50 protein-coding genes (1 of these 50 running past the window's edge) are annotated in these 57,671 nt (G+C 59.8%); 29 read left to right on the plus strand and 21 right to left on the minus strand.

From position 1 onward, the window contains the following. Positions 1 to 327 precede the first annotated feature (327 nt). A complete protein-coding gene (locus HB376_RS32825) occupies positions 328 to 1,137 on the minus strand; it encodes a hypothetical protein (RefSeq protein ID WP_213767821.1) in 810 nt (269 codons plus the stop codon). A gap of 76 nt (positions 1,138 to 1,213) precedes the next feature. On the opposite strand from HB376_RS32825, the gene HB376_RS32830 reads away from it, so the two are divergent. Then, positions 1,214 to 2,752: a hypothetical protein gene (locus tag HB376_RS32830; protein WP_213767822.1), complete on the plus strand. Its 1,539-nt coding sequence runs from the start codon at positions 1,214 to 1,216 to the stop codon at positions 2,750 to 2,752. A 657-nt stretch (positions 2,753 to 3,409) separates the two neighbouring features. Here the strand turns inward: HB376_RS32830 and HB376_RS32835 are convergent. After that, entirely contained in the window at positions 3,410 to 4,306 is an 897-nt protein-coding gene (locus HB376_RS32835; RefSeq protein WP_213767823.1) for an SDR family oxidoreductase, read from the minus strand. A 98-nt stretch (positions 4,307 to 4,404) separates the two neighbouring features. On the opposite strand from HB376_RS32835, the gene HB376_RS32840 reads away from it, so the two are divergent. The 3 genes from HB376_RS32840 (at position 4,405) to HB376_RS32850 (ending at position 7,085) form a co-directional block, all read left to right on the plus strand. After that, complete coding sequence (locus HB376_RS32840; protein WP_213767824.1) at positions 4,405 to 5,271, plus strand: helix-turn-helix transcriptional regulator; 867 nt, start codon at positions 4,405 to 4,407, stop codon at positions 5,269 to 5,271. A gap of 121 nt (positions 5,272 to 5,392) precedes the next feature. Beyond that, positions 5,393 to 5,779: an ester cyclase gene (locus HB376_RS32845; RefSeq protein WP_213767825.1), complete on the plus strand. Its 387-nt coding sequence runs from the start codon at positions 5,393 to 5,395 to the stop codon at positions 5,777 to 5,779. 559 nt (positions 5,780 to 6,338) lie between these two features. Next, positions 6,339 to 7,085: a glucose 1-dehydrogenase gene (locus HB376_RS32850; protein ID WP_213767826.1), complete on the plus strand. Its 747-nt coding sequence runs from the start codon at positions 6,339 to 6,341 to the stop codon at positions 7,083 to 7,085. 141 nt (positions 7,086 to 7,226) lie between these two features. On the opposite strand, the gene HB376_RS32855 is transcribed toward HB376_RS32850, so the two are convergent. Beyond that, entirely contained in the window at positions 7,227 to 7,418 is a 192-nt protein-coding gene (locus HB376_RS32855; RefSeq protein ID WP_213767827.1) for a hypothetical protein, read from the minus strand. A gap of 201 nt (positions 7,419 to 7,619) precedes the next feature. On the opposite strand from HB376_RS32855, the gene HB376_RS32860 reads away from it, so the two are divergent. From HB376_RS32860 to HB376_RS32880, 5 genes are all read left to right on the plus strand, one after another. After that, positions 7,620 to 9,449, plus strand: coding sequence for an ABC transporter transmembrane domain-containing protein (locus HB376_RS32860; protein WP_213767828.1), 1,830 nt, complete (start codon positions 7,620 to 7,622; stop codon positions 9,447 to 9,449). 486 nt (positions 9,450 to 9,935) lie between these two features. Then, positions 9,936 to 10,421 carry an ASCH domain-containing protein gene (locus tag HB376_RS32865; RefSeq protein ID WP_213767829.1) on the plus strand — a complete coding sequence of 162 codons (486 nt, stop codon included), beginning with the start codon at positions 9,936 to 9,938 and terminating at the stop codon, positions 10,419 to 10,421. Between the two features lie 422 nt (positions 10,422 to 10,843). Then, positions 10,844 to 12,265 carry a hopanoid biosynthesis associated radical SAM protein HpnJ gene (gene hpnJ / locus HB376_RS32870; protein WP_213767830.1) on the plus strand — a complete coding sequence of 474 codons (1,422 nt, stop codon included), beginning with the start codon at positions 10,844 to 10,846 and terminating at the stop codon, positions 12,263 to 12,265. Then, the gene (gene hpnI / locus HB376_RS32875) at positions 12,262 to 13,422 is read left to right on the plus strand and encodes a bacteriohopanetetrol glucosamine biosynthesis glycosyltransferase HpnI (protein WP_213767831.1); all 1,161 of its coding nucleotides are present in this window, start codon (positions 12,262 to 12,264) and stop codon (positions 13,420 to 13,422) included. The genes hpnJ and hpnI (HB376_RS32875) overlap by 4 nt, the downstream gene beginning before the upstream one ends. A gap of 103 nt (positions 13,423 to 13,525) precedes the next feature. After that, entirely contained in the window at positions 13,526 to 14,524 is a 999-nt protein-coding gene (locus HB376_RS32880; RefSeq protein WP_213767883.1) for a flippase-like domain-containing protein, read from the plus strand. A 21-nt stretch (positions 14,525 to 14,545) separates the two neighbouring features. On the opposite strand, the gene HB376_RS32885 is transcribed toward HB376_RS32880, so the two are convergent. The 3 genes from HB376_RS32885 to HB376_RS32895 form a co-directional block, all read right to left on the minus strand. Continuing rightward, positions 14,546 to 15,946, minus strand: coding sequence for an ATP-binding protein (locus HB376_RS32885; RefSeq protein WP_213767832.1), 1,401 nt, complete (start codon positions 15,944 to 15,946; stop codon positions 14,546 to 14,548). Next, positions 15,946 to 16,605 (minus strand): response regulator, encoded by a 660-nt coding sequence (locus HB376_RS32890; protein WP_213767833.1) that lies wholly within the window; start codon positions 16,603 to 16,605, stop codon positions 15,946 to 15,948. Before HB376_RS32890 ends, HB376_RS32885 begins: the two co-directional genes overlap by 1 nt. A gap of 177 nt (positions 16,606 to 16,782) precedes the next feature. Beyond that, positions 16,783 to 16,926 carry a hypothetical protein gene (locus HB376_RS32895; RefSeq protein ID WP_213767834.1) on the minus strand — a complete coding sequence of 48 codons (144 nt, stop codon included), beginning with the start codon at positions 16,924 to 16,926 and terminating at the stop codon, positions 16,783 to 16,785. Positions 16,927 to 16,937: 11 nt separating this feature from the next. Between HB376_RS32895 and HB376_RS32900 the strand changes: the two genes are divergently transcribed. From HB376_RS32900 to adeC, 6 genes are all read left to right on the plus strand, one after another. After that, the gene (locus HB376_RS32900) at positions 16,938 to 17,288 is read left to right on the plus strand and encodes a hypothetical protein (protein WP_213767835.1); all 351 of its coding nucleotides are present in this window, start codon (positions 16,938 to 16,940) and stop codon (positions 17,286 to 17,288) included. Between the two features lie 12 nt (positions 17,289 to 17,300). Then, positions 17,301 to 18,572, plus strand: coding sequence for a bacteriohopanetetrol glucosamine biosynthesis glycosyltransferase HpnI (gene hpnI / locus HB376_RS32905; RefSeq protein ID WP_213767836.1), 1,272 nt, complete (start codon positions 17,301 to 17,303; stop codon positions 18,570 to 18,572). Continuing rightward, on the plus strand, positions 18,562 to 19,392 hold the full coding sequence (gene hpnK, locus HB376_RS32910) for a hopanoid biosynthesis-associated protein HpnK (protein WP_213767837.1): 831 nt from the start codon (positions 18,562 to 18,564) through the stop codon (positions 19,390 to 19,392). Before hpnI (HB376_RS32905) ends, hpnK begins: the two co-directional genes overlap by 11 nt. 485 nt (positions 19,393 to 19,877) lie before the next feature. After that, positions 19,878 to 21,035, plus strand: coding sequence for an efflux RND transporter periplasmic adaptor subunit (locus HB376_RS32915; protein WP_213767838.1), 1,158 nt, complete (start codon positions 19,878 to 19,880; stop codon positions 21,033 to 21,035). A 39-nt stretch (positions 21,036 to 21,074) separates the two neighbouring features. Then, entirely contained in the window at positions 21,075 to 24,221 is a 3,147-nt protein-coding gene (locus tag HB376_RS32920) for an efflux RND transporter permease subunit (protein ID WP_213767839.1), read from the plus strand. Continuing rightward, positions 24,218 to 25,666, plus strand: coding sequence for an AdeC/AdeK/OprM family multidrug efflux complex outer membrane factor (gene adeC, locus HB376_RS32925; protein WP_213767840.1), 1,449 nt, complete (start codon positions 24,218 to 24,220; stop codon positions 25,664 to 25,666). The genes HB376_RS32920 and adeC overlap by 4 nt, the downstream gene beginning before the upstream one ends. Positions 25,667 to 25,753: 87 nt before the next feature. Here the strand turns inward: adeC and HB376_RS32930 are convergent, their stop codons facing one another. Continuing rightward, positions 25,754 to 26,788: an NAD(P)-dependent alcohol dehydrogenase gene (locus tag HB376_RS32930; protein WP_213767841.1), complete on the minus strand. Its 1,035-nt coding sequence runs from the start codon at positions 26,786 to 26,788 to the stop codon at positions 25,754 to 25,756. Between the two features lie 327 nt (positions 26,789 to 27,115). Between HB376_RS32930 and HB376_RS32935 the strand changes: the two genes are divergently transcribed. The 4 genes from HB376_RS32935 to HB376_RS32950 all read left to right on the plus strand — a co-directional run bounded on the left by HB376_RS32935 (position 27,116) and on the right by HB376_RS32950 (position 31,018). Beyond that, positions 27,116 to 28,045 (plus strand): LysR family transcriptional regulator, encoded by a 930-nt coding sequence (locus HB376_RS32935; protein ID WP_213767842.1) that lies wholly within the window; start codon positions 27,116 to 27,118, stop codon positions 28,043 to 28,045. Between the two features lie 189 nt (positions 28,046 to 28,234). After that, the gene (locus HB376_RS32940; protein WP_213767843.1) at positions 28,235 to 29,806 is read left to right on the plus strand and encodes an MFS transporter; all 1,572 of its coding nucleotides are present in this window, start codon (positions 28,235 to 28,237) and stop codon (positions 29,804 to 29,806) included. Between the two features lie 556 nt (positions 29,807 to 30,362). Further along, on the plus strand, positions 30,363 to 30,545 hold the full coding sequence (locus tag HB376_RS32945; RefSeq protein ID WP_213767844.1) for a hypothetical protein: 183 nt from the start codon (positions 30,363 to 30,365) through the stop codon (positions 30,543 to 30,545). A 230-nt stretch (positions 30,546 to 30,775) separates the two neighbouring features. Further along, positions 30,776 to 31,018 carry a hypothetical protein gene (locus HB376_RS32950; protein WP_213767845.1) on the plus strand — a complete coding sequence of 81 codons (243 nt, stop codon included), beginning with the start codon at positions 30,776 to 30,778 and terminating at the stop codon, positions 31,016 to 31,018. 213 nt (positions 31,019 to 31,231) lie between these two features. On the opposite strand, the gene HB376_RS32955 is transcribed toward HB376_RS32950, so the two are convergent. From HB376_RS32955 to HB376_RS33005, 11 genes are all read right to left on the minus strand, one after another. Beyond that, positions 31,232 to 32,266 (minus strand): LysR family transcriptional regulator, encoded by a 1,035-nt coding sequence (locus tag HB376_RS32955; RefSeq protein WP_213767846.1) that lies wholly within the window; start codon positions 32,264 to 32,266, stop codon positions 31,232 to 31,234. Between the two features lie 29 nt (positions 32,267 to 32,295). Then, entirely contained in the window at positions 32,296 to 32,994 is a 699-nt protein-coding gene (locus HB376_RS32960) for a gamma-glutamylcyclotransferase (RefSeq protein ID WP_213767847.1), read from the minus strand. 553 nt (positions 32,995 to 33,547) lie between these two features. After that, on the minus strand, positions 33,548 to 34,108 hold the full coding sequence (locus tag HB376_RS32965; RefSeq protein WP_213767848.1) for a DUF3331 domain-containing protein: 561 nt from the start codon (positions 34,106 to 34,108) through the stop codon (positions 33,548 to 33,550). Between the two features lie 572 nt (positions 34,109 to 34,680). After that, complete coding sequence (locus tag HB376_RS32970) at positions 34,681 to 35,979, minus strand: sodium:proton antiporter (protein WP_213767849.1); 1,299 nt, start codon at positions 35,977 to 35,979, stop codon at positions 34,681 to 34,683. 350 nt (positions 35,980 to 36,329) lie between these two features. Continuing rightward, the gene (locus HB376_RS32975; protein ID WP_213767850.1) at positions 36,330 to 37,160 is read right to left on the minus strand and encodes an alpha/beta hydrolase; all 831 of its coding nucleotides are present in this window, start codon (positions 37,158 to 37,160) and stop codon (positions 36,330 to 36,332) included. Next, positions 37,157 to 38,455: an amidohydrolase family protein gene (locus HB376_RS32980; RefSeq protein WP_213767851.1), complete on the minus strand. Its 1,299-nt coding sequence runs from the start codon at positions 38,453 to 38,455 to the stop codon at positions 37,157 to 37,159. The genes HB376_RS32975 and HB376_RS32980 overlap by 4 nt, the downstream gene beginning before the upstream one ends. Positions 38,456 to 38,570: 115 nt before the next feature. Further along, positions 38,571 to 39,740: a Gfo/Idh/MocA family oxidoreductase gene (locus tag HB376_RS32985; protein ID WP_213767852.1), complete on the minus strand. Its 1,170-nt coding sequence runs from the start codon at positions 39,738 to 39,740 to the stop codon at positions 38,571 to 38,573. Then, on the minus strand, positions 39,733 to 40,515 hold the full coding sequence (locus tag HB376_RS32990; protein WP_213767853.1) for a sugar phosphate isomerase/epimerase: 783 nt from the start codon (positions 40,513 to 40,515) through the stop codon (positions 39,733 to 39,735). The genes HB376_RS32985 and HB376_RS32990 overlap by 8 nt, the downstream gene beginning before the upstream one ends. Positions 40,516 to 40,572: 57 nt before the next feature. Further along, on the minus strand, positions 40,573 to 41,442 hold the full coding sequence (locus HB376_RS32995; RefSeq protein ID WP_213767854.1) for a carbohydrate ABC transporter permease: 870 nt from the start codon (positions 41,440 to 41,442) through the stop codon (positions 40,573 to 40,575). Then, positions 41,439 to 42,383 carry a sugar ABC transporter permease gene (locus tag HB376_RS33000; RefSeq protein WP_213767855.1) on the minus strand — a complete coding sequence of 315 codons (945 nt, stop codon included), beginning with the start codon at positions 42,381 to 42,383 and terminating at the stop codon, positions 41,439 to 41,441. The genes HB376_RS32995 and HB376_RS33000 overlap by 4 nt, the downstream gene beginning before the upstream one ends. A gap of 135 nt (positions 42,384 to 42,518) precedes the next feature. Continuing rightward, positions 42,519 to 43,814, minus strand: coding sequence for an extracellular solute-binding protein (locus HB376_RS33005; RefSeq protein WP_213767856.1), 1,296 nt, complete (start codon positions 43,812 to 43,814; stop codon positions 42,519 to 42,521). 252 nt (positions 43,815 to 44,066) lie between these two features. Here HB376_RS33005 and HB376_RS33010 point away from each other — a divergent pair, with 252 nt between their 5' ends. The 4 genes from HB376_RS33010 to HB376_RS33025 all read left to right on the plus strand — a co-directional run bounded on the left by HB376_RS33010 (position 44,067) and on the right by HB376_RS33025 (position 48,728). Beyond that, positions 44,067 to 46,040, plus strand: coding sequence for a PAS domain S-box protein (locus HB376_RS33010; protein WP_213767857.1), 1,974 nt, complete (start codon positions 44,067 to 44,069; stop codon positions 46,038 to 46,040). Further along, positions 46,041 to 46,652: a response regulator gene (locus HB376_RS33015; RefSeq protein ID WP_213767858.1), complete on the plus strand. Its 612-nt coding sequence runs from the start codon at positions 46,041 to 46,043 to the stop codon at positions 46,650 to 46,652. Positions 46,653 to 46,718: 66 nt separating this feature from the next. Beyond that, complete coding sequence (locus tag HB376_RS33020; RefSeq protein ID WP_213767859.1) at positions 46,719 to 47,105, plus strand: response regulator; 387 nt, start codon at positions 46,719 to 46,721, stop codon at positions 47,103 to 47,105. Between the two features lie 285 nt (positions 47,106 to 47,390). Beyond that, positions 47,391 to 48,728 (plus strand): site-specific integrase, encoded by a 1,338-nt coding sequence (locus HB376_RS33025; protein ID WP_213767860.1) that lies wholly within the window; start codon positions 47,391 to 47,393, stop codon positions 48,726 to 48,728. A gap of 499 nt (positions 48,729 to 49,227) precedes the next feature. Here HB376_RS33025 and HB376_RS33030 read toward each other — a convergent pair whose 3' ends face one another. Beyond that, positions 49,228 to 50,292 (minus strand): NAD(P)-dependent alcohol dehydrogenase, encoded by a 1,065-nt coding sequence (locus HB376_RS33030; RefSeq protein WP_213767884.1) that lies wholly within the window; start codon positions 50,290 to 50,292, stop codon positions 49,228 to 49,230. 104 nt (positions 50,293 to 50,396) lie between these two features. On the opposite strand from HB376_RS33030, the gene HB376_RS33035 reads away from it, so the two are divergent. From HB376_RS33035 to HB376_RS33050, 4 genes are all read left to right on the plus strand, one after another. Next, entirely contained in the window at positions 50,397 to 51,302 is a 906-nt protein-coding gene (locus HB376_RS33035) for a LysR family transcriptional regulator (RefSeq protein ID WP_213767861.1), read from the plus strand. Between the two features lie 452 nt (positions 51,303 to 51,754). Beyond that, the gene (locus tag HB376_RS33040; RefSeq protein WP_213767862.1) at positions 51,755 to 52,816 is read left to right on the plus strand and encodes an aldo/keto reductase; all 1,062 of its coding nucleotides are present in this window, start codon (positions 51,755 to 51,757) and stop codon (positions 52,814 to 52,816) included. Between the two features lie 62 nt (positions 52,817 to 52,878). Then, a complete protein-coding gene (locus tag HB376_RS33045; protein WP_213767863.1) occupies positions 52,879 to 53,202 on the plus strand; it encodes a YciI-like protein in 324 nt (107 codons plus the stop codon). 127 nt (positions 53,203 to 53,329) lie between these two features. Next, positions 53,330 to 54,007, plus strand: a complete 678-nt coding sequence (locus HB376_RS33050) for a dienelactone hydrolase family protein (protein WP_213767864.1) — start codon at positions 53,330 to 53,332, stop codon at positions 54,005 to 54,007. Here HB376_RS33050 and HB376_RS33055 read toward each other — a convergent pair whose 3' ends face one another. Continuing rightward, on the minus strand, positions 54,008 to 54,904 hold the full coding sequence (locus tag HB376_RS33055; protein WP_213767865.1) for a LysR substrate-binding domain-containing protein: 897 nt from the start codon (positions 54,902 to 54,904) through the stop codon (positions 54,008 to 54,010). Positions 54,905 to 55,810: 906 nt separating this feature from the next. Next, complete coding sequence (locus tag HB376_RS33060; RefSeq protein ID WP_213767866.1) at positions 55,811 to 56,404, minus strand: TetR family transcriptional regulator; 594 nt, start codon at positions 56,402 to 56,404, stop codon at positions 55,811 to 55,813. Between the two features lie 130 nt (positions 56,405 to 56,534). On the opposite strand from HB376_RS33060, the gene HB376_RS33065 reads away from it, so the two are divergent. Further along, positions 56,535 to 57,530 carry an MDR family oxidoreductase gene (locus HB376_RS33065; RefSeq protein WP_213767867.1) on the plus strand — a complete coding sequence of 332 codons (996 nt, stop codon included), beginning with the start codon at positions 56,535 to 56,537 and terminating at the stop codon, positions 57,528 to 57,530. 37 nt (positions 57,531 to 57,567) lie between these two features. Then, positions 57,568 to 57,671 carry the start of an isochorismatase family cysteine hydrolase gene (locus tag HB376_RS33070; RefSeq protein ID WP_213767868.1) on the plus strand. It continues 523 nt past the right edge of the window, so the window shows 104 of its 627 coding nt (coding positions 1–104); the start codon lies at positions 57,568 to 57,570; the stop codon falls past the right edge of the window.

Raw genomic sequence — 57,671 nt, forward strand, 5'->3', positions numbered from 1 at the left:
ACCCGGTCCGACGTCGAGCGCTCGGAGTGGGCCTCCATTGATCGGTCCGCGTCAGGCAGAAGTCGACCCGTTTAAGTCACTCAGTCAGCATCGGCGCCGGTCCGCTGTCACGCCAATATGAGACATTCGTACGCAGTGTTGCAGTCACCAGCATGTGTATGCCCCATGCGGCAGGATAGAGCGATCTGGTAGTTGGTTGGACTCATAACCCGAAGTCACAGGTTCAAATCCTGTCCCCGCAACTATCGATAGTTGGCGCCGCTTAAACTCGGACACGGCTTCAGAGGCTCTATATATCAAAGCTATTGGCATTTCCGCTGCCGCCCGTTATCTACGCTCGATCCCAAACCTGGCCAGTTCAGTTTCCAGCCACGCTTCGTCGCAATCGGGTCCGAGATCAAAGGAGATGATGCCCCCTGCTGCGAGTGCGGCTGGAAAGTCAAACGCCATATGAAGACTATGCGGCAGGTCCTGCATGACTTGACCACCTATGGCCAGCTTGCCCATACCGATCGCGCTTAACGTGATGCGTAGTTCGCGCTCTGCGCGAAAACGCTTCGCCTTGATGTAGCTGTAAAGGATCGGATTAGGCAGGTATTCGGCATTGAGGCGATGCTCATCCCAATCCACGTAGTCAACGATCCCGTAATTAATCGAGAAAATCTGCCGGCACACCACACCCTGCCAGTCGAGCTTCGCACCTGGTGCCAACTGGGCATTGAGATGCTGGCGCAACCATGCAAAATCGAAGACCACGGCAACGCGACCGTGCCTGCCACCCGAGCCATAGGTTTGCCAGAGATGTTCGCCGTTCTCCAGCGCGAAACAGCAGGCATAAGTCCGGGCACGACACTGGTCATAGTAGTGCGCCGCCGTATAATCCGGCATCCTCTCGAACCCGACGGCTGCGTTGACCTCCCGGTCAGCGGGCAGTTGCGCACCATCAAGCGAGTCGGCCGTGTCGAAATCACGGTAACGATCGACGCGATTGAAGTGCAGGTAAGACTCGGCAATCGAACGGACCAGGTGCTCGGTCTGCATTACCTTGTAAAGCCGCTGACCGTCCGCCGGTTGTCGAAGAAGCGCTGCATGCGGCTCGATAAGGCCTTCCGGTGCTGGCATTGCATCTGCTTTCATCGACGCTCCTGATTGTCTCTCTAGCATGGCTTGTATGATAGGAGGCTATCACCAATTTCGGGGTCGTTCGCGCACGATGAAGATCTACGATCTGTACAAGCCATTCAGGAATCAACTCCAAAAAATGGCGTTACGGCCAGCGTTGGAGCGCATATGGCAATGCCAGTTGCACGTGGATGTATCGGGGATGCTAAAACTTCGGACGAGAGCGGGCGGCCCAGTCTTCGAGATCCATGTGTGGGAGCTTCATCTTCTGTCCCGTGAAATATTGCTGCATGCGGCAGGCGACGAAAATACACTCGCTACGCCTCAGGGTCTCTTTCAGATGATCAACCACATTCGGCGGATCAGTGAAGGGATCTCGGAGCGCACGATCAGCTCTGGTGACGACGCAATGCGCGCGTTGCATACATTGATCCACCAGCAGGCTCGCTGGCAATATCCGCAAGACGAGGCCCGTATGTTCCGAGCCTTTCATATCTACAACGACCCCGAGTTGGCGCCTATCTTTGAGCGGGTAACGGATCTCTCGGTGAGAGAGATGTTTTTTCTAGCGATGGGCATCGCTGGCGCGGGGAAGAAAAAGGTGGTTACCAGCACGGCACAGGATTACTCGGCGTTCGGCGTAGCCCACGAGGCGCGTGACAAATTTTTCAAGATGGCTGGTACAACGCTGACTGAGATTCGTCGAAATATCGAAGCATTGCAGCGCGACGATGAGGGCTGGGCATTCACATGGAACCCGATGGAAGCCACTCCCCTGATCAACCTGGACGATCATCAGACACCTATCTACTGGCATCCCTTCCCTGAATTTCTGCTTCGGCGCGTTACCGAAGGACTCTTCTATGATCTCGGCAAGGGGAAAAGCCAACTCGGGATCGAGTTTGGCAATGAATACGGACGAGCTTTCGAGCGTTACGTACTGCGTGTCCTGTTTGAGATCTTCGATTTGGAGCGGTTTTCCGTCACGGGCGAACAACCTTACGAAGTTTCCGGAAATATGCGACATGGCGTGGATGCGATCGTAAGCGACACCACCGGAAACATATTTGTCGAGTCCAAGACGCGCCGGATGAAGCAAGGGGCCAAGGAAACGGCGGAGGGATCAACGCTTGAGAAATCGCTCGATGAGCTTGCTGAAGCCGTCGTCCAGTTATACAAAAACATCGATGATGCGATCAATGGGCTCTCGAAATGGATCCCCAACGGGCGACCTATTTATCCCTTCGTCGTAACCTACGAGGACTGGTATTTGTTCGCTCCACAGGTATTCGATCTCCTCAACGAGTGCGTGAGGCGGCGACTCGAAGAAGCTCAACTTCCCTCGAACCTAACTGAGACGATGCCGTATTTCGTCACCTCTATTGGCGAGTTCGAAATAGCCGGACAGGATATTGCCCGTCTGGGTGTCGAGCGTTTCTGCGCCGCCGGTACGCTGAGTGAGCATCGACATTTTAAACTCAGTATGCTGGCACAGACGGCCTTCCCGGACGAAAACATCATCCACCGACGTTTACTCGAAAACAGTTGGAATGAGATTTTCCCCGAGATGCAAGCCTGGGCTGGGATGGCCGGGCAGACAGAGGGTTGGTGGACTACACCCGCAGGATAGATTAGATAACAGGTGTGTTGAGTCTCGCGCCCACGCGCTTTGTTTCAGGCAGTCGCAAGTTCGAAAGTGAGATCGCGAACGATATGGTGAGCGTCCGTTTACTGAACGAAGCCGCCATCTGAACGGCCGACCATTGGTCGGGACGAATGACGCTTCATGGCCGGCAAGCACCTGATGGCGATCCGCGTCCCCTGAAGCACCACGGGCGAACCGAGCGGACTACGTAGTCGCGGCCGTGACGATCGGTTGGTAGTAACCACCGATAGCAGGCGAAAGAACCCGTACGTCATCGAAGGCGAGAGACGCCACTTCGTCAGGCGTGATAGCCCGATAGTGGCCGACGAAATGGCTCGATTGCCAGCCGTGGTCACTTGTCTGGCAAGTGATGTACAAGTGAACTGATTAACGCCGGTCGTCGTGCCAGTCCCAGACCTGATGCACGATGCGGCAAAGGCCGTTGTCCACGAACATGGCTCGCCCTATCATGCTTGGGCGTTGAATCAGCAACTCGCCATAGTCCCTTAAGCTAATAAACGTCTTTCCGCCCGTTCGTAGACTCCTTCCCCGACCGTCCTTTCCGATCGAGGGCTTGACTCGTTCAGCAAGCTCAACATCAGACAGCTTCTTGCGACCGGCAATGCGTTCCTGCGTCGAACGTCAGGGATGCGCGTAATAGCCCGGCTGATCGATGTCGGTGAGAAGGTCCGGACCGGTCGGCGCCCAGTCCAGCACGGCGCGAGTCCGATCGCTTGATGTCGGCAGGTCCGCGCTCGCGAACATCGCGAACCATCCGAAATGCGCCGCTGCTTCGTCGTGGGACTTGGCGACCACCGGCAGGCCGAGCCGGCGGCCGATCACCTCGGCGATAGCCTTGAACGGCACGCCTTCCTCCGCGATCGCATGATACGGGCCGTCGATAGCGCCGTGCTCGAGCGCGAGCCGGAAGACGCGGGCAGCATCGAAGCGATGCACTGCGGGCCAGCGGTTCAGGCCATCCCCCACATAAGCCGACACGCCTTTCTCGCGGGCGATTCGGATGAGGATGGGGACAAACCCGTGGTCTCCCACACCGTGGACGGACGGCGGTAGCCGCACGGCGGTCGCACGTATGCCGCGGTTCGCGAGGGTCTGCGCCGCCGCCTCCGACGCGCGGGGAAAGTCGCCGGACGGCATACGAGGCCGGTCCTCCTCGGTCGCCGTGCGGCCATTGCTCAGGAACGCCGTGCCGGACGTGACGAACAATGGGCGCTCGCTGCCTTCGAACACGCTGCCGAGAACCTCGATCGCGCGCCGGTCCTCCTCGGCGCTAGCTGCAAATCGGGAGAAATCGTGATTGAAGGCGGTGTGGATTATCCCGTCGGCGCTCGCCGCTCCTCGACGCAGGCTGTCGAAGTCGGTAAGCGATCCATGAACCGCCTCGGCGCCGGCAGAGGCGAGCGTGGCCGCGCCTTCCTCCGAACGCGTGAGACCCACGACCTGATGGCCGTTCGCGAGCAGTTCGCGGACGACAGCGGAGCCGACGAAGCCGGTGGCTCCCGTGACAAAGACGCGCATTTGATGCTCTCCCAAGTGATCGAGAGATCAATGTACGAGGCAAAATCATCCTGTTAAAGTGGTGACATTATCCAGGTATACCTCTTAACAGGTTGCACATGGCCCACGCGAACGAGAGTAAGAGCGAGAGCGCGAACGACAATCGGCTCGGCAATTATCTGAAGAACAGGCGCACGAAGCTCGATCCCGCGACTTTCGGCTTTTCAGGTAGCCGGCGGCGCACGGCGGGACTGCGCCGTGAAGAGGTTGCGCAGCGCGCCAATATCAGTGCGGCCTGGTACACGTGGCTGGAGCAGGGCCGCGGCGGCAATCCATCGGCGGACGTGCTGGAGCGCATCGCGAGGGCACTGATGCTGACCGAGGTGGAGCGCGAACACATATTCCTGCTCGGCCTCGGCCATCAACCCGAAGTCCGCTATCGGGGCAGCGACGCGATCACGCCGCGACTGCAGCGCCTGCTTGAGGCGCTGCCCGATAGCCCGGCTATCGTCAGGACGGCGACGTGGGACGTGGTTGCCTGGAATCGCGCGGCTGCGGCTGTGCTCACCGACTACGGCTCCCTGCCGCCCGAACAACGCAACATCCTGCGCATGATCTTCTGCGATCCCCGCGTGCGAGCCGCGCAGTTCGATTGGGAAAGCGTGGCCCGCTTCGTGGTGAGCGCCTTCCGGATCGATGCCGCACGCGCAGGCGCTGACGCCGAGGTGGCGCCGCTCGTCGACGAACTGTGCCGGTCAAGCCCCGAATTCGCCGCCATGTGGCGGGACAATGAGGTGCAGACCTACGGCGAAGGGGTCAAGCATCTGCGCCACCCCGTGCTTGGGCCCATCTCGCTGGAATATTCTTCCTTCGCGGTCGACGGGCGGCCGGATCTTCAGATGATCGTCTACAACCCGGCGACACCGGCCGATCAGAAACGGATCAGGTCCCTGATCGAGGGAACGCGGGAAATCGCTGCGGAGTGAACCCGATGCCGCTTCGATTGTGGGCAAATCATCAGCCTGTATGACGATGTGAACGGCTGGCGTGGAACTTGAACTCGTCCCGCTTTGCAGCAGGGACCTTGTAAAAGGACAGGCAATTGCCATGAATAAAATCGACCTCTCCAACGTCTATCGAGACTACATTGCCTGCCTGAATAAGCAGGACTGGCTGCAGCTGGAACAGTTCGTTCATGACGACGTGTACTACAACGATCGGCGGATTGGCTTATCAGGTTATCGTGCGATGCTTGAGAGAGACTTTAGTGAAATTCCAGACCTTTATTTCAAAATTCATCTGCTGATTTCCGATCCGCCTTGTGTCGCCAGCCGGCTGGAATTCGTCTGTACACCAAAGGGAAAATTTCTTGGCCTCCCTGTAAACGGCAAGAGAGTTTCCTTTACGGAGAATGTGTTCTATCAATTCCGGGAGGGAAAGATCGAGCAGGTATGGTCAGTTATAGATAAAGCGGCTATCGAAGCTCAGCTTTAGTGCGGCGGCTGACGTGCTAGTCGCTCTTATCTTTCTGCCCAGGGCGATCTGATCGATCTGCTTTGCCGCGCGATACGCTGCAACCAGGGCGGTGGAGTTCGCGACCTCTGCCGGATCGTCTATTTCGCTGCCGCAATGCGCGACAACGGCGGCACGGTGATTTCAAAGATCTTGACGGCCCTGGTGATTTCGCGCTCATCGATGACTGGCCGCCCGGTTCGGGACCGGCGCTAGCCTGGCAGGTCATCGAGATCGTGGCGTCACAGCTCAGGATCGGCGGCTTCTTGTGATGAACGACAACGGCGAGTCGGACTACGTCGAATTCATTCGAGATCTTTCCAACGGCTTTCTGTCCGTCAAGTTGTCCCTCGAAGGCGGGCCGGAACGACCGGTCAAAATATGCTGAGCTTCAATTGTTCGTCAAATCCCTCCAGTCAATTCGTTTTGCGCCGCTTTATCGCGGCCGAAGAGATGTCTACATTTGCACGAGCGCAAATCGATTGGTCCCAGAAACCGCCAGTCATTTTCCACGGTACTCAATCTCTTCAAGGAAACGATCATGAGCAAGCTCACAGGTAAGGTAGCCGTCGTCACGGGCGCGTCCAAGGGTATTGGCGCCGCTATTGCCAAGGCACTCGCAGCGGAGGGAGCTTCAGTAGTCGTCAACTATGCAAGCAGCAAGGCGGGCGCCGACGCCGTCGTTGCAGCCATTACCGCGGACGATGGCCGGGCAGTTGCCGTCGGCGGCGATGTTTCGAAGGCAGCGGACGCGAAAGGCATTATCAACGCGGCCATCGAGACGTTTGGACGCCTCGACATCCTGGTCAACAATTCGGGAGTCTACGAATTCTCGACGATCGAAGAGATCACCGAAGAACACTTCCACAAACAGTTCAACACCAACGTACTAGGCGTGTTGCTTACCACGCAGGCCGCCGTGGGTCATCTGGGCGAGGGGGCCAGCATCATCAATGTCAGTTCGGTCGTCACCCGCATTACGCCGCCGGCAAGCGCTGTCTATAGCGGCACGAAAGGCGCGGTCGACGCAATTACCGGCGTGCTTGCGCGCGAACTCGGGCCGCGCAAAATTCGCGTGAATTCCATTAATCCCGGCGTCGTGGTGACCGAGGGTACCCACAGCGCAGGGATAATCGGGTCCGACCTCGATGCGTGGGCGCTCACCCAGACTCCGCTTGGCCGATTGGGGCAGCCGGATGACATCGCGTCGATCGCAGTGTTTCTGGCGTCGGATGACTCGCGCTGGATGACGGGCGAAAATGTTGTCGCAAGTGGCGGCATGCGCTGATCTGGACGGGTGATTGTGCCCGGCGCGGACCCGCTGTGGTCCCGTCGGGTGCCAAACGCTGCGGCAGGCTAGACTCGCAGCGGCGTGCGGTTGCTTCCAAATCGGCGTTGCGACCGGCGTATCTCTTGTCGAACCGTCGCTCTAGCGACGGCCGCTGCGGCCCCACACGTAGCGTACCCAACGTTGCCACCTGTTTTTCGGCGGCGCGGTGGCGTTGCGCGTTGCCTTCTCTTCGCGGTCGCGCTTGACGCTCTTCTGAACCTGTTCATGGATCTGGCGTAACGTGAGGCCGCCGGGGCCCTTCAGTTTGTCGGGATCGGGATTGTCTGTCATGAGAATGGCTTGTTCCTGATGGGTCCACCTAATCTTGATACAGATGGGCAGTCGCGGCAAGCACGTGGCAGGCAGTTAGCCCTGAACGATACGTAGCGTACGCCGAAGCGCTCATCGATCAGCGCCAGGCTTTGACTAGTCCGTCTTCGAATCCGCAGTACTGGCACAATCGGGGGGACCTTCGATCCACTTGGAATCCTGATGCCAGACGCTGTCTCGCCTTCGCCGCCTTCGCGAGCTATAGGCCCCCTGTTTGCGCTGTTTCCGTTCCTGCGCCCTTATGCCGGGCGATGGGCGCTCGCGTTCCTGGCGCTGATAACGTCGGCGGGGGCCACACTGGCGTTGCCGGTGGCGTTCAAATACCTGATCGATCGTGGCTTCGCTGCTGGCGACCGGGCGCATATTGATCGCTATTTTCTCGCACTCTTCGTTGTTTCGCTGATACTGGCCGGCGCCACGGCGCTGCGCTTCTACCTCGTGTCCTGGCTGGGTGAGCGGGTCACGGCTGACCTGCGGCGCGCGGTCTACGACCACGTGCTGGGGATGAGTCCGCAGTTCTTCGAGACCACGCAGACGGGAGAGGTGCTGTCGCGGCTCACCGCCGACACCACGTTGATCCAGACGGTGGTGGGCACCAGCCTGTCGTTGGGATTGCGCAATTTCTTCCTGCTTACCGGCGGCGTGGCGATGCTGGCGGTGACCAGCCCGGTGCTATCGGCCTACATTATTGCCACGCTGGTTGTGGTGGTCGCGCCAATCGTCATCTTCGGCCGGCGCGTGCGGCGGCTTTCGCGCGCGAGTCAGGACAAGGTAGCGAACGCGAGCGCAGTGGCGGGCGAGGTGCTCAATGCCATGCCGACCGTGCAGTCTTATACGCAAGAGCCCTTTGAGGCGCGGCGATTTGGCGGCGCGGTAGAACTGGCCTTCGAAACAGCACTCAAGCGCATTCGGGCGCGCGCCTGGTTGACCGCCGTGGTGATCGTGCTGGTGTTCACTGCCATTGTGTTCGTGCTTTGGCTCGGGGCGCAGGCGGTTCTGGCCGGGCGAATGACTGCTGGCCAGTTGTCTCAGTTCATCCTCTACGCGGTGTTCACGGCCGGCGCGGTGGGGGCAGTTGCCGAAGTGTGGGGTGATCTGCAGCGGGCCGCCGGCGCCACCGAGCGGCTACTGCAACTGCTGTCTGCGCGCTCGCCGGTCGTTGCGGCCGAGACGACCGTGCCGCTGCCGACGCGCGGCGAGGGTATCCGCTTCGATAACGTCAGCTTCTCGTATCCGTCTCGCCCCGGTGTCGCTGCGCTTTCCAGCCTCTCACTCGATGTCCGCTCGGGCGAGCATGTCGCGTTGGTTGGACCGTCCGGGGCCGGCAAGACCACCCTGTTCCAACTGCTGCTGCGTTTTTACGATCCGCAGACCGGCACCATTCTGATCAACGGCGTGCCCACGCGGCAAGTGCCGCTTGTCGAGTTGCGCAGGGAAATCGGGGTAGTGCTGCAGGAATCGGTGATCTTTTCTGGCAGCGTCCTCGATAACATCCGCTACGGCGCGCCCGAAGCCACGCTCGCGCAAGTGCAGCGGGCTGCCGGGATGGCCGCTGCGGCGGGATTTATTGAAGAGCTGCCGCAAGGTTACGACACGTTTCTGGGCGAGCGCGGTGTGCGACTCTCTGGCGGACAGCGCCAGCGCATTGCGATTGCCCGTGCGATTCTGAAAGATCCGCCGATCCTGCTGCTGGACGAGGCCACCAGCGCGCTCGATGCAGCAAGTGAACGGCTGGTGCAAAAGGCATTGGACAATGCCGCGCAGAACCGCACCACGCTGGTCATTGCGCATCGCTTGGCTACGGTGCAGCAGGCGGACCGCATTGTCGTGATGGAACAAGGCCGCATTATTGCGCAAGGCCGTCACGCGGAGCTCCTTCTGAGTTCGCCGCTCTATGCGCAGCTTGCTGCCCTGCAGTTCGGCGAGCATCAAGGGCAGACGGGACGAAGCGGTGCTGTGCTCGATCTACAACCGTCCGCAAAGACCGGCTAGCCGCTGTAAATGCTTCGCAAACGAAACGCTCGCGGTGACCCGGAAGGGGAGCGTCGAGGGTTGTGGCTGAATGCTCCAAACCAATTGATATGACGCGGTAGCGTGAGGCGCCGATCGGCCTGGACGCGGCGGTCAGTGTTGTCGCACTGAATGACGGCTCTTCGCTTTGGGTCGCGGCATGCGTTTATTCGTAAGGGTCACGGACTTGCCGCAAGCCTATTGGTCCCGCTCAAGGAAGCTCCCTCGATGAACGCCGACGCCTTCGTTACCCAACACGATTTCGATAAACACAATGATCGCTTTGAGGACAATTTTGGTCACTAGCGCAGCCACGACCTCAGTAGATTCCTTCGCCAGTTATGCGATGTTCTGACCGTCTGCACAGGGTGGCGTGAATCATCGATAATCACGAGCCAATGCCTCGTTCCGGTTGGACATTCACCGCCAATTCCCAACTTCGGCAGTGCGACTTGAAATTGTGAAGATATGAACTTGATCATCAGGCAGCTCGTCGAGGAATTGCACGAACACGGTATCTACCTGCCAGATGGCGATGTTCGGATCGGCAGTTTTGGCGATTCCGAGGCGCTATCAAACGCGCTTATCTTACGTATCGCGGCCGGCATAAAACGAGCGACCTGCAGTTTGCTGTGGTCTTGGGAATTCGAGGACGACGTGTTGCCAAAAGCCGGGGACATCGAGATTGTTCTTGATTGGCATAGCCGACCCACGCTAGTTCGGCAAGCAGCGACTGTAGAGATCGTTCCGTTTGCGCGCGTAACCGCCGGATTTGCGGCTAGTGAAGGTGAAGGGGATCTTTCCCTATCGTATTGGCAGACGGAGCACTGGCGTTTCTTCTCGGAGGAGTGTCTTCGGATCGGACGTGTAGCGGATGAGTCGATGCCTCTCGTGTGCGAGACGTTCGACGTACTTCATGTATTGAGCGGGTTCAAGTCGAAGGTCAGTGACTAAAGGTGTGTAACCGGCATTGGCTGCAAGAGGAAGTCCACCACTGGAGCGAAGATTGTCAGCAGTCCGAGATAGTTGCCGGCGTCCTCGGATGCGATGAGGCTTCGGTCAACAAGGCACCTTGGAATCGCATGAATTAGCGGTTCCTCCCCCGTTTTCCGGACCCTGCCACAGGGTCTCAGTTCGCTGGAAAAATATCCTGTAGAAATTCCAAACGGGCTGGCAATTGCATCGCTGGACGGCGGTGTCAAAAACGAGTTGGGAGAGGCAAATCAAAGTCGCCGCGTTGGCCGATCGATTACTTAAGGTTTCCTTCAGCTTTGCTCCGTACTATTTGCGCGTCCGCTTGTTTTCCCACGAGCAAATAGTTCCGATGTTTTCCGCTAGAAAACTGAAAGCGTCCATACAGGTTCGCTGGAGCGTTAATGAAAACCTTGTTCTTGCAGGCGCCGTCCTATGACGGCTTCGATGGCGGCGCAGGTTCGCGCTATCAGGCGAAGCGCGAAGTCCGCTCGTTCTGGTATCCGACATGGCTCGCACAACCTGCCGCGCTCGTTCCCAATAGCCGTGTTCTCGACGCTCCCGCTGACGGACTGTCCGTTGATGCATCGCTCGACATCGCGCAGCAATATGACCTGGTGATCATTCACACCAGTACGCCATCGTTTCCGACCGACGCCCTGTTTGCCGAAGACCTGAAGAAGCGCAAGCCTTCCGTGCGGGTCGGCATGGTCGGCGCGAAAGTCGCGGTCGATCCGCACAATTCGCTGACCGCCAGCGAAGCGATCGATTTTGTTTGCCGTGAGGAATTCGATTTCACATGCCAGGAAGTGGCCGAGGGAAAGCCGCTCGCGCAGATCAAAGGCTTGAGCTATCGCACCGCGGACGGTTCGATCGAGCATAACGAAGCGCGCCCGATCCTTGAAAATATGGACGAGTTGCCGTTTGTCGCGCCTGTGTACAAACGCGATCTGAAAATCGACAACTACTTCATCGGCTATCTGAAGCATCCGTACGTGTCGATCTATACAGGCCGCGGCTGCCGCTCGAAGTGCACCTTCTGCCTGTGGCCGCAAACGGTGGGCGGGCATCGCTACCGCACGCGCTCAGTCGAGAACGTGCTCGAAGAAGTAAAGTGGATTCGCGACAACCTGCCTGAAGTCAAGGAGATCATGTTCGACGACGACACCTTCACCGACTTCAAGCCGCGCGTCGAGGAAATCGCCCGCGGTCTTGGGAAATTGGGTGTGACGTGGTCGTGCAACGCGAAGGCGAACGTGCCGTACGCCACGCTCAAGATCATGAAGGAAAACGGCTTGCGGCTCCTGCTTGTGGGCTATGAATCCGGCGACGATCAGATTCTCCTGAACATCAAGAAGGGCTTGCGCACGGATATTGCGCGGCGTTTCACCGAAGACTGCCGCAAGCTCGGCATCAAGATTCACGGCACCTTCATTCTCGGCCTGCCGGGCGAGACGCAGGACACGATCCGCAAGACCATCGAGTACGCGAAAGAGATCAATCCGCATACTATCCAGGTCTCGCTCGCCGCGCCGTATCCCGGCACGACGCTCTACAACCAGGCGGTGGAGAACGGCTGGCTCGAAGAGAACAAGGTCATCAATCTCGTCAGCAAGTCAGGCGTGCAGCTCGCGGCGATCGGCTATCCGCATCTGTCGCGCGACGATATCTACCATCAGCTCGAAAACTTCTATAAGCGCTTCTATTTCCGTCCGTCAAAGATCTGGGAAATTCTGCGTGAGATGCTCACGAGCTGGGACATGATGAAACGGCGCCTGCGTGAAGGCGTCGAATTTTTCCGCTTCCTGCGCGCCCACCAAGCGTGAGCGCCGTGCATCTGCTCGCCGTCACGCTTGCCTGGGCGTGTGCGGCGGGTGCGGTTTTCGGCATCGCCTATACGGTGCTGGCCGGTGCGCTGATCGGCCGGTTCTTCGCGAGAGCGGTGTCCGAGCCGACCAGTTTTCCGCCGGTCACGATCGTCAAACCGCTGCACGGCAGCGAGTGGGCGTTGCTCGCTAATCTGTCGAGCTTCTGCCGGCAGGACTATTCGGGCCCTGTGCAATTCCTGTTCGGCGTGCACGATTCAACCGATCCCGCCTTGCAAACCGTCGAGGATCTGCGGCGATTGCATCCGGAAGCGGACATCACCGTGGTTGCCGATGCGCGCCTGTACGGTCCGAACCGAAAGATCAGCAACATCCTCAATATGCTGCCGCAGGCCCGGCATGACCTGCTGGTGTTCGCCGACAGCGACGTGAGCGTCGGGCCGGATTATCTGCGCAATGTAATCGGCGAATTACAGAAGCCCGGCGTCGGTCTCGTCACCTGCGTGTATCGCGGTGCGCCCGATCCCGGTTTCTGGCCGCGCCTGTCGGCCAAGGCCACCAACTATCAATTCCTGCCCGGCGTGGTGACGGGACTCGCGCTTGGTCTCGCGCGTCCCTGCTTTGGGCAGACCATCGCGATGCGACGCGATACCCTTGAAAAAATCGGCGGGTTCACACCGTTCGTGAAGCATCTGGCCGAGGACCATGCAATCGGCGAAGCCGTACGGATGATCGGCGAGAAGGTGGTGATTCCGCCGTTCACGATCTCGCATGCCTGCGTGGAATCGAGTGCGACGCAACTGATCGCGCACGAACTGCGCTGGAGCCGCACGATTCGCAGCATCGATCCGCTCGGCCATCTCGGCTCGGCGCTGATTTATCCGCTGGCTTTCGCACTGCTCGCCATCGCCTTCTCGGGCGGCGCGCTGTGGTCGTGGCCGCTTGCGCTGGTCGCGGTATGCGCCCGGCTCGTGCTGAAATTGCAGTCGGATCGCGCGTTACAGCAGGCACATGGTGACCTGTGGCTGTTGCCGTTATGGGATATCGTATCGTTTTCGATTTTCCTGGCGAGCTTCTGGTCGTCGCGTGTGATCTGGCGAGGCTTCAGTTTCAAAGTGGACGGTGACGGCCTGCTGTCGGCGGCGCAGGACGAATGACGGATGAGCGGCAGGACAGGTCGGCCATGATGCGCAGGTTTTTCGAAGCGGCTATTAAAAGCAGGGCAATGCGTATGAGGCGCGCGCACGAGGTGTCCACGTGATGAAGCATCTCGGTCGCGCAGCCGCGCTCGCCGGCTTGCTGGTGTCGCTCTGGCTGGTCTGGCTGGACAATCCCGCCGCCGTGCTCGGCGCGCTGCGCGCGGCCGGCGCGGGACTCCTGCTGGCGGCGTTCGCGCACGTGCTGCCGATGCTCGCCAATGCCTGCGACTGGCGTTCGCTGATTCGCGGCGGGAATCGTCCCGGTGTCTTCGCTATGCTGCACCTCGTGTGGGTGCGTGAATCGGTGAATAGCATGCTGCCGGTCGCGCGTATCGGCGGCGAAGTGGTCTCGTTTCGAATGCTCAAGCGCTGGGGCGTGCGGCCTTCGACGGCGGTGGGCAGCATCATCGTCGATATGCAGCTCACGGTGATCAGCCAGTTGCTCTTCACGATGGTCGGCATTGGCTTTCTGTTCGCGCACGCCCATTCCGGCACGCTGCGGCTCGCCAGTCAGCTCGCATGGGGCGTGGTGGTGCTCACGCCGCTGCTGGTGCTGTTCGCGCTCGTGCAGCACGCCAGTCCATTCGAGCGCATCACGCGTGCGCTCAATCATATGACGAGCGGCAAGCTGGCGGCGTTGGTCGGACAGTCGGCACAGGTCGATCAGGCCATCAAGGAGATCTGGCGCAGACGCGCGGTTGTGCTGCGCTATCTGTTTTTCTGGCAACCGCTGCAGTGTTTCCTGACGGCGCTTGAAATCTGGCTGGCGCTTTACTTCCTTGGCGCACCGGTGAGCCTGACCGAGGCGGTGGTGATCGAATCGCTGATTCAGGCGGTGAGCAGCGCGGCGTTCTTCGTGCCGGGCGGCCTCGGTGTGCAGGAGGGAGGTTTCATTGTGATTGGCGGCGCGTTGGGGCTCGATCCTTCGATCTGCCTGGCGCTGGCCGGCGCCAGGCGAATTCGTGATCTGTTGATCTTCGTGCCCGGACTCTTCGCCTGGCAGTTTGCCGAGTCGTCGAATCGCGCGTCCGGACAGTCGGAACGGGCTGAGAGCCGCTAGACCCGGCTTTCGTCGCGCGCGTCAGCCCGCTTCGACATAGGCAGGAAACGACAGTTGCACTGCAAGCCCTCGTCCGCCGATACCGGCGCCGATATGCAGGCTTGCATCGAAATGCTCCGCGATCCGCGCGACGATCGAGAGCCCTAGCCCGCTGCCCGAAGCCTGCGTGCCGGTCGCGCGAAAAAACCGGTTCGTCAGATGGGCGAGATCGCCTTGCGCGACGCCAGGGCCGTCGTCGCGCACGGTGAGTTGCACGCGGTCATCCGCATGGTGCACGTCCACCTCGATCCGGCCTCCGGTGCCTCCATACTTGATCGCGTTATCGAGCAGATTGTCGAGCAGGATGCCGAGCAGCACCGGCTCGGCATTGATCTCGGCGTGCAGGTCGCCCGCCAGCGTCACGCGAATATCCCTCTGCTGTGCATTGCGCTCGTTGGCGAGCAGCGCATCCTTCGCGATCGCCGCCGGCTTGAGCGGCTCGGCCGGCATTTTCTCTTGCGCGTCCAGGCGCGCGAGCAGCAACAATTGCTCCGCGAGCCGCGCGCTCCGATCGACGCCTTGCACCACGCGCTGCATCGCCAGTTGCCGTAGTGCGGCGTCCGGCTCGGCCAATGCGACTTGCGCCTGCACCTTGATCGCAGCGAGCGGCGTTTTCAGTTCATGCGCGGCGTCGGCGGTAAACGCGCGTTCGCGCTCAACCGAGTGCCGCAAGCGCGACAGCACGAGGTTGATCGCATCCACCAGCGGCCGCACCTCGGTCGGTACCCGGCCGATATCGACCGGCTCCAGCCGGTTGATATCGCGTACGCGGATGGCGCCCGAGAGGGTCTTGAGCGGCGCCAGACTCCAGCCGATGCTGAACCAAACCAGCAGTGCAAGGACCGGCAGCGCGAGAAGGGTGGGCCGCGCGATTCGGCTCGCCACGCCGCTTACCAGATCGCTGCGCGTATTGGCCGGCTCGAAAACACGCACCGTGTGCCCGAGCGCGGTATCGCGCAAGGTGAACGTATGCCACAACTGACCGCCCAGCGTCATGTCCTGGGTGCCGCTGAGCGGAGGCACCGGCAGATCCTGCGCCTGTAACGTACGCAATTGCGGGCTGCCGGCCAGCACGGCGCCGTTCGCGCTACGGACCTGGAATAGCGCGTCACGCGGAAGCGCGTCGTCATCGTCACTGTCGCTCGCGCCGGGTTCGCCGCCTTTCTCTTCTTCCCGCACGTCGATGCGGGCATTGGCCAACGTGGTCAGATTGCGCTGGTCGAGCAGCGCGAGGATTTGCGCCAACTCCGCGAGCCGCGCCTCTTCCCATTCGCCAATTTCGTGTTTGGCTTGCCGATAGCTCGACACCAGCGCGATGCCCCAGATCAGCACGATGCTGGCGAGAACCAGCAGAACAAGACGTCGGCGTATCGATGGCGACATTACGCTTTCTCCACCACGTAGCCGAGATTGCGCACGGTTCTGATCAGTTTGGCGCCGAGTTTTTTGCGGAGGTTGGACACATGCACCTCGATTGCGTTGCTTTCGATTTCTTCCTGCCATCCATACAAGCTCTCTTCAAGACTCGAGCGCGACTGAGGATTGCCCAGGTGCGTCAGCAACTGCATCAGGATGGCCCATTCCCGTGAGGTCAGGGACACGCGTGTAGTGCCGACTTCAACGGTTTGCGCTGCCGGATTGACCGTCAGATCACGATAGCGGATGACTTCCACACTGCGGCCTTGGGCACGGCGCAGCACGGCCCGGCAACGCGCGATCAGTTCAGTAAGGTCGAAGGGCTTGCTGAGGTAGTCGTCGGCACCGGCTTCCAGGCCGCCAACGCGGTCAGCCACCATATTTCTGGCTGTCAGCACCAGCACGGGGAGGTCCTTGCCCGCATCGCGAAGCCGTTTCAGCACCTCCATGCCCGATACCTTGGGTAAGCCGAGATCCAGTATCACGAGCGCATAGGTGGTGGTAGTGAGGGCCAGGTCGGCCTCGTGGCCGTCGCGCGCCCAGTCGACGGTGAAGCCGGCCTGACGCAGCCCCGCTTCAACACCGTAGCCAATCAGTTCGTCGTCTTCTACGAGGAGTACGCGCATGGGTCAAGGACTCCTTCACATCATTAATGTCGGCCGCCGGTTGGCGCGGACTTTGTAACGGCCACCGGGCCGCATTCGCAGTGTAACCATAGTGGTCACCAGCAGCCGAGTACCGCCGTGCCGCTTAAGGTTTCCTTCAGCTTGGATCGATAGTATCGCTCCTGACAGCACACGCTCTCACGTGACCTGCATGGCGCGAAGCAACGCCAGGTTGCGGGAGACTCGCCATTCGAATGTCGGTGCATCGACTCGACGCTCAGCTTGCGGTTTTTGCAGATGAATCGCGCCGAAATACAGGTGCATGTCATCCTGAAAGGTCACGAGACTACGCCATGAAACCGGTCACCGTCGACATACTGCGAGCCCATCTGATGGCCGCTTCACTCACGGCAATGGGCGCCGAGGCGCTCATATTGCTGGTGTTGCTGGTCCTGCCGGTTTCTGAAGAGACCTTCAGCTCCACGCCGTTCAGGCTGCTCGCGCTGGCGCTGATCGTCAGCGGCGTGATCGTGATTCGGCGCCTGGCGCATGCAGCGTTCGAGCAGGCGGTGCAGCGTCGTTACGTCACAACCCATCTCGCGCTCTCGCGGCCTGTATCGGTGACGACCCGTTGTCCGCGGCGCGGGCTTGTCATTCTTCATCTGCGATTGACGGGCAGACCGTTCGTATTAGCCAGCCACTGACGGAACCCTGCGATGGCGGCGCACACGCTGAGTGCATATGAATGGGTGTTGTTAGCCGGCTGCGGTATCGCTTCGCTCTACGTGATGGCAGCCGCCTTAGCCATGCCGTTCTTTGCGATGCGGCGTGCCGGTGCCGCCACGAGCGCTGTGCATCCGGCGGCCGCTGAAGCCACTGCACATCTGTTCGCGCCTGTCGGCGTCAGCGTACTCAAACCGCTTTGCGGCGCTGAGCCGCGTCTCTACGAAAATCTCCAGACCTTTTGCGTCCAGCAGCATCCGCATTTTCAATTGGTGCTCGGCGTATCCTCATCCGATGATCCAGCCGTTGCCGTGGTGCGCCGATTGCAAGTCGCCTATCCAATGCACGACATCGAGCTCGCCATCGACACCCGCGTGCATGGCAGCAACCTCAAGGTCAGCAATCTCATCAACATGGCGGAGCGGGCTCGACACGAGGTGATCGTGATTGCCGATAGCGATATCGCCGTAGAAGCCGACTATCTTGACACCGTGGCCGCGCCCCTCGTCGACTTGAGTATTGGGGTGGTCACCTGTCTTTACGTGGCGCAAGGCGTCGGTGGCTTCTGGCCACGTGTAGGCGCATTGTTTATCAACGAGTGGTTCGCGCCGTCGGTGCGGGTCGCTCACGCGGTCGGTTCACGTCGCTTTGGGTTTGGGGCGACGCTGGCTTTGCGCCGCGCGACGCTCGAGCGTATTGGCGGATTCGAAGCGTTGAAAAACTGTCTCGCCGATGACTATCGGCTCGCGCAGCACGTACGCGGCCTCGGATTGCGCACAGTGCTCTCGCGCGTGATCGTGACCACCGACGTCATCGAACCGAGTTTCCGGGCCTTGTGGCAGCGTGAAACGCGCTGGTTGCGCACGATCCGCTCGGTGAATCCGCTGGGCTTCGCCTTTTTGTTTATCACCTTCCCATCGCCCTGGCTGCTGGCGGGAGCCTGGCTCACAGGCAGCCTCCTGACGGGTCCGCCCGGCGACGTGGACCCGTGGCCGGCGCTCGCGAGCGCCACCGTGACGGCGTGCGGTAGCGTCGCGCGCGTGCTGCTGCATCTGCGCGCCGCGCGTCACGAGCACGCCTTCTGGCGAGACCTACTCCTCGTGCCGCTTCGCGATATCTTGCTGGCCTTGCAATGGCTCGCGGCGGTGTTCGGCTCGCATGTTGTGTGGCGCGGCGCACGCGTACCCGTGACGGAGTCCGTATCGGCGAGGCAAAGCACGGCGTTAGCCGCGCTGGATGTGATTGAAACTTCCGATGGTGGATAAGGTGCCCGGCCTGATCATTACCGCGGACGATTTCGGCCTGCATTCGCGCGTCAATCTTGCGGTCGAGCAGGCGCACCGGCATGGCGTGCTGACGGCGGCCAGCCTGATGGTCGGTGCGCCTGCCGCGGCCGATGCGATAGCGCGTGCCCGGCATTTGCCGCAATTGCGGGTCGGCCTGCATGTTGTCCTGGCCGATGGCAACGCGATCATGCCGCGTGCGGACATTCCGGCGTTGCTCGACAAGCATGGACGCTTCGGCAGCAACATGGCGCGCGACGGTGTGCGTTTTTTCTTTTCGCCGCAGGTACGCAGGCAATTGGCCCGGGAGATTCGCGCACAGTTCGACGCGTTTGCGAAGACGGGTTTGACGCTCGATCACGTCAACACCCACAAGCATTTCCATTTGCATCCGACGGTGCTCGGGTTGATTCTGGAAATCGGGCGCGACTATGGAATGCATGCAATGCGGCTGCCGTTCGAAATGGGCGCGCCGCTGTGGATGAAGCCATGGATCGCGATGATGCGAGTCCGGCTCGCGCGTGCGGGAATTGCGCATAACGATTATGTGGTGGGCATCGCGAGGAGCGGGAATATGGATAAGGCGGCGTTGCTGGCCGCCCTTAATGCATTGCCGCGCGGCGTGGTCGAGATTTATTGTCATCCCGCGGTCGATGGGGATTGTCCGTTAAGCGAGGGGATGCAGTTTTATCGTCATGCGGATGAATTGCAGGCGTTGCTGTCATCGTGCGTCAAGACAGCGATCCATGCCACCGCTGTCCGTGTTGGCGGATTCTCCGATGTGCTGCGCAGGCCACCTTGACGATCGGCTTTTCGTTCCGTAGCAGTCAATCACCCTCAGCGATATTGATCCCCTATGACTCATTGTCAGGTGCCCCGTTTCTAACGGTCAGCGCACCGACGATCCGCCGCGCCGACCCTTCATTCTTTCAATTTGTTATTATTTTGAAATATTTAAGTAGGACAATTGCAGGAAAACTCTCAAACCGGGGATAAAATCGCCCCTCAAGAACGGCTGATCCGTGCGCTCTCCGGCGTACCGCGACGGCTGTAAAAGAACGGCACGCCTTTGCGCGGCGTCTCTTTTTATCTTCGAGCTCCCCTGAAATTCATTCTGGTTTCGTCCCATGCGGTAGTCCGTGCTCAATCAGTGACCCAAGCCGAACGGCAGGCGTGCCTGCTGCCGGCGCCCCTGTCTAACGCGTCGGACGACCCGCGCGAGCTCCCTTGTGGACGGTCCGGGTGCTGGACGTATCCCGCAGTCTTTCAATCATCTAGGAAATCGCAATGCAACGATCGCGTAGCACGCGTGCTTTGATTCCGGGCATGTTGGGAATTGCCCTCGTCACGCTCGCCGGATGCGGCAAACAAGAACAAGCCGCGAAGGCAGCGCCGCCGCAGCAAGTCAGCGTCGTCACCGTGGCGTCCGAGCCGGTCGTCATCGAATCCGTGCTGCCGGGCCGTACCGCGGCGTTCCGCTCGGCTGAAGTCCGGCCGCAGGTCGATGGAATCATCCAGCAGCGCCTGTTCAAGGAAGGCAGCGAGGTCAAGCAGGGGCAGCAGTTGTATCAGATCGACCCGGCAACCTACGACGCCACCTACAAAAGCGCGCAAGCCACGCTGGAATCGAGCAAGCTGCTTGCGCAACGCTACGGCAAGCTGGTTGCCGACGAAGCGGTCAGCAAGCAGGCCGCCGCCGAAGCCAGGGCTTCCTGGCTACAGGCGCAAGCGGCCATGGAGCGCGCCGAGATCAACCTGCGCTATACCAAGGTGCTCGCGCCGATCTCCGGCCGTGTGGGACGCTCGAACGTGACCGAGGGCGCGCTCGCGGTCAACGGCCAGTCCACGGCGTTTGCGACCGTGCAGCAGATCGACCCGATCTATGTGGATGTCACCCAGCCTTCGGCTACGCTGCTGCGCCTGCGCGCGGAACTCGCCGCGGGCAAGCTCGAAAACGCGGGTAACAACGCCGCCAGGGTCACCCTGAAACTGGAAGACGGCAGTGTGTACCCCGTCGCGGGCCGGCTTGAATTCTCCGAAGTGTCGGTTGACCAGAGCACGGGCTCGGTCACGCTGCGCGCCGTGTTCCCTAACCCGAACCATGTACTGCTGCCGGGCATGTTCGTGCATGCGCGTTTGAGCGAAGGCGTGAAATCCAACGCGATTCTGGCGCCCCAAGTCGGCGTGACGCGCGACCTGAAGGGGCAGCCCACCGCGCTCGTGGTCAATGAGAAAGACGAAGTCGAGATGCGTTCGCTGACGACTGATCGCGCGATTGGCGACAAATGGCTGGTCACGTCGGGCCTGAACGCCGGCGACCGGATCATTGTCGATGGCTTGCAGTTCGTCCGTCCGGGCGCCAAGGTCAATCCGGTTCCGGCAGCAAGCCCGGCAACCGCGGTTACCCCGTCGGCAAGCGACGCCGCGTCCGTCACCAAATCGTGATGGCGCGCTGACCGGCCAGATCGGGGATAAGGATTCTTCATGTCAAAATTTTTCATCAACCGTCCCATTTTTGCCTGGGTGATCGCGCTGGTCATCATGCTGGCGGGCGTGCTGGCGATCCGCTCGCTGCCGATCAACCAGTATCCGGCCATCGCGCCGCCGACCATCGCGATTTCGGTCAATTACCCGGGCGCGTCGGCTGAGACGGTGCAGGACACGGTCGTGCAAGTGATCGAGCAACAGCTCAATGGTCTCGACCGCTTGCGTTATATCTCGTCGGAAAGCAACTCCGACGGCAGCATGACCATTACCGCGACGTTCGAGCAAGGCACCAATCCGGATACCGCGCAGGTTCAGGTTCAGAACAAGCTGGCGCTTGCCGCGCCGCTTTTGCCGCAAGAGGTGCAGCAGCAGGGCATCCGCGTGACGAAGTCGGTTCGCAACTTCCTCGTGATCGTGGGCCTGGTGTCAACGGATCCGAAAGTCGCGCGCGAGGATCTGGCGAACTACATTGTGTCGAACATTCAGGACCCGCTTTCGCGCACTTACGGCGTAGGCGATTTCCAGGTGTTCGGATCGCAGTACGCCATGCGCGTCTGGATGGATCCGGCCAGGCTGCAAAGCTATCAGCTGACGCCCATCGACGTGAGCAACGCCATCAAGGCGCAGAACGTTCAGATTGCGTCCGGCCAGCTCGGCGGTCTGCCTGCTGTCAGCGGACAGCAGCTCAACGCTTCAGTGATCGGCAAGACGCGCCTGCAAACGAGCGAGCAGTTCGGCAACGTGCTGCTGAAGGTGAATCCGGACGGCTCGCAAGTGCGCCTGAAAGACGTCGCTCGTGTGGGGCTCGGCGGGCAGGACTACAACATCAATGCACAGTACAACGGCCAGCCGGCATCGGGCATTGCGGTGCGTCTGGCAAGCGGCGCCAACGCGCTGCAAACGGTCAAGGCGATCCGCGCGACGCTCGACGAATTGCAGCCGTTCTTTCCGGCTGGCATGAAGGTGGTGTACCCGTACGACACCACGCCGGTGATCGCGGGTTCCATTCACGAAGTGATCAAGACGCTGCTGGAAGCGGTCGTCCTGGTGTTCCTCGTGATGTACCTGTTCCTGCAGAATATTCGCGCGACGCTGATCCCGACCATCGCCGTGCCGGTGGTGTTGCTCGGCACGTTCGGCGTGCTCGCGGCGTTCGGTTACTCGATCAACACGCTGACCATGTTCGGCATGGTGCTGGCAATCGGCTTGCTGGTCGATGACGCCATTGTGGTGGTGGAAAACGTCGAGCGCGTGATGGCGGAGGAAGGGCTTTCGCCACGCCAGGCGGCATTGAAGTCGATGGGGCAAATTCAGGGCGCGCTGGTGGGCATTGCCATGGTGCTGTCGGCGGTGTTCCTGCCCATGGCGTTCTTCGGCGGCTCCACGGGCGTGATCTATCGCCAATTCTCGATCACCATTGTCTCTTCGATGGTGCTCTCGGTCCTCGTCGCACTCGTGCTCACGCCGGCGCTGTGCGCGACCATGCTCAAGCCGATCGACAAGGGCGAGCACGGCGAGCATAAGCGCGGCTTTTTCGGCTGGTTCAACCGCAAGTTCAACTCGACCACGCGGAGCTATGAGCGCGGTGTGAAGGGCATCTTGCAGCGTCGCGTGCGCTTTCTCGTGCTGTACGTTGCGATTGTCGCGCTGATGGCCTTCCTGTTCACGCGCATCCCGACTTCGTTTCTGCCGGAAGAAGATCAGGGCGTGTTGTACGCCCAAGTGCAAACGCCGCCGGGCGCAACCGCCGAGCGCACGCAGAAGGTGCTCGACCAGATGCGCGACTACTTGCTGAAAGAAGAGGGCGACGTGGTCGATTCGCTCTTCACGGTGAACGGCTTCAACTTTGCCGGACGCGGTCAGAATTCGGGTCTTGCCTTTATCCTGATGAAGCCGTGGGCCGAACGCACCGGCGCCCACAGCAGCGTGTTCGATCTCACCGCGCGCGCTCAGGCCAAGTTCGGGGCGTTCCGCGATTCCATGGCGTTTGCATTCGCGCCGCCCGCCGTGCAGGAACTCGGCAATGCGACCGGCTTCGATTTGTATTTGCAGGATCGTGCCGGCCTCGGCCACGTTGCGCTCATGAACGCTCGCGACAAGTTCCTGATGCTGGCGTCGAAGAATCCGGTGCTGCAGCGCGTGCGTCCGAACGGTCTTAACGATCAGCCGCAATACCTGCTCGACATCGATGACGAAAAAGCGCGCGCGCTCGGCGTTTCGCTGGCGGATATCAACAACACGGTGTCGATTGCGTGGGGTTCGAGCTACGTCAATGACTTTATTGACCGTGGCCGCGTGAAGCGCGTCTATTTGCAGGGCCAGCCCGATTCGCGGATGAATCCGGACGACATCGACAAATGGTTCGTGCGCAACGAGAAGGGCGCGATGGTGCCGTTCTCGGCGTTCGCCACCGGCCGTTGGGGCTATGGTTCGCCGAAGCTTCAGCGCTTTAACGGCGTGCCGGCGGTGGAAGTGCTCGGCGAAGCGGCAGTGGGCCGCAGTTCGGGCGACGCCATGAAAGCCGTCGAAGAAATCATGAAGGAAATGCCGACCGGTATTGGCTACGCGTGGACCGGCTTGTCGTACGAAGAGCGTTTGTCCGGCTCGCAAGCGCCCGCGCTTTATGCGCTCTCGTTGCTGGTGGTGTTCCTCTGTCTCGCCGCGCTTTACGAGAGCTGGTCGATTCCGTTCTCGGTCATGCTGGTCGTGCCGCTGGGCGTGATTGGCGCGCTGATCGCGACGCTGTCGCGCGGCCTGTCGAACGATGTGTTCTTCCAGGTGGGACTGCTCACGACCATCGGTTTGTCGGCGAAGAACGCCATTTTGATTGTTGAGTTCGCGAAGGAATTGCACGACCAGGGCAAGGGTCTTGTGGACTCCGCGGTCGAGGCGTGCCGCATGCGGCTGCGTCCGATCGTGATGACCTCGCTCGCGTTCGTGCTCGGCGTGGTGCCGCTCGCGATCTCCACCGGCGCGGGCGCCGGCAGCCAGCATGCGATCGGCACGGGTGTGATCGGTGGCATGGTGACCGCCACGGTCCTCGCTATTTTCTGGGTGCCTCTGTTCTTCGTGGCGGTCGGTTCGCTGTTCAAGCGCAAGCCGAGCGCCGGCGAAAGCCCCATCAAATCGGAAGCGCTCCAATGAAAAAACACGTTATTAGCGTAGCCGCTTCGGCGTGCTTCCTGGCGCTCGCCGGTTGCAGCCTGATTCCCCGGTACGAGCGTCCGGCGGCTCCCGTCGATGCCGCTTATCCGCAGGGTGCGGCGTACGACTCGGCCAGTGTCAGTATCCAGACGCTGCCGGCCGCCGACCTTGGCTGGCGCGAGTTCTTCGCCGATCCGCGCTTGCGCCGGCTGATCGAAACCGCGCTTGCCAACAACCGCGATCTTCGCGTGGCCGCGCTCAACGTCGACGCTTACCGCGCGCAGTACCGCATTCAGCGCGCGGATTTGTTCCCCGAGGTCGACGCGGGGGCCTCCGGTTCGCGCCAGAGCGCGCCGGCAAGCGTGTCGCCCGCCGGACAGCGCGCGATTAGCAGCAACTATGGCGTATCGCTTGGCACCACGGCATGGGAACTGGACCTGTTCGGCCGTGTGCGCAGCCTGAGCACGGCCACGCTGGAAAACTACTTCGGCAGCCAGGAAGCCATGCGCAGTGCGCGAATTGCGCTGGTCGCAAGCGTGGCCGATGCTTATCTGACCCTGCGCGCCGACGAAGCACTCTTGCAACTGACGCGCGACACGCTCGACGCCTACGCGCACACGTATCGCCTGACCCAGCGCAGTTATGAGGAAGGCGTGGCGTCGCGGATCGATGTGCGCCAGTCGCAAACCAGCGTCGAGACCGCTCGCGCCAGTCTGGCACGCTACACGCGGCAGGTCGCGCAAGACCGGAATGCGCTGTTGCCGTTGCTCGGCACGAGTTCCCTGCCGGCCGATTTGCCGGCCGGTCTGGATCTCGATCAGCCGATGATCGCGGCCTTTCCCGCCGGCGTGCCGTCGGAACTGCTGCAAAGCCGCCCGGACATCCTGGCGGCCGAGCATCAGCTTTTGTCGGCGAATGCGAACATTGGCGCGGCGCGGGCCGCGTTCTTTCCGAGCATCAGCCTGACCGCGTCGGCGGGCACGGCGAGCAACCAGCTTTCCGGCCTGTTCGACGCAGGGTCGGGCACCTGGTTGTTCCAGCCGCATATCAATTTGCCACTGTTCACGGCGGGCAGCTTGCAGGCGAGCCTGGACTACGCGCGAATCCAGAAGGACATAAACGTGGCGCGCTACGAGCGTTCGATCCAGACGGCGTTCCGCGAAGTCGCGGACGGACTTGCCGCACGCGGGACATTCGGCGAGCAGTTGCAAGCGCAAATGCGCCTTGTCGATGCTACCCAGGACTACTACACACTCGCGGAGAAACGCTACCGCACAGGTGTGGACAATTACCTGACGTTGCTCGACGCCCAACGCCAGTTGTTCAGCGCAAAGCAGGTTCTGATTGGCGACCGGCTCAACCAGTTGAGCAGCGAAGTGAATCTGTATAAGGCGCTTGGCGGAGGATGGAAGGACGCAGCAGTGGCGGCAACGCCGGCCTTGTAGGGCTGCATGCGCTTTCAAGCTGCTTCCGGCCGCTTCCGAGCAACAATGAACGGCGCGGCGCAGGGTTCTCCCCGCGCCGCGCCGTTTTCAATTCATGCACGCTTCGCGGACCTTCACGACGATCTTGCCGAAGGCGCCGCGCTTCAGGTGAGCGAAGGCTTCCTTGACTTCGGAGAACGAGTACGACGCGTCGATGACTGGCTTGAGCCCGCGTACATCGACTGCGCGGATCAAATCTTCGAGTACACGACGTGGACCCACTGCAATCGCAACAATCGAAACACGGCTGCCAAGCATCGGCATGATGGGCAAGGTCACCGAATCCGACTCCAGCAGGCCAATGATCGAGATGCGGCCGCCGGGAGCCACAGCCTGAAGCGAAAGGCCGAGATTATCGCCGCCAGCCATCTCAAGGATATGCTCGGCTCCGCGACCGTCTGTCAGCCGGCGTACTTCGTTTTGCCAGTCAGGATGCGTATTGCGGTTGATGCCGTGCGTTGCACCCAGTTCCTTGGCGCGTGCAATCTTGCTGTCGCTGGTAGTCGTCACGATGACGCGTGCGCCGTTCGCCGCGGCAATCTGGATCGCAAAGAGTGACACCCCACCTGTTCCCTGAACGACGACCGTCTGACCCGCGTGCAGATTACCTTCCTCGATAAGCGCCATCCAGGCGGTCAGTGCTGCTACCGGTAGGGTGCTTGCCTCTTCCGGGGTCATCGACTTCGGAGCGAGTACGCACCACTCGGCAGGCGTCGCAACATACTCGGCCAGCATGCCTGGAATCGGGCCGCCTTGCGTGGGCGAATCCGCCCACGACAACGGCGCGCCATCGACCCAATTCGCGATATAGGTCGAGATGACCTTGTCGCCCACCGAGAAACGCGTGACACCTTCGCCGAGTGCAACAACGCGGCCCGTCATGTCGGAGGCCGGGGTAAACGGAAAGTTGAGGTCCGAGCCCATGCCATCTGCGGCGACCACCAGATCACGATAATTCAGCGAAACCGCTTCGACCTCGACGAGGATTTCTCCAGCCTTGGGGGTAGGGCGTGCGACTGTATTCAGCGCGAGCTTGTCAACGCCGTAGGCGGGGATTTCCCAGCGCTTCATGGTTTCGGACATCAGAGGTACTCCGGAGTAGTCAGGGGAGGGGTATGGGCTGGAGGCGTTAGCTTCATGCCCATACGTAAAGATCGTAAAGATCAAAGTGGCTGCAATGTATCTGTCGGCTCCCCTTAGATAAATGCACTAAAGTCGAATTGATTTTTCGTCTCCATCTGACAAAGGAGTGCGCTCCATACACTTGAACCACCAAACGCTGAGCAGGGAATTGTCCGGCGGCGACGGACAATCAATTCTCCAACGCTCGCTTTTACCGGTCTGCGTAAGGCTTTAAACTACGCGTGCCCCGCTGTCTCCTTCGCGGGCAACATCAACAAGGAGAAGACAATGGTCCAGCGTGCCGATGTCTCGGTAGCCGAAATATCTTCATTTGAGGCGGTGGTGCGCACTGGAAGCTTTACGGGAGCGGCTGAACTTCTGGGCATCAGTAAGTCGAGCGTTGGCAAGAATATCCAGCGTCTTGAAGAACGTCTTGCGACACGGCTCTTCCAACGAACGACCCGCGCCGTCAGGCTCACCGCGGACGGAGAAACCTATCTGCGTGCGACGCAGGTCGCCTTGCGCAGCCTTCGCGAAGCGGAGCAGGAGATTGCCGCGAGCAAGGATGAAATAGCCGGGCGCGTGAGGCTCAACCTGCCCGCCTCGTTTGGAAGACTCTTCTTTCCGGCTTTGCATGCGCTGCGCCGCCGGTACCCCAAGCTGACGCTCGACCTCGCGTTCAGCGACCGCATGTCCGACCCTGTTGCAGACGGCTGGGACATCGTGGTCCGCGTCGGAGAGCTGTCAGCGACCAGCGATATGGTCGTGCGCAAGCTGTGCGACACGCGCTTTGGTCTCTACGCTTCACCCGGCTATATTGCGGAACGCGGAGAGTTGAAGTCTGTAGCGGACCTGGATGACCACGACGCCATCATCTTCCGGGGGTCGTCGGGGCGTCTGAATCCGTGGATGTTGAACGACGGCGGTTATGTGCGGCACATCGCTCCTGACGCGGCCATCGTGCTGGAAGACGGGGAGGTGCTCATTGATGCTCTGGTCAACGGAATGGGTATTTCACAACTCCTTGACCGGATAGCGCAGCCACACGTGGAGGCGGGACGGTTGCGACACCTCCTTCCTGATGCCGACGTCGATGGTCCGCCGGTTCACGCGCTCATTCCTTCTGGCCAGAAGATGGCGTCCAGAACGCGCGTCGTGCTGAACGATCTTGCCGACGACGTGAAGCGTACCTTCGAGCAGAAGCCGAAACATCAGTGAGGTTTGTCGTCGTGGAGCAGCAGGTTTCCGGCCGCAGAAGCTCCACCTGATTGTCAGCCTGACGGAGACGGTCTGGCCACGACAGCGCGGTTTATCTGAAGAGCAATGCATCGCACAATGGCGCCGCTATCTCGCCTTGCATGAACGTCCAATGGCGTTTCGCGTACCCATCTTCAGATACGGCTCTCAATGAACCCTGCAACCTCACACGTCGCCTCACGTCGCGACAAGCTGCTGATTCTGCTCACCGTGTGCCTCGCTGCGGTCCTGTTGCCGCTTGCATTATCTGGCGGTGCGGTGGCGACCCCCGCCATTGGGCGCGATTTGGGCGGAAGCCCGGCGTCCCTGACCTGGGTCACGAATGCCTACATGCTCAGCTTTGGCAGTCTGTTGATGGCAGCCGGCGCACTGGCCGATCAGTTCGGGCGCAAGCGTCTCTTCGTCATTGGACTGGGCGGCTTCATCGTCAGCTCGTTTGCAATCAGCCTTGCCCCTTCGGTTTTCTGGCTCGACATCCTGCGCGCCATACAAGGGATTGTGTCCGCAGCGTCGCTCGCGGCCGGCTCTGCGGCATTAGCCCAGGAGTTCGACGGGCATGCGCGAACCCGAGCGTTCAGCATGCTTGGCACGAGCTTCGGGATTGGACTTGCATTTGGTCCGCTCATGGCCGGGACGCTGATTGAATACTTCGGGTGGCGCTCTCTCTTCATCACGACGGGTGCGATCGCGGCGGTTGCCTTCATGTTCGGCGTGCCGCGCATGCGCGAGTCGCGCGATCCGAACGCTGCGGGACTCGACTACCCGGGCACCATCACTTTCAGCGCGACGCTCGTGCTCTTCACGACCGCCATCATCCAGGCGCCGGAGAGCGGCTGGGGCAGCCCGCTGATTGTCGGCTTGCTCGCGGCTTCCGTGGTGACGCTGGTGGCTTTCATCATGGTGGAGACCCGTGCCCGACGCCCGATGCTCGACCTGAGCCTCTTCAAATACGTGCGCTTCATCGGTGTGCAGATCCTGCCGCTCGGCACCTGCTACAGCTATATCTTGCTGGTGGTCATGCTGCCGCTGCGGCTCATCGGCGCTGAAGGTATGAGCGAAATGGATTCGGGCCTGTTGATGATTGCACTCTCGGCACCCATGCTGGTTGTCCCGATTGCAGTCGCATCGCTCACGCGCTGGGCCTCCCCGGGTGTGCTGTCTGGCCTCGGTTTCCTGATTGCCGCGGCAGGTCTTTACTGGCTGAGCCTGGTTGACTTCAGCGCATCGAAGACAGCACTGCTAATGCCGATGCTCATTATCGGTATTGGCACGGGTATGCCGTGGGGCCTGATGGATGGCCTGTCCGTAAGTGTGGTACCGAATGACCGGGCAGGCATGGCCTCCGGCATCTTCGGCACGACCCGCGTCGCCGGAGAAGGCACGGGACTCGCGATTGGCACCGCAATCCTTGCTGCGCTCGCCAATACGAGCCTCGCGCATCGGGTGCCAGAAGGTGGGCCGGAATTGAGCGCACGGGTGGCCGAAGCTGCGCAGCGGCTGACCAACGGCGACATCGCGGCCGCTGCTGCCGCGCTTCCGGAAGTCAGTCGTCATGCGCTCTCGCTGAGCTATGCCGACGCGTTCGTGGGACTGCTTCACGTGCTGATCGTCATCACGCTGCTTTCTGCTTTCGCGACGTTCGCGTTCCTTAGCCGGACCCGCACGCAGGGCGATGGTTTCGAGCGGGATGAAAAGGGTGTTGAGGCCGCAACGAGTGCCTGAGCTAGTCACAGGACCAGCAGTTTTTTTGTAATCCGACAAATGGCTTTTGATCCTGATCGCCCGCCAGGTGAACCTGAGCGGGCGATAACGCGGTTGATGGGTACATGATCTGGAACGGTTGCGCTCATACACCTTGCGCCGTGAGCCATGCCTGCCACTGCAGCTATCAGACTCGACGTCTTGTATGGCCCATGCCAGCGGTTTGTGCCACCTCGGTGACTGTATAAAGCCGCACGCGAGCCCGCACCCCTCAATTCCCACGCCATAACTCCGCAGTCAGCGCTGCGCACTGCTGCCGGTCAAGCGCCATGATTGTTCGACGGCAAAGAGAAATCAATTCGTTAAACTGATCTTTATCCGATGAGGCAGGGTGATTAAGCTTGTGTTGTCTGGAGGCGAGTTGCCTCCAGAAGCCAACTGAAGGTCATGCCATGACCACGCACTCATTCGTCAATCTGGAGATTCAAATGGTTTCGCGATTTGCTCGCGCATCGTTCGCGTTGATTCTTGCCGCTGCGAGTGGCCGGAGGTTCTGGATATCTTCATGGAGAAAAGAATGGCTATTGCATTGATCGTAGTCGGTTTCCTCGTTACCCTTGTCGGCGGTCCGAGTTTCGTTGACCATGCGTCCAAAACCCAGGTAACGAAGTTTCTGCAGGAAGAGCAATCGTCACAGCAGGGCGCAACACTCACACCCGCCCCGGCAGTTTCCGCGCGGAACGGCAGCAGCACCTCGTAACCGAAGGAAGTCGGATTGTTGGCTCTCTTACCAGGCGCGAGCGTCATTACTCCGGTTTCCCGCGCGCGAAAATAGCCGCGCTGAAACAGCAACGGCATCGGAGTGACCCGGCAAGACGACAAGCGCGCTCGGCAATAGTCACTGTCGATACAGCGTCAAAGCTGCCGCGTACCCGTTGAATCCTGCGTAGCGGCACCCGCCGGGCTCACCACGACCGGAACAAATTCATCATGGAACATTCTTTATTGGCATTTGGCAAGGCTGCGGGCGGCTTCGCCACAACGCCCAAACTCATCGATCACGAAGAGTGCTTCGTCTGCGGCTCGATCGATGTGTCTATCGCGGGTCAGGATCACGCGTCGGGCCTGGAGTTCGTGCCCGGCGAGCGCGCGAAGGCGGCCGGCGGCGTTATGGTGGCGCCCTCGATCGTCGTCGAGTGCCATAGCTGCGGCGTGATATACACGCTCGGCTAGCCGACTAACATGGCTCATCGTCTTCCATATGTCAAGTAATCCTAACGTCTGAGATGTCCAGTGTCGCTTTCATTGCAGTACCTTAGCGCGTACGCGCCAACAGGAAAAATTAATCTGTTTTCGATGTTGGCATCGTCCACTTAAGCACCGCGAAGATAAATCAAGTGGGTTCGACAAGACAATTCGATCATATCGAATTGTCCGGGGGGATTCTTATTCGAAGGCGCTCGTGACCATGTCTCGGGCATGGACATCAGAAAGCCTTGTTGGTCCGGTAGGCGACGTGCCCCCAATCGAGTGCAAAACGCTGACCGGTAGCTGAAGGTCGCCGGACGGGGTCACGCCCTTGCGCAGCAACTGGCATCGTTCGAAGAGCTCAGCAATCCACTCGACGAAGACGCGCACCTGCGGCGAAAGATGGCGGTTTGCGGGGTACACCGCGGAGACTGGAAAAGGCTGCCGGCGCCACTTTGGCAGAACCTCGATCAGTGCGCCTGACGCAAGATGCGGCAGCGCGAGAAAGTGCGGGACCTGGATCAATCCGTGCCCTTGCAGGCCGCATTGGAGGTAGGCATCCCCATCGTTTGCAGCGAGCTTTGAGCGCATTCTGATTTCAACTGGTTTGCCGTCCACCACGAAGTCCATCTCAACTATCCGGCCGTTGCGGCTCGAGAAATAGTTCACCGCGCAATGGTCTTTAAGGTCATTGAGTGCGAGAGGCGCACCATGCTGTGCCAGATAGGACGGGCTTGCGACTGTAACGAACTCCGACACGCCGACGCGGCGTGCGACCAGCGTCGAATCCTGCAGTGGACCCATGCGGATCGCACAGTCGACACCGTCCTGTACAAGGTCGACCGCCTTGTCACCAACGCCCAGCATCAGGTCGATGTCAGGGTATCGCGCGTGGAACTCGCTGATTGCGGGTACGACCATCAGCCTGCCGAGCGACCCCGGCAGTTCCACTTTGAGCTTTCCTCTCGGCGCGCCGATACTGGAAAATGAGTTTTCGGAGTCTTCAACGTCCGCAAGAATGCGAGAGCAGCGATCGTAGTAGGCGGCGCCGTCCGGCGTGAGGCTGATACGCCGGGTCGTGCGGTTGAGCAGGCGAACCTTCAGATAAGCCTCAAGGTTCTGGACGATGGTCGTCACCGAGGAGCGTGTCATGTCGAGACCGTCGGCGGCGCCGGAGAAGCTATTGCTGTCGACCACGCGAGTGAACACGTGCATTGCCTGAAGTTTATCCATGGTTACTCACTTGGACTGCAAGCCGCGACTCACGCCGTGGCATTGGGCGCACCCTGGGAATCGTGACGCGGGTGCTGATGGAAGCGTTTGAGTTCGCCGGCTAGTGCTTCGATATATCTGTCATGCAGCCCGCACTGCGAAAGCGAGTCATACAGTCTGAAGACATACTCGGCATTACTGCCGATTTGCCCGGTCGCAGCGGCAATCAGGGGCGCGACGGCGCTGATGCATGAATCCGTCCTGTACTGCTCGCCTGCCGTATTCGCGACGAAGGCGATGGCGTGAGTGTGGATGCCGCATTCGAGTGTGACCGACGCCCAGGTCGGACGATAAGAGCCGAGCACCATCTCGCGAATCCAGACTGCCTTGAGGTCCTCGCGCATGGTGTTGGGCGTGAGCCTCAATGCGAGGCCCGTTGTGTGTCCGCCGGCCTCGAGCGCAAGCATCCTTCCCGGCGTCTCCGGGCTGCCTCTACCGATGGTCATCGACAGGCAGAAACTGCGATGCCACTCGTGCAGAGTCGCCACGTCCCTGCGATCGAAATCCACCATCGGATTCCACATGAGCGAGCCGTACGCGAAAATCCACACGTCATTGTTCACGCATGCCGGCTGCTCCTTCAAAGTCTCGGCGAGCGAGGCTTCGATTCGCTCCGACGTCCAGAGGTTCGGTAGTGACCGGAACTTCTCCAGGTAGGCGCCCGAGTCAAGCGCCTGTCTTGTCAGCATCGTTGTTCCGTTCCAGATGGGTGTGCCGCGGCCCCAAAAGGGGCGCAGCATGGCTACGCGTGCCATGGCTGCGCAAGTATGCTGCTCGCACGCCTTGAGATAAACCCGTCGTTTGGAAACGCATTGGCCACTAAAAGCTGACAATTCTTTGTGCGTCGTTCCCTGAAGGCTCTATCGCATCGCGCGGTGGAGAACATAAGAAAACCTCCGGCGGCTGGCAGCCTCTGAGGCTGAACTAAATGCGGCTGCCACAGAAGAAAAGCATGCGCGTCCGGTGGGTGAAATAAGTTTTCTCATTGCACGGAACGATCGCATTTGCCAGATTGACCCCCGCACGACATCAGGCGAGAGTCGTAACTCGAGTGTCGGTATCGACTTACGGGTTCGTCGGGCGCGCCGGATAATGCCATGGCGTTCGACGGTTCCCATTCCAACGGACGCATGCTAGCCGGAAGGAAGGCCGGCTAGCCCATGGCACCGCAAAACGGGCCAGTCGCTGCTTCTCTGTCCCGGGAGTTGGCCACACCCCGGGACAGCGAGTCGTTACGCTCGCTCACCCGTCGCCTACCTTCCGAAGTGCGGACGCTCGAATCATCGCGTCGCCATTGAGGGGCTGGACCAGGCCCCGGGTCCTGGGCTTGTATACCGAATCACCTCTGCTAATGTGTTCTCCCGACAGCGCGCACTGACCAGAGTGGCGTGCAAGAGCAGGGGACCAAACCTGCTCTTCATAGTTGCAAAGCGTTGGGTCGTGCCAGGAGACGACCACGAGATTGTTAGCCAGGTATTCGAGGACGTTTACGGTAAAACTCCGGGCGTTGGGGTCGTATGCCGGCTGTCTCGCCGACAGATGTTTCAATTGGAGACATGCGAGTTCCTCACGGAACTCTTCCGGAACGGCGGCGAAGTGCAGGAGCGCAGACAGCGTGCGTACCCACGGGTCCGTACCAGCCGGCAGCGCACCGCCGAAAGCCGGACGACGATGACCGACTCGGCCAGGGCCGGCCGTGTATGACCGTGGAGGGCACGCAGGCTGGAGGCTGGCAGGAGTGTGCACCGAGGCTGTTTCCAAAAGAGGCTCCTCGCAAGCATTGCAGGGTTCATTTTTTAACATCACTTCCTCTCATCAGGTAATAGTCGAAGCGGTTATCGAACACCATGAGAAAAAGCCACAGCGGCTATTGACGGCAGACTTTGGAAAAGGCCATGGTTCGCCGGTAGACGCTCTTGTTGAGCGAGGAAACGAAGGTACACGCGATATAGGCGTTACAGCCCATGAATAACCAGCTATGCAGAACGTGTGACACGGAGAATTCCTTTTAGACGGTGATGCGTTAAAGGAAAATGGTCAGGAGAAGCGGCCAGCAGGGGAAGGCAAGCCGATCGCGATTCTGCACAGGGGACGGTGAACGGTGTGCGGGATATATCACCTGGTCATCCGGAGCGCATGGGCCGCAATGACTGAAGCGTAGATGGAGCGAGGGGGGGAAGCTATTCTACGGTTGGGTGTAGTGATGCTTCCATAGGGTGTCTTCGATATACGACCGTATAACATAGGTGCCAGGCAGACTGAAGCGCATACGGCCGTATCCAGGGGGAAACGATTAACAGATACTTCACCACCCATATACGGACGTATATACCGGAGAGTGGATGCGGAGGGATTGCCAGGTTCATCATGCCGTTTCAGACGTTTCGCGGTCGCGAACTCGTACCGCTAGCCGTCGTTTCGCGCTTTGCCGATGTCCCGCTGCATCCCGTGAGGTGCCTAACCAGCGAACCGAGAGTAGTGGCCTGTACGAGTAGGCTGAAAACGACTACCAGGTAGGTGACACCTATAAGCATTTCTCGCCCGGGAAATTCTGGAAGCGATAGAGCCAATGCAATAGAGATACCTCCGCGCAGGCCACCCCAAGTCATGATTTTCACTGAATGGGGATTGACTTCGCGGAAGCTGCGCAGCGTTGCTAGCGGTATTGCCACGCTGATGGCACGTGCCACCAATACGATAGGGATTGTGGCAAGAGCTACCCAGAAGACTTTAATCTCGAACGAAACTGCAATGACCTGTAGCCCGATAAGTGCAAACAGGACGAGGTTCAATAATTCATCGAGGAGACCCCAGAAACCAAACAGATGTTCACGTGTCCGCGCCGACATGGCACGTTTGGAGTTTTGATTTCCAACTACAAGACCCATGACTACCATCGCTAGTGGCGCGGAAACATGCAAAAATTCAGACAGGCTGTATCCCGCGGTCGCGAGCGCAAGGGTCACCACGATCTGGACCGCGTAACTCTCGAGGGCGCGCAGCATTCGAAAGCCACCGTAACCAAGGACCAACCCTACAATTGCGGCACCTCCTACCTCACGAACGAGAGTGGTTGCGGCGTGCGTAGCCGAGAATTCCGTTGCCCCTGTCGCCAGACCAACAAGTGTGACGAACGCAACAACACCGGTCCCGTCATTGAATAGAGACTCACCCGCTATTTTTATCTTGAGGCTCTCGGGCGCACCGGCGTTCTTGAGAACGCTCACGACTGCAATTGGGTCAGTCGGTGAGATGAGAGCGCCGAAGACAAGGCTCCATAACCAGCCAACGGGATGCCCAAGAGTAAAGGTAAGCAGATGAAACCCTGTACCTACTGCGACCGTGGAAATGAGGACGCCGGCGGTGGCGAGCAGGAAGACAGGCAGCTTCACTGTGCGCATCTTCGATAAGTCGACGTGAAGGGCGCTCGCGAACAGAAGGAAACTGAGCAGACCGTGGAAGACCACGTCCGAAAAGTCAATGTTACCTACCAGTCGTCTTGCCTTCGAAACGAAATCGGGGTTCCCGTAGCTTGCGACGAGGAAGCAGAGACTGACTAGAAGACCGACCGCGGTAATACCAAGCGTATCGGGGAGTTTCAGGAATCTCTGGTTTATCAAACCGAAGATTGCGATAAGGGTTAGCAGAACGCCAACCGCTTGGAACATCGTCATTCACGAGTCTCCGTGTGCCCGGTACGCCGCGTATCCGGGGCTTGGGCTACAAGCTGTCGATAAAAATGACACAGCGCCGTGCTGTGCTCGATGACCCTGAACGTCAGGAGAAGGTACAAGTATGTCCGTCGCCAGGCACCGCCGACGCTTAGGCCACGCGTTACGCGGCCCTGGAGATAGCATTTGTCGAGCGCAAGGATACTCAAACAGCGGCCACAGAAAAACTCCCCGGCGGCGAAAACACATGTCGTTTCCATCGAACAATATTTCTCGGTGGTCGATTATGGAACGTGCAAACCTCTACAAGTCCGTTATCTCGGCGCGAGGCACACGTTCAATGAATCGAAGTATCAGCCGCCCGTCTCGCAGCCCTGAATGCAAGCGGTCAGCAGGTTGGCCATGGGCGTTCCGGGGGTTCCCAACGTACGCACGATCGACATGTGATTTTCGTCGCGGATAGACAGATACCGATCCGGATCGAGTTGGCGGGCCTGATCGTGAAAGGGTGCTGTCTCATGCTCGCCAACTACCAGCAGGGGCATTTTGGCAGGTTCGAAATTGGCATTGAGGGGAGACCAGCCAAAGAGTTCATCTTGCGTCAGGCGGAGTTCAGGCTGGAGAAAACTGCTTGCGACGCAGCGCAGATCGTATAGACCTGAAACGAGCAATAGCGACTGTATTTGCACCGGCCATTTGACGTCATCTAGCGGGCCGTGGGAGACGAGATAACTTGCCAGATGTGCGCCCGCCGAGTGTCCGCTTGCGCTGAGCCGGTCGGGCGAGGCGCCGAGACGCTCGGCATGAGTGACAAGCCAGCGCGCGGCATCGCGCACCTGCCCAACCAGCCGGCCCATGCGGTTCATCGGAAGGTGCGAGTAGTCGACGATTGCCGCAATGGCGCCTGCGTCCAAAATGCTGTCGGCGACAAACGAATAGTCTTTGCGTGAGAATGCTCGCCAATAGCCCCCGTGTACGAACATATGAATAGGATGAGGGCCCGGGCCGGACGGGAAAAAGAGATCCATGCGCTCGCTATCGGCTGCGCCATAAGAAACGTCGATCAGGGACCGCCGCGTTCGCCGGGTCAGCTCGCTGGCGACACGGTAGTCTTCCAGGAACGCGTCGAAGCCGGCGACATGTGCGCGGATGTTCAGCGGGTCTGGAGAGGCTTCGACTATCACCGGTCAGGCACGGAGAAGAGAAGGGCGCTCGACGAGGGACGCGACGAGGAACGCGACGGTGCATGCACGATCCCGTCCTTCATGATCATCGACAGACGCTCGGTCCCGACGAGCACCGACGGATCATTGAAAGGGTTTCCATCGACCAGCAGGATGTCAGCCAATGCCCCCGCCCGCAGAACGCCGAGTTCACCACCGTAGCCCATCAGCTCGCCGCCCACCGCTGTCGCGCTTCTTAGAGCCTCTGCGGGGGTATAGCCGAAAAGGTTGATCAGGTGGCCGATATCTCGCGCGTTCTGGCCCATCGGAGTCAAGGTGAACCCGTAGTCGCCACCGATCACGACGCGAATACCGCGCCGGCGCATTTCCTTGTAAGTCGCGACCGTGTGCTCCATCTTGCGTGGCAACTGCATCCGTTCTGCTGCTTCTCGCGAAAGTCCGACGCGCTCCCCCTCATACAGCGCGTTGTGCAGCAGGCCGACGGCCGGCCCGACGAACACCCGGTCTTTCACACTCTCGAGCATGTCGAGGGCTTCCTCGTCCGCGAAGTCACAGTGGTAAATGCAATCGACGCCTGCCCGCACCGCCCGTTTAACCGATTCGGCCGCGCGACTGTGGCACGCAACCAACTTTCCCCAGTCGTGCGCAATCTCGACACCGGCGCGCAGTTCTGCCTCCGTCATTGAAACCACTTCCGCGCGGGCATGACTGACAAACTCATCACCCGAAACGCAAAATTTGATGTTGTCGACACCCTCGCGACAGCACAGTCGCACGGCCTTGCGAATCTCGTCTTCGCCATCTGCAACGAGACCGAAGCTCTCGGCGTGGATATGTTGCTTGCGCTCGTCACCCAGGCCGCCCGTGACGGTAATTTCCGGTCCGGCTGCCCGATATCGGGGCCCCGCGAGAAAACCATCAGCAATTTCCTGCCGGACGACCACGTCGAGCCGCAGCTTCGCGGACGCGGCCGAAAAACAGGAGGTAAAGCCGTGTTCGAGAAGCAGCGTCGCATTTCTGCATGTACCGAGCAGGTGCTCTTCCGGGGGTATCTCACCGAGATCCTGATTGCGTGCAGGACCCACAAAACTCAGATGACAGTGACCGTCGATCATGCCCGGCATCATGAATCGGCCGCCGCCGTCGACGACATGCGCGGCACGCGCGGGCTCGATCTTTCCTTGCCCCTCGGCGACCGCAGCGATTCGATTTCCTTCGACGAGCACTTCGCCGTCGAACGGGACATCCCGGATGCCGTCCCAGACGATGACATTGCGAAACAGGTAGGCGCTCATGCTTGCCTCAACGGTGAAGGGCGCGGTGAAGGGCGCGACGACTGTCATCGCGCGAAAAAAATTGCATCGAGTTTTCGATGCTCACAAGTGCGTGGCTGCCACGCGCCTGCGAACACTAATTTCCGACGATCCGGGCGATGTCCTCTTCCGATGGCATCCGCGGGAGGGATACGTCTGCCGTCGAGAGCGTCACCGGATGTTGTTCCCGGGCGGAGACCAGGATGCTCTCCATGGCATCCAGCACGTGCAGAACCAGCGTGGGCGACGTGAAGGGCTCACGATCCGTGCGCACGGCGTCTACCAGATCCGCTGCCCCGGCCATCCGATAGTTTGTGAGGACGATCTCGCGGTCCAGCTTGTACTTGTCTTTCACTTTCCAGTGAGGCGCGCCTAGTAGAGACTGTGATGAATCAAACGGAGTCTCGTGTCCGTTCCTGTCGCGAACAATAGCTGTGCCGCCGAACATATTCGGATCGGGAACCACGAGCGTTCCTTCCGTGCCGTAGATCTCGATGGGCGCGCCGCGACCGTGGTGCCACACATCCCAGCTCATCGAGAGACTCGCCGTTACGCCGGAGCTAAATTCGAGCAGCGCATGGTAAGTCGTCGGGGTCCCGACCTGTATCACCTGACCATGATTCCGCCCGTGCGCCGTGACGGTACGTTCTGCGAAGCCCGTGGACGAGATTGCACTGACTGATCGTAGTGGGCCGAGCATGCAGACGAGCGCAGCGATGTAGTAGGGGCCAATATCGAAGACGGGGCCGCCGCCCGGCTGGAAATAGTTTTTCGGCGCGGGATGCCAGTGCTCCATGCCGTGCGTCATAAAGACGGCGGATGCAGAAACGATCTCGCCGATGGCCCCATCGCCCAAGAGTTGCCGGCACTTCCGGTGCGCGGCGCCTAGCAGTGTGTCTGGCGCGCCTGCCAGCTTGCAGCCGTGCTTTCGAGCGGAATCGACGATACGCTTTGCTTCTTCGAGCGTAACGCCGAGCGGCTTTTCGCTGTAGACATGTTTTCCCGCTGCGAAGGCCCGTTCAGATATTTCAGCGTGCGCCGCGGGTGGTGTCAGGTTGACCAGGAACTCGACGTCGTCTCTGCCCAGCAAGGTGTCCAGGTTCATGCCTGGGATTCCGAACTGATCGGAGCGGGCTTTGAGGTTGACGGGATCGTTGTCTACGAGCGCTGCAACCTCGATTGTTGGAAACGCGAGAGACGACGACATATACATGTCGAGCACGTCCCCGCAGCCGATGATGCCGATTTTCGTGCGTCCGTTAGTCATTGCGTTTCGCACCTTTCGAGACGACAAAATCGTGTGCGCGCTGCGCGACGCGGCGCCAGTCAGCCGGGTTGTCGTGCTCGACGACGAGATGATCGGCGGGCGTGGTGGCGAACAGAGGCCAGAGTGCATCCCAGTCCACAATGCCGTCGCCGGGGGGCGTCCAGCCTCCCTCGCCGGACGTACCCGGAGGGGCGGTGTCTTTCAATTGAATCGCGAGAATCCGGGGGGCATATTTCTTTAGCTCTGCGTAAGGATCGGCCCATGCTCGTGTCACCCACGCAAAATCGATTTCAAAACCGACATTTTCTCCGGCCGCTTCGAGCATCAAATCGATCGGCCGGGAGCCATCGTCGAGGGGCCGATATTCGAAGTCGTGGTTGTGCCAGGCAACGCGGAGGTTGTTGGCCTGCGCCAGTTCGGCGCCTTTTGCGAGTTGCTCGCCGATTCGGCGCCACCCGTCCGCGTCGAAGGGGCGCTCTTCCGGCATGACGTAAGGCGGGATCATCAGCGGTGAATCCCCCAGGGTGTGCGCGATGTCGATATACCTCATCGGCTCTTCGATGAGGCCCTTCAACGGCATATGAAAACCAAGGCACTCGAGCCCTGCATTGTCGATGCGTTTGCGGAACCCTTTGGCGTCGGTGGCGAAGTCTGGCAGCCAGGGTTCGACCGCGTCGTAGCCCATCGCAGCCAGTCCTTCAAGCACATCGTCTTGCGGTGGAAAGTTTCGAGTGGAATACAGCTGAAACGAAAGCTTGTAGGTGGATGGCGTCATGGTGTTGCAATGTCCTGTTTCGGTGATTGAGAAGCGATATAGGTCGATACACGGCGGTCATTTCACGGCGCCCGCGGTTAGTCCCCGCTGCCAATACCGCTGCATGAAGACGAAGACAAGGATGGTTGGCAGGACGCTGATCGTCGCGCCGGTCAGGATGATGGTAAAGAGCGTCTCGCCGCCACTGGCGTTGTGTGCGATGGAGTACCAGTTCGAAAGCCCGACCGTGATCGGCAGGTACTGTGTCGAGTTCAGCACGACGAGCGGCAGGAAGTAGTTGTTCCAGGTCTGTACGAACGACAACAGGAAGACGGTAATCAGGCCGGGCGCCATGAGCCGAAGGGCAATCCTCGAAAAAATCACGAATTCGCTCGCGCCGTCAATACGCGCGGCCTCAAGCAACTCGGTCGGCACGCTTTGCTCGATGTAGACGCGCATCAGGAAAACCCCGGGGACGTAGAGCATCATCGGAAGGATGACCGCCCAGGGCGTATCAACCATGCCTACCTTCGCCAGCATCAGAAAGATTGGGATCGCGAGCACCGTCTGCGGCACCATCAGAGCGCCGAGGATCAGGTTGTAAAGTGCATCACGGCCGGGAAACTTGAACTTGGCAAAGGCATAAGCCGCCATGGCGCAAAGCAAGGTAGCGCCCGACGCGCACACGGTTGAATAGAGGAGCGTGTTGGCTAGCCATCGAAAATAGATGCCACCGTCGTATGCAGCCAGGCCCCGCAAGTTCTGCAGCAGATGAAATTCGCCGAACGAGAGGCCGAAGGTCGTGTACAACTCGCGAGCGTTTTTCGTCGAGGCGATCAGGAGATAGACGATGGGGAAAATCGAATACACCAGCACGCCCGACATCAGCAGCGTGTTCAGGCGCCGGTAGCGGTAAAAGCTTGCCGTTTGGTAGCCAGCCATTGTCATTGCGATTTTCCTTTTTTGCGGCTGCTCAGCCAGAGGAACAGGTAAGACAAAAGACCGGTTATGAGCGCAATCAGAAAGGAGACGGCACCTGCGTAGTTGTACTGTTGACTACGGAACGCCAGGGAGTACGAGAAAATGTTCGGCGTGAAATTGCTGGTGATGACATCGCGCGCCTCGGGCTGCAACAGGAACGGCTCGTTGAACAGTTGCACGGTGCCGATGATCGAAAACAGAAGTGCCGTGATGACGGCGTCACGGATGAGCGGTAATTTGATGTATAGGGCGGCGGTCCACCGGTTCGCCCCGTCGAGTGCGGCAGCCTCCATCAGGTCCTCTGGAACAGCCTGAAGTGCCGCGTGAAAGATGATGAAGTTGTAGCCAAGGTATTGCCACACCGAGATATTGGCTATGGACGTAACAATGTTGCCGCTGCTGAGGAGGTCAGGCGGCCGAATACCGACCATCTGGCATAGCTGTGTGATCAATCCGTAATTGGGACCATAGAGGTATCCCCAAACCAAGGTCGCTATGACGCCCGGAATAGCGTAGGGAATGAAAATACCCACTCGAAAGATAGACGCTCCATGAACCATATCGCTGTCGAGGATCAGCGCAGACAGCAGTGCAGCCCCTATCAGGATCGGTACCATCCAGACGCCGAAGTGCAAAACGTTGAGCACCCCCTCCCAGAAACGTGAATCGTTCAGCGCGCGGACGTAATTCTCCAGGCCGACGAAATGCTGACCGCCGACGATGCCCGTCTTGAAGAGACTCAGGTACCCCGCGTAGAGTGCGGGAAAAATAATGAAGCAAAGAAAGAACAACAAGAATGGAAGTGCGAACAGGTAAGGGGCAAGCCTCAGCTTATCGAAGCGTGCCTTGATAAAGTGGCGACGCGCTGATGCTTCGTGTGCCATATGCTTTTGAACACCTGTGTTCATCAATGACCGCTCCTTGCATCTGGCTACCTGGGTCTGCCGGGTCGTGAAACGATGCAGTCACAGCCCGGCAGGATGTCATCCGAAGAGCCGATTCCGCGTGATGTCAGGGCAAGGCGGAATCGCGTGTTTCGCCCGCTAAGCTCGAACGGTGAAGCCCTGATCCTTCGCATACGCTACAACCCGGTCCTGAATCCGGTCGAACGCTTTCGACAGGGTGCGCGCGCCTTTCGCGGCCTGTGGCAATTCATCATTCATCACCTGCTGGACGTAGTCTTCGAATGGAGAAAACCTGTAAGGTACGGTCATCTCGCCGATGGCCGCGAAGTTCACTTCATTGACCTTTTGATTGCCGCACATGGGCTGCTCGATCTCGCGGATGCCGGGGTCGCTGATCAGTTTGCGAGTGGATGGTGTGAGAAATTGTTCGCGGACATAGAGTTCGGTGGGGGCTCGGTTGGACATCATGTACCTGATGACTTCGAGCGACTCCTTCGGATGCTTCGTTCCTGAAAACACGCCAAACATCGATCCGCCGAAAGCGGTACTCAGGGTGTTCTGTGCCGAGAGGTGCGGCATCTTGGCGACGCGCCATTTGCCAAAGCTCTTGTTTGCATTGGTGCGGGCGTAGTTAGGGAACCAGCAGCCGGCCATGACCTGCAAATAGCGGCCGGTATCGAGCGCCTGAAAAAAATCGGCCGTCGAATCCGGTTCGGTGCTCACGAGCTTGGCATCGATCAAGCGTTGCCAGTAGTCCGAGAACGACTTGGAAGGTGCGCCATTCAGGTTGATCGAGATCTTGTCGCCGTCGATCTCGAAGCCCCGGGCGCCGCGTTGCCAGATCATGCCCGTGGTCCATCCCGCGCTCGTAAGGAACATGTTGGTCAGATACTGGTTGCTCGATTTTGTCCGTACCTTTTCCGCGGCCGCGGCGAATTCGTCCCAGGTGGTTGGCGCGTTGATTCCCCAGTCGCCCAGAATGTCCGCGCGGTACATCTGGATCATCGGCGCTACGTCGAGCGGCAACCCGAGCGTCTTGCCGTTCACGGTGCACTGCGAGATCGCGCTGGGCACGAATTGCCCACGAACATCGGCGACGTCCTGTGTGATATCGAGGAAAGCGTTGACTGTATTCAGGGCCGGCAAATGGGCATATTCGAGCATCGCAATGTCAGGGCCGCCGCTATGGGCGGCGAGTGCGTTGCGCAGCTTCAGCGACTGGTCCGCACTATTGGTGACCGGTGCGGTCACCACGCGAATGCGGCTTTGTGATTTGTTGAACAGATCGACTTGATCCGAAAACTTGGGAATCCACTGCCAGATGACAATCTCCACCGGCGCCTGGGCGCGGACCGCGACAGGAAGACTTGCAGCGAGGGGAACGGCGAGCGAGCTGCCGACGGCTTTCAAGAAGTGACGACGATCTACCGACATATTCTTCCTTTGTCTCACGGTGAATTGGGTCGCCTCGCAGTTCGCGCAAGCGCCTCTTTATTGATCCCGATAACCGGCATGCCTGTTTGTTGCGGTGCAATTTATCCCGCGTGCATCGCTGAGGCTTTGCCGGGCGTCTCCTGACGGGTTCATGCCGATAATAGCCACCCTGCGTACCCCTCGCTATCACATGTTTCTATGTCAGTAAAAACACCAAGGCCGCAACGCTCGACTCACCTGCATGGCTAAACGATGATGGCAGGAAGCGGTGTTCGACACGCTGCCGCCATAGCTTGCAACCGGGCCTCTTCGATCTTTGCGATGCCATTTCCTCATCTGTCACCGGGCTTCATGTCTTGCGCAGCCTTTGTATTCGGCTTGCTCGTTTCGGGCGTCGCCGGCTTGTGCTTGCACGTCATTTTGCGACGCACAAAACCCGACGAGCGTCTGCGACATCTACTGGACAGCGCCCCGATCGGCATCCTGTCGGTCGACACGCTCGGACGGATAACCGAAGCCAACTCGGCAATAGAAAGCCTGTTTGACTTTAGTCGTGCCGAGTTGCTGGGCGAACCTGTCTGGTCAATTATTCCCAAGGCGCATCTGGAGCCGTCTGCCGCGTTGCAGGTGTCCGCGGTTCGGCGTGACGGCACTCGTTTTCTCGTCGAGTTTGGCTTTACGCCGGCCCATGAAGGGCGACGCAGATCAGGAACGGTCTTCGTCCGGGACCTCAGCCGGCAGAATGCGGCTCGCGAGGCGCTGGTGGCCAGCAATGAAAAATTGAGCTTGATACTTCAAATGCTCCCCGGCTTCGTGTGGAGTGAGCGCGCCGGTGGAGAACTCGATTATCTGAATCAGCAAGGCCCCTATCTGGACGCTCTGGGCGCCGAAGCGCCGTTCGACTGGAATAGCATGGTCCATCCGGATGACGTGGCGCTCAAGCGCCACGCGCTTGAAGAAATGATGCGAACAGGTGAGCCGTGTGAATATGAGTTCCGTCTCCTTGGCGATGACGGCACCTATCGCTGGTACCAGGCTCGCACCGACGCGCTTCATGACGGACGGGGTACGGTCGTTCGATGCTATGGGCTAGCGTGGGATATCGATACACGTAAGCGCGTGGAGGCCGCCCTGGAGGCGAACGAGCGCGAACTTCGCCTGATGGTGGAAACCATCCCTGGAATGGTGACCGTCAACGACGGGAAAGGTCAGCTGGAATACGCCAACAAGCGCCTGCTGGATTTTGTAGGCCGGAGTTTCCAGCAACTCTACGACCGCGGATGGCCCATCCTCCATCCGGACGATATGGAGAAAGATGCCGGGGAATGGCGGCGATGCGTAGAGGCGGGCGCCCCAATGGAGGCCACCTACCGGTTGCGCCGCTACGACGGGGAATATCGCTGGTTCGAGGTGCGTGTCCAGCCTCTTCACGATGAGCGTGGCGACGTTGCAAGGTGGTACGGCCTGTTCGTTGATGTCGATGACCGGCGCAAAGCAGAGGAAGCCTTGAGGACGGCGCAATCACGCATTTCTCGCGCGACGAAAATTGCTACGGTTGCCGAACTTTCTGCCTCGATTGCTCATGAGGTGAACCAGCCGCTGGCGGCGATCGTTACGAACGGTCATGCGTGCCAGAGCTGGTTATCAAGCGATCCGCCGAATCTCGAGCGAGCGCGCCAGGCTGCGGAGCGGGTGGTCAGAGACGGCAACTCGGCGGCGGACGTGGTGAGCAGAATACGCGCGCTGTTCAGGCAGACCGCGCCATCGAAGGCCGCGCTTGATCTCAATGTGCTCATTTCCGAGGTGCTCCGGCTGTTTGAGGACGACCTGGCTCGCAAATCGATCACAGTCGCGTCGGAGTTACTTTATCCTCTGCCGCACGTGTGGGCCGATGGACCACAAATCCAGCAGATCATCATCAACCTGATCAACAATGCAATCGAGGCGATGGAGGGCGTGGGCCTGTCGCAGCGGCAGATCGCCGTTCGGACGTGGTCCGGCCTGGACGAGCGCGCGTGTGTGCAGGTCAGTGATGGAGGGCGCGGCGTCGAAGACGTGGAGAGAATATTCGAACCTTTTTTTTCGACCAAGGAGAGTGGAATGGGGATGGGGCTTTCGATCTGCAGGTCGATTGTCGAGGCACATGGCGGCCAGCTATGGGCGTCGAGCCGTCAGCCTCATGGCACCGCATTGGAGTTCTTCATTCCCCTTGAGGTGCATGGGTAAATGAGCCAGCCCGATCAAATTGTTTATGTGGTCGATGACGATCGTCGCATTCGCGAAGCGTTGTCCGATTTGCTGTTGTCGCTCAATATCGCATCGATTGCCTTTCCGTCCGCCGTGGAATATTTCGAGTACGACCGCGCGGACATTCCGGCATGCCTCATTCTCGACGTACAGCTTCCGGGCGCCAATGGGCTCGACCTGCATGCCAGGTTGATCGAGGGCGACCATCCTCCGGTTGTATTCATTACCGGTTTCGGAGACATTCCGTCATCCGTTCGTGCGATCAAGGCCGGGGCGGTCGATTTCCTCGCCAAACCGTTCAGTCAAAGCAGTTTGATGCAAGCGGTCGAGACGGCATTCGAGCAGGATAGGAACGCTCGCCGTCACCGCGCGGAAATGGGCGATGTGCGTGGGCGTTTCGCTACGCTCACTCCGCGCGAGCGGGAAGTGCTGCAACTGGTGGTGAGCGGCTTGTTGAACAAGCAGGCGGCTTCACAGTTGGGAATCAGCGAAGTCACCCTTCAGATGCATCGAGGTCAGGTCATGCGCAAGATGGCGGCGGGTTCGCTTGCTGAACTCGTCAAGATTGCTGGGCGGCTCGGCATATCGTGATACACGGTCTCGGCACGAGGGGTGCCCGGCAACGCACGTTCGACAAACGCGAGCGGGACATTAAACATGGATGAGCTGAGGCGGCGTGTCGTATCGGTTGTCGACGACGACTACCGGGTACTCGAGTCTCTCGAAAGCCTGTTGGCTTCTTCGGGGTTCGTGGTTCGCCTGTTTACCTCGCCAGAAGACTTCATGCGCGACTTTGAATCGCTTGCCCCGGATTGTCTTATTTCCGATATCGACATGCCGGGTCTGAGCGGTGTCGAGTTGCGCAGGCGCGTGCGTGAACTCCGACCCACGATGCCTGTGATTTTCATCACGGGACGCTACAGGGTCGAGGATTTCGCAGTGGAGCTCAAAGAGGATACCCACCTCTTTTTCAGGAAACCCTTCGACGGGCAGAGGTTGCTGGATACGGTGAGGAAGGCGGTGGACGACACGACTGGCGACTAGGCGCATCTGCCCATGACTGCGCTGGAACCGGGAGGCACGTTCGATTCCTTGTGACGGCTTGTATGACTTGTCACTTGGAAGAATACGGGTTTCATACCTTCAAGGTATGAGGTTTCCCCCCGTTTTCCGGACCATGCCACAGGGTCTCAATTCGACTGAAAAATTGTTTATAATCAATGTATTACACCGCGATTATATTTTCGGACATTACCGGACTTAACCGGATATTCTCTCGCTCGAGTGGGGGTATGAGTGGGGGTATGGAAAAGGATCATAGGAGCTGACATGAAGATAACCGTGAAGCAACTTCAAGCGCTATGCCCCTCGGATGCAGGCAAAACCATTCGAGAAACTGGCGGTCTTGTTGGCAAGGTTCGCGTCTCGAAAGCGGGTGCCCTGTCGGTCGGTTTTTCCTTCGAATTCCGGTTCAAATCGAGGAAGCGAGAGTACTCGTGCGGCGTATGGCCCCGTGCCTCGCTAGCGGACATACGCGGCATGCGCGACGAAGCGAGAGTCCTGCTCGGCAAGGGTACTGATCCGGTCGAGGCTAAAAACGCTGCAAAGCTCGAAATTCAGGCGGCGATCCAAATGCGCATCAACAACGCCAAAGCCGCTTTCTTGCGCAAGACGTTCCGGGAACGCTTTGAGGAGTGGGAAGCGTCCGCGCTGAAGAAGCGCAAGGATAAAGGGGCGGAGATCCGCCGCGGCTTCGTCAAGGACGTCCTTCCGGCGCTCGGGGAGATGGCAATGGAAGACATCAAGCGCTCGCACCTTATGAGCGTGTTGGACGCGATCGTCGCACGAGGAGCAAACCAGCAGGCAAACCGGACGCTTTGCGACCTCAAACAGCTTGTTAAGTGGTGTTTGCTGCGCGAACACATTGCGATCGATCCGCTTCTCGGTATCGCAAAAAAGGACGTGGGTGGCCCGGACAATGAACGTGACCGGACGCTATCGGAAGACGAATTGCGTGCCTTGCCAGCAGCCCTCGAAAACGCTGAACTACTGCAGACTACAAAACACGCCTTGCTGCTGATACTTGCGACCAACGCACGGGTTGGAGAGGTTATTAAGACGCGTAAGGAGCATGTCGTCTTGGACGCTGGGCTGTGGCGCATACCGACTGCAAACGCGAAGAATGAAGATGCTCACTTTGTGTTTCTCTCCGGGTTTGCAGTTCGCCATATGAAGGCGCTCATGGCGCTTTCGGACAGCGACGAATGGTTGCTTCCCGATCGCAAAGGCGAACGCCACGCTGGATTGAAAACCATCACGATCCAGATCGCTGACCGGCAATTAAAGTTTTACGAGCGCAAAGCGCACGCGAATCGCTCGAACCATGAGAATGCGCTCGTTCTTGGCAACGAGAAATGGACACCGCACGATCTTCGGCGCACTGCATCAACCCTTATGCAGGAGCTAGGGATACTGCCAGTTGTCATCGAGAAATGTATGAACCACCGCGAAAGGAACCGGATGAAGCGGATTTACCAACGTTATCCGTACACCGCCGAGAAGCGCGAGGCATGGAGCTTACTTGGCGATCGGTTAGAACTGTTGACCAACCCGGAGCATACGAACGTTGCCACTCTTAAAAGCGATGCCACCCATCTGCTAAGGTGATCCTCTAAAGCTCGCTATGCATCACGCGCAGAAGCCAGCTTTCTTCGGTAGTCGGCGGCAACTACAAGGCCATCCTTCAGTCTTAGAAGCTTCCCGGCGAATGTTTGTTTTACTTGCAAGTCACTACGCCGGGCGGTTTCTTCGCGAGTGCACTTTTCGAGTTGCGCTGTTGCACTCGCCTCCTCTGATATGCACGCTGCCTTTTGCGTTTGTGCGGACGAGAGAGCTGCGTCGATCGCGGTCTGCTCGGTGATAAGCCGTTCACGCTCGGTGAGCAAGTCGCGCGCTCTGGTCAACGATCATCGGCGGGTTCGTAGTCCGGCGATCGCATCGCGGAGGAACTCGGCGATGATCCCTACGCTGTAACCACTCTTTCCGCACGACTATCGGCAGCGCATTTGGATCGTTGGTCATGCCTCGCGAACACGTCTTCGCCCTTTAACTCGGGCAGTCGGGACGCCAAATATTCACTTCTTTAATGGGCGCGATATGCCTGCGTTTAGCTGGCAGCTTCGTCCGCAGATAGCGAGGCCATATCGATGACAAACCGATATTTGACATCGTTTTTCGACAACCTGTCGAATGCTGTGTTGACCGCCTGGATGGGCACGATCTCTACGTCGCTGACGATATCGCGCTCGGCACAGAAGTCCAGCATCTCCTGCGTCTCGGCCATGCCGCCGATGGCCGAACCTGCCAATGATTTGCGACCAAAGATCACACTGACGCCGACGAGGGGTTCTGTCTCCGTCAGCACGCCCACCAATGCCATGGTCCGGTCACGCTTGAGCAAGGTCATATAGGGATTGAGGTCGTGACGAACCGGAATGGTGTTGAGCAAGAAATCGAAACTTGCCGCATGCGCGGCCATCGCCGCCTCGTCGCTCGATATCACCACCTCGTCGGCGCCCAGACGGCTCGCATCCGCGCCCTTTCCCGGAGAAGTGGTGACCATCACGACGTGCGCACCCAGCGCCTTCGCGAATTTGATGCCCATATGCCCAAGGCCGCCGAGACCAATCACGCCAACTTTCTGGCCCGGCCCCACCTGCCAGTGTCGCAGGGGTGAATACGTGGTGATGCCCGCACACAGCAGCGGTGCCACGGCCTTCAGATCAAGTCTCCCGGACACTTTCACCACGAACCGCTCTTCCACCACAATCTGGTCGGAATAGCCGCCGAAGGTCAGGTCGTCGCTGCCGCGCTCCTTGCTGTTGTATGTCCAGGTGGCACCCTCCTCACAGTACTGCTCGAGGTTTTCGCGGCAAGCCGTGCAATGACGGCACGAATCGACCATACAGCCCACACCCGCATAGTCGCCAACCTTGAACTTCTTCACCTCATTGCCGACCTCGACCACGCGTCCGACGATCTCGTGGCCGGGCACCATCGGATATAGGGCGTTGCTCCAGTCATTGCGGGCCTGATGCAGGTCGGAGTGGCAAATACCGGTGTACAGGATTTCTATTCGCACATCGCGAACGCCAAGGTCGCGACGGGAAAAGCGAAACGGGACGAGCGGCGAAGCGGCGTCGTGAACGGCATATCCTCGAGCTTGGAACATGAGACTCTCGTCGGGTTTATTGAACATATACGGACAATAAACGCCAGAGTGAGGGTGAACAAGCTTGCACTTCTGCATGCCTTGTTGAATAATTTTTCACAATCATGCTCCCCGACAACCTCTCCCACCTCGCCGCCTTCGCGGCTGTGGCGCGCCACAGCAGTTTTCGCAAGGCGGGCGCCGAACTCGGCCTCTCGACCTCGGCCATCAGCTACGCGATTCGCGGACTGGAGGAGCGCCTCGGGGTCAATCTGATCAATCGCACCACGCGCAGCGTTGCGTTGACGGATGCCGGCCAGCGCCTGCTGGAACGCCTTCACCCGTTGCTGCACGATCTGGGCGACGCGCTCGAGGAGATGAACAACTTTCGCGCTACGCCGACCGGCACGCTACGTATCAACACATCGCACGCCGCCGCACATCTGCTGGTTGCGCCGCTCGTGTCGCGATTTCTCGCAACGTATCCGGACATCCATATCGAGATTGCCGAAGACGACAACCTCGTCGACATCGTCGGCCTGGGCTTTGACGCCGGCATCCGGTTCGAGGAAGCGGTGCCGGAAGACATGGTTGCCGTCGCTCTCGGGCCGCCGCAACGGGGCGCGGTGGTGGGTACGCGCGCTTACTTCGACGGCCATCCCGTGCCGCATCATCCCGAAGACCTGTTTGGTCACGATTGCATCCGCTACCGTTTCCCAAGCGGCAGGATGTACAAGTGGGAGTTCGAAAAAGACGGCAGCCGACTCGACCTCGACGTGAAAGGGCGCATCACCGTTGGAACCATGCATCTCGCGTTGCTCGCTGCACTCGATGGAGTGGGCCTCGGCTTCGCACTCGAGAACTCCGTGAACGGAATCATCGGCGAAGGCCGCCTGGTTCGCGTGCTTGAAGACTGGTGTCCGTTCTTTCCGGGCTTCATGCTGCACTACCCGCGACAGCGGCGCAGGTCGTCAGCGCTGCGTGCCTTTATCGATATGGCGCGGGGTCGCTCGACGGATAGAGAAGCGTGAGCGCGAAGATCGGATAAACGGTCGACTGCGCGGTGGACGGCCAGGATTCTCTGGTCTTTGCATCATCACGGCGACGGCACATTCACTGCGGCCGGGGGACGCGTGGCCTGCGCAGACGCACGACACGGTGGAAGCAGTTCCACGTCGACTTCTGAACCTTCGGATACGTACGAATCCATACGTGTCCCGGAACAAGGACGCCTTCATCATCAAGGCTCCCCGGCTACCACCGCTACCACCAGAACGCACACAACGCCCAGATGCTGTTATCTGCAGTCCTCGCCCAATTTGCCGACGTGGAAGACCTCAAACATTCCATAAATAGAAAACAATAGTCGAATAATTTGGATTCTTTTCCGCGAGAGAAAAATGCAGAATTTCTTCAACGCGGAGCGCCCGAACGATGATGTCGATTGAACGGACCTGTTCGCGTCCATCAAGCGGAGGGGAACATGAAGTACAAGACTCTTGGAAACACAGGTCTGCTGGTTTCACAGCTTTGCCTAGGTACGATGACGTTCAGCGGCGGAAGCGGTGTGTACAGGCACATTGGGAGTGTTGATCAGGCAGGTGCCGACGAGCTTGTGAAGGCAAGCATCGAGGCCGGCATCAACTTCTTCGACACTGCCGATGTCTATTCGGCGGGTGGGAGCGAGCGCACGCTCGGCCAGGCATTCAAGAACCTTGGTATCGCTCGCAAGGACTATGTACTCGCGACCAAAGTGTATAGCCGCATGGGTCAGGGCCGGAACGACGTCGGCGCGTCGCGCGGCCACATCATGGATGCGGTCGAGGCGAGTTTGAAGCGGCTACAGACGGACCATATCGACCTCTATCAGATCCATGCGACCGACACGCTCACGCCTGGCGAGGAGACCCTGCGTGTGCTGGACGACCTGATCCGCCAGGGCAAAGTTCGTTATATCGGTGTGTCGAACTGGCAGGCGTGGCGAATCGCAACCGCTCTGGGCATCTCGGCGCGCCTCAACCTTGCGCGGTTCAATACGCTTCAGGCCTATTACTCCGTCGCCGGGCGTGATCTGGAGCGCGAGTTGGGGCCGCTTCTGGAGGCCGAAAAGATGGGCCTGCTCGTCTGGAGCCCGCTCGCCGGTGGCCTGCTTTCGGGCAGGTTCAGCCGCGACAACCAATCGCCCGAAGGCTCCCAGCGCTCGGAATTTGACTTCCCGATCGTCGACAAGGAGCGCGCCTGGAATGTGATCGACGTGATGCGTCCGATTGCCGATGCGCACGGTTGCAGCCCGGCACGCATCGCGCTCGCGTGGTTGCTCTCCAAACCCGTCGTGACCTCCGTACTGGTCGGCGCAAAGCGCCTCAACCAGCTCGAGGACAACATCGCGGCGATCGATATCACGCTCAGCGAAGAGGAGATGCGCCAGTTGGACGCCGTCAGCGAACTGCCGCTCGAGTACCCGGGATGGATGCTTGCGACGCAGGGTGCCGACCGGATGGGGCCCATCGATCTCTGGCGCGACAAGGTGGCGCCCGCCTCCTGATCGAAGCATCCGGGGGCGCCGCCGGCGCCTCCGTGGCCCTTACCTCGCCCACGAGGACAAACATGCGCCATTTCCTGCTCTTCTACGATTTCGCACCCGACTATGCCGCCCGCCGGAACGCCTACCGCGAACACCATCTTGCGCGTGCCTGGCCTGCGAGCGAACGTGGCGAACTCGTACTGGCCGGCGCCCTGACTGATCCGCTCGACACCGGGGTGCTGCTCTTCAAGGCAGCGACAGCTGCTACGGCCGAAGAATTCGCCCGGAACGATCCGTACGTGGTCAACGGTCTGGTCGCCGCATGGCGCGTGCGCGAATGGATCACTGCCGTCGGCGAGGACGCGACCTCACCCGTGAGGGCGCCGTCGGGAGAGTCGCCAATCTGATCCGCAACCAAGGGTGCGATCGACTGCCTCACTCGCGCTCTTTCCAACCCGACTGATCAACAGGCCGCCGGTTCGCGGGTGGCCTGATGTGCGCGTCTGAAATTAATCTCTTAGAAAGGGAAGTACCATGACCGAGACAATTACCCTCAAGTCCAGGATCGACGGGTTCGAGTTCACCGCCCTGCATGCGCCGCCGATAGGCGCGCGCCGCGGCGGTGTCATCGTCATCCAGGAAGTCTTCGGGATCGATGCATCCGTGAAGCGCGATGTGGCCCGCTGGGCTTCGCTCGGCTACGAGGTGATCGCGCCTTCCATGTTCGATCGGCAGGAGCGCAACTTCGTCGCGAACCACGACGCCGCGGGGCTTCAGGTCGGCCTCAAATATGCGAGAGACAACGGCGACGATAATCCGCTCTCGGACGTCCAGGCATGCATCGACTCCATGAAGGACAAAGGACCGGTGTATCTTGTCGGTTATTGCTACGGTGGCACGATCACCTGGCGGGCGGCGTCGCGCGCCAAGGGACTCGCGGCCGCTTCGAGCTACTACGGCGCAGGCATAGCCGCCTCGGCCCAGATGCCTCTCTCCTGCCCGGTGATTTGCCACTTCGGCGGCAAGGACCCCTACATTCCGGCGAGCGCGAGCGAGGCCTCGGTGAAGGCCGCGCATCCGGACGTGCCCGTCTACGTCTATGGGAATTCGGGCCATGGCTTCAACAACGAGGGACCGGATGCTGATCCGGCCGACGTCAAGCTGGCGAGGCAGCGAACCCTCGATCTGTTCGAGAAGAATGCCGGCCGATAATCATGCTTCTGTCCATCGGCCGGCAAGTTCGGGGTTGGTCTTCACCACCTGGTCGGCGAGGAAATCGCTCACTGCACGGATCCGTGCGGATGCAATCAGGTCGGCATGCGTCAGCAGCCACACCTCATTGCTGAACATCTGGTCGGATGGAACGACGCGAATGAAATCGTCGTTGATCGCGAGGAAATCGGGGATCACGGCCAGGCCGAGTCCGGCACGAACCGCAGCAATCTGGGTGGGCAAACTCGTTGTGGCGAGCGCAATTCTGCAACCCGGATGCTCTCGCGCGAGCCATGCGGCGGCGGGCAGATGCGCATGGCTCTCGTCCCAGGTGATGAAGTGGCGTCCGCCCATGGGTTCGCCTTCCACGGCGGGATGCTTCTCGATATATTCCCGACTCCCGTAGACTGAATAGGTCATGTGCCCGACGCGCCTGATTTTCAGATTGCCATGCATTGGCCGAACCACTCGAAGTGCGATGTCGGCCTCGCGTCGGCTGAGTTCCGCAGTGACCGTGCTTGTAATGATCTCAAGGCAGATACCGGGATATCGCTCCCGGAACGCAGGTATGGCCGGGATGATCAGGTCCGTCGCAAGGTTCTCGGATGTCGCGAGCCGGACATCACCGGTTGGCGTTCTATCGAGGCCTGCCGCGCCTCGCTCAAGCGCCAGGATACTGTCTTCGACCCGCTCAGCGTGCTTGAGTACTTCCCGACCTTCGTCCGTCAGAAAATAGCCTGTCTGATGACGGACAAACAGAGTCATCCCGAGACTGGCTTCGAACTCCGAAATCCGCCGACTCACAGTGGACTGGCTGACCCTGAGGTCGGCGGATGTTTGTGTCAGGCTGCCGCTCCGGGCAACGCCCAGAAAGTACCTAAGATCATTCCAGTCCACGACACTTTTTCCATTTTTGCATGATCAACCTCGAAGATTCTGCATTCTCCTCCATCGACGGCGCAACCATAACCTTGACGCGCACGGCCTACGAGGCCAGACGCTGCGTCCAAAGAGTGATCGGGTAGGCGCCTTGTTCAAACCCGCATTCGGTGTGGAGAGTGGTTTGCTTGGACGACGCAAGCTTGGTAGGCAAGGATCGAGGTCCCGGGCCTTGCCTGCGTGGGATGAGCCACGCCTATGGCCACCCGGACCATGCGGAATCGATAGCGACAATCCACTGGGGCGCTCGACCTAGGGTGTACGTCATTCGACACCGCCGAGGTGCATGGCCTTTCACCAGTGAAGAACTGCTCGGCCGAACCCGCTCACCCGGTGAACTTCCGAGGCTGTTAAGACAGTATGACTTTTCCGTGAGGCAAGGCTGGGCCGCCGTGGGAAATCTAACGCGGGTTAGCATTGCCAGAGCCGCACGGTGTGGTTGGTACCATACCCGGCGATTTCACTCACGGAGGATTGTTGGACGCCTGCCCCAAACCGCAGGCGTCTGACTACCCGGGCGCTGGCGGGCAGGCGTCCAACAATCCTTAACAGCGGCGGCCTTCCATCCAGACGGAGAGGGGCCGTTTCATGTCGGTTAGCGGCCCTCCGCGATCGGAGGCGCGCCTCTCCCAAAGTCGACCCAGCGCCAAACTCCAACCTGCGCGATCGAGCGCACCAAGCTGACGTTCACGACAGGTAGCTCCCGGCCGCATCCGGTCCCACGACAAATCAGGTCGTTGAGTTCGTCACACGCATCAGTTGAAAGAGCCTATTCGCGCCTATCTTAGCTAGGCAGGAACCACCGCGAGCGATAACGCCCACGCAAGGCGACTGCGCGAGGTCGTCGTATTTCAAAAAGCCTAGTTAGCCCTTGAGTGCGACCGGATCGATCGCGCCGAGCACGACCGCCATCATGTCCTCGGTCCAGGCTTCTTTCCCGATGGCGCGTGCAAGGAGGTTGGCCCCGATCATCGACGTGAAGAGCAGCATGATCTGCTCGCGCGTCATCGCCGGTGGACCACCGGCGCGGGCTACTTCCGCAAAGGCCTCGAACAGGCGCTTGACACCTTCGCTGTAATTCACTAGCAAGGGGTCGTCTGACGCCCGGCCGGCCGCCTCCTGGCTGAAGGCGACCATTGGACAGGTCCGCTCCGGCGGCTTGTCCGCAAAGTAGTACGTAACCAGATCCCGCAGCGCGGTCCTGCCTCCATCAACCGACTGGCGCGCCTTCTCTTTCCATGCTTCAACCGCCCGCACGAACGCCGTGGTACAGGCTTCCGCAGCCAACGCCTCTTTCGATGGAAAGTGCTTGTAGAAACCGCCCTGGGTCATCCCCGCCGCTTTCATGATATCGGCGATGCTTACCGCGCCAACGCCGTGCTGCCGGAAAAGCCCAGTGGCGACATCGACAATGCGTTCCCGATTCAGATCGGCCTGTGCCCGAGTGGATCGCCCCATACGACTGCGCCCTTAAATTAGAGGTTGTGTAAACTCTATTTATTGAATAGAGTTTCATCGAACTCTATCACGGCATCGAAGGCGATGCAGTAGATCGCCAAACTCCGTCACCCACCATTGGAGGACCGACATGTCCGAAAGCCGTTTCCGGGCACTGCTGTTACGCCGTTCCGGCGAGCAGATCGAAGCCGCTGTTGAACACCTCGACGAGGACGACCTGCCCGCAGGCGACGTGCTGGTCCGGGTGCGTTACTCGGATGTGAACTACAAGGACGGCCTGGCGATTACGGGCACCGGTCACCGCCAGGTGGTCCAGCACTTTCCCTTTGTGCCCGGCATCGACTTCGCCGGCGTGGTCGAGCGTTCGGATTCCGATCGGTTCCGCCCTGGCGACGAAGTGGTCCTGACCGGCTGGGGTGTCGGCGAAAAGCATTGGGGCGGTTTCGCGGAGAAGGCCCGCGTATCGGCTGAGTGGCTCGTACCGTTGCCCACCGGCATGACGATGCGGCAAGCGATGGCCTACGGAACCGCCGGTCTCTCCGCGATGCTCTGCGTCGATGCGCTGGAGCGCCACGGTATCGATCCGAAGCGGGAGGTCCTCGTCACCGGTGCGGGCGGTGGCGTGGGCAGCGTGGCCCTGCTGCTGCTTCACCGGCTCGGATATCACGTGGTTGCTTCCAGCGGCCGGCCGGAGCAGGAAGCGTATCTGCGGAGTCTGGGTGCACAAAGCCTCGTCGGGCGCAGCACGCTTGCCGAACCGCCCGCGCAGCCGCTACTGCCCGAACGCTGGGGCGGAGTGATCGACAACGTTGGCGGCACGACCCTGGCCCACGCTTTGGCGGGTATGGCCTATGGGGGCGCCATTGCCTCTCTGGGGCTGGTCGGCGGGCGCGACCTGAACACGACGGTCCTGCCTTTCATCATGCGCGGCGTCGCGCTCCTTGGCGTCGACTCCGTCTATTGCCCGACTGAACGGCGCATCACTGCATGGCGACGGCTGGCGGAACTGATACCGGACGGTTTGCCGGGCGAGAGCATCGAGGAGATCGGTCTGGACGAACTCCCGGCCCGAGCGGCCGCCATCATGAAAGGTCACGTGCGTGGGCGCACGATCGTCGCCCTGTAGACCGGCATCTTGCGTTTGGCACAACTGGAGCTTCAACATGACAACGACGCACTACGACGCGGCTTCGACCGGCATCCTGCTGGTCGACCCGTACAACGATTTCCTGAGCGAGGGTGGCAAGCTCTGGCCGCTCGCGAAGGA

This window comes from Caballeronia sp. dw_19 (assembly GCF_018449515.1).
Classification (GTDB): domain Bacteria; phylum Pseudomonadota; class Gammaproteobacteria; order Burkholderiales; family Burkholderiaceae; genus Caballeronia.

What these genes read in the sequence shown, in the direction of transcription:
- HB376_RS32915 (WP_213767838.1), top strand. Translation starts at nt 19,878, where the DNA reads ATGCAACGATCGCGTAGCACGCGTGCTTTGATTCCGGGCATGTTGGGA.
- HB376_RS32950 (WP_213767845.1), top strand. Translation starts at nt 30,776, where the DNA reads ATGGAACATTCTTTATTGGCATTTGGCAAGGCTGCGGGCGGCTTCGCC.
- HB376_RS33045 (WP_213767863.1), top strand. Translation starts at nt 52,879, where the DNA reads ATGCGCCATTTCCTGCTCTTCTACGATTTCGCACCCGACTATGCCGCC.
- HB376_RS32855 (WP_213767827.1), bottom strand. Translation starts at nt 7,418, where the DNA reads ATGACAGACAATCCCGATCCCGACAAACTGAAGGGCCCCGGCGGCCTC.
- adeC (WP_213767840.1), top strand. Translation starts at nt 24,218, where the DNA reads ATGAAAAAACACGTTATTAGCGTAGCCGCTTCGGCGTGCTTCCTGGCG.
- HB376_RS32995 (WP_213767854.1), bottom strand. Translation starts at nt 41,442, where the DNA reads ATGACAATGGCTGGCTACCAAACGGCAAGCTTTTACCGCTACCGGCGC.
- HB376_RS33050 (WP_213767864.1), top strand. Translation starts at nt 53,330, where the DNA reads ATGACCGAGACAATTACCCTCAAGTCCAGGATCGACGGGTTCGAGTTC.
- HB376_RS32835 (WP_213767823.1), bottom strand. Translation starts at nt 4,306, where the DNA reads ATGCGCGTCTTTGTCACGGGAGCCACCGGCTTCGTCGGCTCCGCTGTC.
- HB376_RS32935 (WP_213767842.1), top strand. Translation starts at nt 27,116, where the DNA reads ATGGTCCAGCGTGCCGATGTCTCGGTAGCCGAAATATCTTCATTTGAG.
- HB376_RS32900 (WP_213767835.1), top strand. Translation starts at nt 16,938, where the DNA reads ATGAAACCGGTCACCGTCGACATACTGCGAGCCCATCTGATGGCCGCT.
- HB376_RS32880 (WP_213767883.1), top strand. Translation starts at nt 13,526, where the DNA reads ATGAAGCATCTCGGTCGCGCAGCCGCGCTCGCCGGCTTGCTGGTGTCG.
- HB376_RS33015 (WP_213767858.1), top strand. Translation starts at nt 46,041, where the DNA reads ATGAGCCAGCCCGATCAAATTGTTTATGTGGTCGATGACGATCGTCGC.
- HB376_RS33030 (WP_213767884.1), bottom strand. Translation starts at nt 50,292, where the DNA reads ATGTTCCAAGCTCGAGGATATGCCGTTCACGACGCCGCTTCGCCGCTC.
- HB376_RS32845 (WP_213767825.1), top strand. Translation starts at nt 5,393, where the DNA reads ATGAATAAAATCGACCTCTCCAACGTCTATCGAGACTACATTGCCTGC.
- HB376_RS33060 (WP_213767866.1), bottom strand. Translation starts at nt 56,404, where the DNA reads ATGGGGCGATCCACTCGGGCACAGGCCGATCTGAATCGGGAACGCATT.
- HB376_RS32955 (WP_213767846.1), bottom strand. Translation starts at nt 32,266, where the DNA reads ATGGATAAACTTCAGGCAATGCACGTGTTCACTCGCGTGGTCGACAGC.
- HB376_RS33040 (WP_213767862.1), top strand. Translation starts at nt 51,755, where the DNA reads ATGAAGTACAAGACTCTTGGAAACACAGGTCTGCTGGTTTCACAGCTT.
- HB376_RS32940 (WP_213767843.1), top strand. Translation starts at nt 28,235, where the DNA reads ATGAACCCTGCAACCTCACACGTCGCCTCACGTCGCGACAAGCTGCTG.
- HB376_RS33065 (WP_213767867.1), top strand. Translation starts at nt 56,535, where the DNA reads ATGTCCGAAAGCCGTTTCCGGGCACTGCTGTTACGCCGTTCCGGCGAG.
- HB376_RS33025 (WP_213767860.1), top strand. Translation starts at nt 47,391, where the DNA reads ATGAAGATAACCGTGAAGCAACTTCAAGCGCTATGCCCCTCGGATGCA.
- HB376_RS32860 (WP_213767828.1), top strand. Translation starts at nt 7,620, where the DNA reads ATGCCAGACGCTGTCTCGCCTTCGCCGCCTTCGCGAGCTATAGGCCCC.
- hpnI (WP_213767836.1), top strand. Translation starts at nt 17,301, where the DNA reads ATGGCGGCGCACACGCTGAGTGCATATGAATGGGTGTTGTTAGCCGGC.
- hpnJ (WP_213767830.1), top strand. Translation starts at nt 10,844, where the DNA reads ATGAAAACCTTGTTCTTGCAGGCGCCGTCCTATGACGGCTTCGATGGC.
- HB376_RS32970 (WP_213767849.1), bottom strand. Translation starts at nt 35,979, where the DNA reads ATGACGATGTTCCAAGCGGTTGGCGTTCTGCTAACCCTTATCGCAATC.
- HB376_RS33035 (WP_213767861.1), top strand. Translation starts at nt 50,397, where the DNA reads ATGCTCCCCGACAACCTCTCCCACCTCGCCGCCTTCGCGGCTGTGGCG.
- HB376_RS32865 (WP_213767829.1), top strand. Translation starts at nt 9,936, where the DNA reads ATGAACTTGATCATCAGGCAGCTCGTCGAGGAATTGCACGAACACGGT.
- HB376_RS32920 (WP_213767839.1), top strand. Translation starts at nt 21,075, where the DNA reads ATGTCAAAATTTTTCATCAACCGTCCCATTTTTGCCTGGGTGATCGCG.
- HB376_RS32990 (WP_213767853.1), bottom strand. Translation starts at nt 40,515, where the DNA reads ATGACGCCATCCACCTACAAGCTTTCGTTTCAGCTGTATTCCACTCGA.
- HB376_RS32965 (WP_213767848.1), bottom strand. Translation starts at nt 34,108, where the DNA reads ATGTTAAAAAATGAACCCTGCAATGCTTGCGAGGAGCCTCTTTTGGAA.
- HB376_RS33010 (WP_213767857.1), top strand. Translation starts at nt 44,067, where the DNA reads ATGATGGCAGGAAGCGGTGTTCGACACGCTGCCGCCATAGCTTGCAAC.
- HB376_RS32980 (WP_213767851.1), bottom strand. Translation starts at nt 38,455, where the DNA reads ATGAGCGCCTACCTGTTTCGCAATGTCATCGTCTGGGACGGCATCCGG.
- HB376_RS33020 (WP_213767859.1), top strand. Translation starts at nt 46,719, where the DNA reads ATGGATGAGCTGAGGCGGCGTGTCGTATCGGTTGTCGACGACGACTAC.
- hpnK (WP_213767837.1), top strand. Translation starts at nt 18,562, where the DNA reads ATGGTGGATAAGGTGCCCGGCCTGATCATTACCGCGGACGATTTCGGC.
- HB376_RS32825 (WP_213767821.1), bottom strand. Translation starts at nt 1,137, where the DNA reads ATGAAAGCAGATGCAATGCCAGCACCGGAAGGCCTTATCGAGCCGCAT.
- HB376_RS32930 (WP_213767841.1), bottom strand. Translation starts at nt 26,788, where the DNA reads ATGTCCGAAACCATGAAGCGCTGGGAAATCCCCGCCTACGGCGTTGAC.
- HB376_RS32985 (WP_213767852.1), bottom strand. Translation starts at nt 39,740, where the DNA reads ATGACTAACGGACGCACGAAAATCGGCATCATCGGCTGCGGGGACGTG.
- HB376_RS33000 (WP_213767855.1), bottom strand. Translation starts at nt 42,383, where the DNA reads ATGAACACAGGTGTTCAAAAGCATATGGCACACGAAGCATCAGCGCGT.
- HB376_RS33005 (WP_213767856.1), bottom strand. Translation starts at nt 43,814, where the DNA reads ATGTCGGTAGATCGTCGTCACTTCTTGAAAGCCGTCGGCAGCTCGCTC.
- HB376_RS32830 (WP_213767822.1), top strand. Translation starts at nt 1,214, where the DNA reads ATGAAGATCTACGATCTGTACAAGCCATTCAGGAATCAACTCCAAAAA.
- HB376_RS32840 (WP_213767824.1), top strand. Translation starts at nt 4,405, where the DNA reads ATGGCCCACGCGAACGAGAGTAAGAGCGAGAGCGCGAACGACAATCGG.
- HB376_RS32945 (WP_213767844.1), top strand. Translation starts at nt 30,363, where the DNA reads ATGGCTATTGCATTGATCGTAGTCGGTTTCCTCGTTACCCTTGTCGGC.
- HB376_RS32885 (WP_213767832.1), bottom strand. Translation starts at nt 15,946, where the DNA reads ATGTCGCCATCGATACGCCGACGTCTTGTTCTGCTGGTTCTCGCCAGC.
- HB376_RS32850 (WP_213767826.1), top strand. Translation starts at nt 6,339, where the DNA reads ATGAGCAAGCTCACAGGTAAGGTAGCCGTCGTCACGGGCGCGTCCAAG.
- HB376_RS32960 (WP_213767847.1), bottom strand. Translation starts at nt 32,994, where the DNA reads ATGCTGACAAGACAGGCGCTTGACTCGGGCGCCTACCTGGAGAAGTTC.
- HB376_RS32890 (WP_213767833.1), bottom strand. Translation starts at nt 16,605, where the DNA reads ATGCGCGTACTCCTCGTAGAAGACGACGAACTGATTGGCTACGGTGTT.